The sequence below is a fragment of the Anoxybacteroides voinovskiense genome (genome assembly GCF_014196205.1).
GTDB classification, from domain to species: Bacteria; Bacillota; Bacilli; order Bacillales; family Anoxybacillaceae; genus Anoxybacteroides; species Anoxybacteroides voinovskiense.
This window is the reverse complement of the sequence record NZ_JACIDE010000017.1, coordinates 1-57671: the sequence shown is the minus strand read 5'-3', so window position 1 is coordinate 57671 and position 57671 is coordinate 1. Positions and strand designations below refer to the sequence as shown.

The window sequence follows — 57671 nt, the reverse complement described above, 5'->3', positions numbered from 1 at the left end:
GGTTTGCGGAAAAAGGCTGGATTAATATCGTTGGCGGCTGTTGTGGCACAACGCCTAATCATATTCGCGCCATTTGTGAAGCAGTTCGTGATCTTCCGCCGCGAAAAATTCCACCATCGTTTGACGTGCATGCTGTTTCCGGCATCGAGCCACTTCTTTATGATGAAACAATGCGCCCGCTCTTTGTCGGGGAACGGACAAACGTCATCGGCTCGCGTAAATTTAAGCGGCTCATTGCCGAAGGAAAATATGAAGAAGCAGCGGAAATTGCCCGTGCCCAAGTGAAAAACGGGGCGCATGTCATCGACATTTGCTTAGCTGACCCAGACCGGGACGAAAAAGAAGATATGGAACAATTCATTCAACAAGTCGTCAAAAAAGTAAAAGTGCCGCTAGTCATCGATTCAACCGATGAGCGTGTAATTGAATGCGCCCTCTCCTATTCGCAAGGAAAAGCGATTATTAACTCGATTAACTTAGAAGATGGCGAAGAACGGTTCGAAAAAATCGTGCCGCTCATTCATCAATACGGAGCTGCCGTCGTCGTCGGCACGATTGACGAACAAGGAATGGCCATTCATGCTGAACGAAAACTCGAAATCGCCCTGCGCTCGTACGACTTGCTCGTCAACAAATATGGCCTCTCGCCGCACGACATCATTTTCGACCCGCTTGTATTTCCAGTTGGCACAGGCGACGAACAATATATCGGCGCAGCAAAAGAAACGATTAAAGGGATTCGCCTCATAAAAGAACGATTGCCGCATTGTTTAACGATGCTCGGCATTAGTAACGTTTCTTTCGGCTTGCCGCCAGTTGGACGAGAAATTTTAAACTCTGTCTTTTTATACCATTGCACGCAAGCAGGGCTTGATTACGCCATTGTCAATACGGAAAAGCTCGAACGATTCGCTTCCATCCCGGAAAACGAGGTGAACATGGCGGAAGCGCTTCTATTCGATACAAACGATGAAACGTTAAATACGTTTATCCAGTTTTACCGCGACAAGACGAAAGAACCGAAAAAAGCAAGCGCGAATTTAACGCTTGAGGAACGGCTAGCCAATTATGTAGTGGAGGGAACGAAAGAAGGGCTGTTTGCCGATTTAGAACTGGCATTGCAAACGTACGAAAACCCGTTAACGATTATTAACGGACCGCTCATGACGGGAATGGATGAAGTCGGGCGGCTGTTTAATGATAACCAACTTATCGTCGCCGAAGTGTTGCAAAGCGCAGAAGTAATGAAAGCCGCAGTCGCCTTTTTAGAACCGTACATGGAAAAAACCGAAACGAGCACAAAAGGAAAAGTCATACTCGCGACCGTCAAAGGCGATGTGCATGATATCGGCAAAAATTTAGTGGATATTATTTTAAGCAACAACGGCTTTCACGTCGTCGATTTAGGTATTAAAGTAACACCGCAGCAACTGATTGAAGCTGTACGGGCGGAACAACCTGACATGATCGGATTATCTGGGCTACTCGTGAAATCTGCCCAGCAAATGGTACTCACTGCCCAAGATTTAAAACAAGCAGGCATTTCCTTACCAATTTTAGTCGGCGGTGCAGCGCTATCTCGCAAATTTACGGAAAATAAAATCGCCCCTGAATACGACGGCATTGTCCTTTATGCAAAAGATGCGATGGATGGCTTAGCGCTCGCCAATCGTCTGCAGCAAAACGACATCGAATATAAACGAAAAGAAAAAAGCACGGCTTTGCAACAACCGGTACAACCCGCCACATTCAGCCGCTCGAACGTTTCGACGGACGTTCCTGTGTTTGTACCGACGGATATCGAGCGCCACGTATTAAAAGACGTGCCGCTCGCTCATATCGAACCATACATTAACTGGCAAATGTTATTAGGTCACCATCTCGGCTTAAAAGGAAACGTCAAAAAATTGCTTGCCGAGCAAAACGAAAAAGCCGTTATGTTGAAGCAGCTAGTAGATGAACTTCTTTTCGAGGCAAAACAGAAGCAGTGGATTACACCAGCTGTTGTTTACCAATTTTTCCGCGCGCAAAGCGACGGCAATAAAATCTACATTTATGCACCGACGAGCAACACGGTGTTAGAAACGTTTGAGTTCCCGCGGCAACCAAGAGCGCCATACCTTTGCCTTGCCGACTATTTGCGATCGGTCGAAAGTGGCGAAATCGATTATGTCGGGCTATTTGCGGTCACTGCAGGAAAAGGAATTCGGGAACTTGCACAGCGCTGGAAAGAAAACGGAGAGTTTTTAAAAAGTCATGCGATTCAAGCACTGGCGCTTGAAGTGGCCGAAGGATTGGCCGAGCGTACACACCAAGTGATGCGCGATCGCTGGGGGTTCTCAGATGCCCCTGATGTTACGATGGAAGAACGTTTTGCTGCGAAATACCAAGGGCAGCGCTTCTCGTTCGGCTATCCAGCCTGCCCGAACTTAGAAGATCAAGAAAAACTGTTCCGTCTCCTTCGCCCTGAAGAAATTGGCATCCAGTTAACCGAAGGATATATGATGGAGCCAGAGGCATCGGTATCCGCCATCGTCTTCGCCCATCCGGAAGCGAGATATTTCAACGTTTTATAAAAGCCAAGGGCAGCCTTGGCTTTTCATAATTTGTGGCCATAATTATCATAATAAAAATAATTGAACATGCAAGGGGGGGAAGAATAGTGGTCACAAAACAACAGGCAACACTGCCGCCGCAACATCAACATCAGCAACCGGGACTGCAGACAGAAATGATGCCACAGCCAATCTCAGAAGATCCGCGATATCGCGGCAGTGGCAAACTAAAAGATAAAGTCGCTATCATTAGCGGTGGCGATAGTGGCATCGGCCGGGCAGTCGCCATTTATTTCGCTAAAGAAGGGGCAGACGTCGCTATTATTTATTTAAACGAACACGAAGATGCGAAAGAAACGAAGCGACAAGTCGAGGAAGAAGGAAGTCATTGCTTATTAATCGCTGGAGATATCGGCGACGAACATTTTTGTCAACAGGCAGTAAAGGAAGTGATACAAACGTTTGGGAAGGTAGACATTGTCGTGAACAACGCGGCAGAACAACATCCGCAAAACAGTTTGCTTAACATTACTTCCCAACAATTAGAAAAAACGTTTCGCACAAACGTCTTCGGCTACTTCTATTTAACAAAAGCAGCGATTCCTTATTTGAACGAAGGGAGTTCCATCATTAATACAGCGTCCATTACTGCTTATGAAGGGCACGAACAGTTGCTTGATTATTCCGCAACAAAAGGAGCGATTGTAGCATTTACGCGGTCGTTAGCTAAATCGCTTGTGGCAAAAGGCATTCGTGTGAACGGTGTTGCCCCTGGGCCGATTTGGACACCGCTTATTCCATCGACGTTTTCTAGCGACCACGTCGCTACATTCGGTGCCAATACCCCAATGAAACGCCCTGGACAACCGGAAGAAGTCGCACCGAGCTATGTTTTTTTAGCCAGCGACGACGCTTCTTATATGACGGGACAAATGCTTCATGTGAACGGCGGGAAAATCGTTAATGGCTAAAGGAAGCATATTTAACAAACATCTACATTTTATGTTATATTTTCTGACATTAACCTTGATTTTTTGTCAGCGAACCGTTTATGATAAAGATGGATATTGTTAGACCTTGACAAAAGGTCTCCCTCTCTTCCCTTTTTGCTTGCAACATTTGTTGCAAGTTTTTTTTAGTAAAAAAGACCACATGCGCGTGGTCTTTTATTTTGAAACGTAATCGCATGAAAACCGCTTCACAAGTTTATGGGGGATGATGATTCGTTTGACTGGTTCGTTCGGATTAGCGACTTTTTCCATTAAATTTTTTGCTGCTTCATAGCCTAGCTGGAAAATATGAATGTCGACCGACGTCAGCGGTGGGCGTGCCATGTCTGCTAATAACGTATTGTTAAAGCTAACGAGCGAAACATCGTCCGGAACGCGCAAATTCAGCTCGTCAAGCAATTTCAACACATCAAGCGCAAGTAAATCATCGACAACGACTAACGCCGTCGGCGGCTCGTCAAGTGAAAACAGCTTTTTCATTTCTTCTTGATTCGCTTTTTGTAAAAACTCTTCATACACAACATATTCCTGCCGATAAACAAGACCTGCTTCTTCCAACGCCTCTTTATACCCTAATAGCCGGTCGGCCGTTACTAAATACGTCTCATTCCCGCCAATAAACGCAATGCGTTCATGCCCAAGCTCGAGCAAATATTGCGTCGCTTCTTTGCCAATTCGGTAGTTGTCATTGTCCACGTGCGTAATTTGTTCTGCACGTTGATGCGGCTTTCCGATCACAACAAACGGAAAATCGTGCCGGAGTAAATATTTCATCAATTTATCATTCACGCGCGAATAAAGCAATATTACTCCATCCACGCGGCGTCCTTGCAACATTTCCACCACTTCTTCGTAAATCTCTTCCTCTTTTTCCCCCGTCGACATTTGCAAAGCAAATTTTTTCTCATGTGCTGCTTTGCTAATGCCGCGAATTACTTCTGGGAAAAACGGATGCTGCAACGCTTGATCAGCTGAGCTTGGCATCACAATTCCAATCACTTGTGCCGTCTGGCTCGCTAAACTGCGCGCAATAAAGTTCGGGTGATAGCCAAGCTCTTTCATCGCTTCTCGCACTTTCCGCTTCGTTTTTTCACTAATGCGCGGGCTGTCGGCGATGACGCGCGAAACGGTCGAAGGTGCTACGTTCGCTCGCTTCGCAACATCTTTAATCGTTACGTTCATGCCTTTCACCCCCTAGCTTTTGATCGTTTTTTTACATAGTATAAAAACAATCCAAACAACACATACACCGCAATGATTGCGCTAATAAACGGCACGTTCAGCCCTGTCTTTTTTCCTAACACATAAATTTCAGCCGTTTCCCGATTCAAAATAATATCATACCCGTTTTTATCGCTTCGGACTAAATCATCCACCAACAAACCGTGCAATTCTTTCCCCGGCTCTAACTGTTCGTTGGAAATATGCGCTTTTGCTGTTTTGCTTGTGTTGTTAATCGCAATAACAGCGGTTTGGTCGTGATACGTCCGTTTAAACACTGCCATTCCGTTTTTCTCATAAAGCAACGTAAAATCGCCGCGCCGCAACGCTGGCACGTCGTTGCGTAATGCACCAATTTTTTTAATATAGTCAATAATTTCTTGGTCGGTACGGAAGTTCATTAATCGGCGATTATCTGGGTCTTTTCCGCCATCCATGCCGATTTCCGTTCCGTAGTACATAATCGGAATGCCCGGTGCGGAAAACAAATACGTTAACCCAAGCTTAATTCGTTTGATTGGATTTTGTCGGTTTTCTAACGCCAGCCTTGTGAACCGGACGGTGTCATGGTTGTCTAAAAAGGTGCCTAGCAAATACGGGCGTTCATAAAACGTTTCATTTCTTCGCCAAACGTTATACAACGGTTCCAACGATTGGTCAGATTTGCTGAAAATTTTTGACGCTTCTTGATAAAATGGAAAGTCGAGAAAACCATCAATGCCATATTTCCTATAATCCGCAATATAACGCGGGTCATCATGCCACACCTCACCAAGCAAGAAAAAGTCTTTTTTGACCGATTTAACTGCTTTCGAAAATTCTTGCCAAAACGATTTTGGCACATGCTTCACGGTATCTAAACGATAACCGTCAATGTCCGTTTGTTGAATCCACCATTTCGCAGCCTCGAGTAAATATCGTTTCACTTCTGGGTTTTCTTGCGCTAAATCCGGAAGACCGAACAGCCACCCATTTTCTACTTCCGTTTGATTTGTCCAGTTAAAAATATCTTTTTTCTCATGAAACCACTCTTTTTTCATCGGATCGTTCAACCAAGGATGGTGTGGTCCTGTATGGTTGACGACAAAATCTAAAATGACTTTCATGTCGCGTTTATGCGCTTCTTTGACGAGTCGTTTTACATCTTGAATTGTACCAAAATGTGGGTCGACTTTGTAAAAGTCTGAAATCCAATATCCGTGATATCCACCAGGCTCGTTTTGAAAAATCGGTGTCAACCAAATGGCTGTAAAGCCCATCGCTTTTATATAGTCCAGCTTGTCAATCACCCCTTGCAAATCACCGCCATGGTACGCTTTCGGGTCATTCGTGTCTACATCGATATCGTTTTGCGGATTGCCGTTATTAAAGCGGTCGACCATGATAAAGTAAATGCTTTCATCTTGCCACGTTCGCTTATCTGCTGCTTGTGCTGGCATCGCCGCAACGAGCACAAAAAGCGCAAATACTAACGAAAAAAAGATTCGTTTCACCTTGTTCCACTCCCATTCATTTCACTTCTACTGTTTAACTATAGCTCGAAATAATGCGAAAGGAAAGAACCTAAGCGATTCTTTCCTTTTTTCTCTCATCCTTTTGTCCCACCTGCCGTTAAGCCTGATATAAAATACTTTTGGAATGAAAGGAAGAGAATGGCGATCGGTAGTGCAATAAGAACAGAACCAGCAGCAAAAGTCGTAAATTCATTCCCAAACTGTTTTGCGACTAAATCATACAGCCCGACCGCCAACGTATATTTTTCCTTGCTCCGCAATAAAACACTCGCTAAAATAAAATCACCGAACGGCGCGATGAACGTAAAGAGCGCAATGACAGCGATAATCGGTTTTGCTAGCGGCATAATAATTTGAAAGAAAATGCGCAAATGCCCTGCTCCATCAATGCGCGCCGACTCATCCAATTCTTTCGGAATCGTATCTAAATACCCTTTCATCAACCACGTATTCATCGGAATCGCCCCACCGACGTATACAAGAATCAACCCAAGATGTGTATCGATTAACTTCGTAAGCAACCCAAGCACATAAATGGCAATTAATGCAGCAAAGTTTGGAATCATTTGCAAAACTAAAAACGTTATTAACCCGTTTTGTCGTCCAACAAAGCGATAACGCGAAAACGAATACGCCGTCAAACTGACTAAAATAACGGAAAAAATCATCGTGAGTGTGGAAATTTTAAGTGAGTTTGCATACCAAATTAAATAATCACTTTTCGACGTATCAAACAACTCTTTATAATGAATCAGTGTCGCATGATCCGGAATCATCTTCGAACCAGATAAACTTTGGCCAGGATTAAATGACGAGCCAACAACCCAAAGAAGTGGATACACAATAATGATCGTCATCACCAAAATGACGGCATACGACAGCGTCAAGCGGACAATTTTTTGTTTTTTCATATCCATCTTACATCATATCCTCTTCTTTAAATGATTTTGTTTTTCTAAATTGCCATAGCGCTACCGATACAACGACAAGTGATAAAAGCAATGTAATCGCCGCTGCTTTAGAATATTGGGCAGACGTCATCGTTAAACGGTAAATCCACGAAATTAAAATGTCGGTCGCTCCAGCGTTTTGTCCAGAAACGGCCGGTCCACCGCCATTAAATAAGTAAATAATATTAAAATTATTGAAATTAAACGTGTATTGTGTAATTAAAATTGGCGCAATCGCATACAACACGAGCGGAAGTGTAATTTTCGTAAATTTCTGCCATGCCGTCGCCCCATCTACGGTTGCCGCTTCGTACAACTCATCCGGAATCGCTTGTAACACACCGGTCGTCATCGCAAAAATAAAAGGAAAGCCTAACCACGATTGAATAAGAATGAGCGCTACTTTCGTCCAAAATGGGTCGGTCATCCAATCGATTGGACTTATACCGAGCGATGCTAAAATCGTTTTATTAATGACCCCAAACGATTCATTAAACATACCGGAAAAGACGAGAATCGAAACAAATGCTGGCACTGCCCACGGCAAAATGAAAATCGTCCGAATGATTGCTTTTCCTTTTAAATCTTTTTGGTTGACAATAATCGCTAAAAAAATACCGAGCGCAATTTGCAGCGTCGTTGCCCCGAACGTCCAAACGATCGTCCATGCTAACACGTTAACAAACGTTTTTCGCCAAAGGTCAAGTTTGACTAAATCAATAAAGTTTTGTAAACCGACCCAATCCACTAATTTTGCTGGCGGTGAATGATATAGATCATAGTTTGTGAACGCTAGTAACACAACAAAAATAATCGGAAAAACGACAACAAAAACGAGGAGAATAAATCCTGGCGAGATCATTAAATATGGAAATCCGCTGTCAATCAGTGTATGGTATTGCTCACGCAACGAACTGATTTTCAGCCCTAAATCTCGCTTTTGTCCGTTTTTGTACGCATCGTACAAATTAAACGCGTAAAAGCCAAGCCCAAATATTAAAATAATGACGGCCAAAATACCCTCGACAAGTAAAAAAATCGAATGGTCACGCCCGATCACTTCTCCGAGCGTCACAATCCCCCATAAGCCGATATCCAATAAATCAGCAAATACGATATAATAGGAAATTGCTAAAATAAGAAAAAAAGCGCCTTTGACGTATTGACGATTGTATAATTGACCAAGACCAGGCACAACGGATAGACATAATGCAAGCTTCCGATGGTTCGACCGGTACATTGAGGTTTCCATTGATTTGTCTCCTTTCTTTCGGATCGCGAGGAGCTCTAGTTATGTGAACGGATAAACAAATAGATGAATACGGAAGCAGTACCTCTAAAAAGAGGTACCGCCTGCGCTCTACTTGCTTGGATGATTTGTTTCAATGTTCGTTTTAATCGTTTTTACCGCTTCATCCAACGCCTTTTTCGGTTCTGTCTTTTGGTTCGCGACAAGCTGAAGGGCAGTTGCCATCGGTCCCCATACTTCCGCCATTTCTGGAATATTTGGCATTGGGACTGCATATTGCGATTGAACTGCTACCGCTTTTGCACCTTCATCGTTGGCAATTAGCGGATCGTTAATTAACGATTTCACTGGTGGAATTTCTTTTGTTAACTCAAACCGTTTTTTCGCATTTTCTTCATTTGTAAGGAACTCAATTAGTTTCGTTGCCCATTCTGGGTTTTTCGAGAAGGCAGATACATGCCAGCCTTTAACGCCCATAAATGTTTTCACATGTTCTCCGTTCGGTAATGTCGGCATTGGTGCTACCCCAATATCGATTCCTGCATCGCGCATTCCTTGAAATGCCCACGGACCGTTCATGACAGACGCCACTTTTCCTTCGTTAAACAGCCCATCCATCGTCGAGCCACCGTTTTCGCCGATAATTCCTTTCGGGAATAGTTCTTTATACCATTTTTGAATGTACTCTGTTCCTTTTACAGCACCATCATTATTTAAGCCGATATCTTTCGGATCTAATGTACCATTGTTATCTTTGAACACATAGCCGCCCATTCCAGCGATAATTCCGTGCGCAAAGTAGAAGTTATCCCAAAGCGCTAAAAAGCCGTATTTATCGCCTTTTGTAAAATCTTTCGAAAACTGATATAGCTCATCCATCGTTGTCGGCGCTTTATCCATGAGTTTTTTATTATAAATAAATACAGGTGTTTCTACTGCTTTCGGCAACCCATAAAGTTTCCCGTTATACGTTTCTGCTTTCAGCGATGATTCTGTGAACGTATCCAATACGGATTGGTCGACGTTAATTTCACGAATTAACCCTTCTGTCACAAGCTGACCAATTTGGTCATGCGGCACAGTGATAACGTCTGGTCCTGTTCCCGCTGGTCCGTCTAAGCGAAGTTGATCGCGTTGCTTCGTTGCCATTTCGACTTCTTTGTACTCCACTTTAATCCCATACTTTTGTTCAAACGCTTTAATCGCCGGTTCCAATGCCACCCCGCGTTTGACGTCTTCCCAGACGACGAGTTTTTCTGGTTTTGGCGGCATGCCGTTTTCGGTCGTCGTTGTGTTCTTTTCACTCGTTTTCGGCTCTGTTGTTTCCTTGTCAGGACCGCAACCCGCAAGCACCCCTGCCATTAACGCAAGCGATGAGAAAATAGATACTGCTTTTTTCATTTCGACCCCTCCTAAAAAATAGATTATAAGCGCTTTCACAATATGATTGATTTGTGAAAACGATTGCGCAACTCTTATCATTAATTATACAACCATTTATCTATTTGACAACCATTTCCTTAAATTTTTTTTCTCTTTTTTTGAACATTTCGGAACAAATATTGACTTTTCCGCTATATTCCTTTATTCTAATCTAAAAATCTCGTATACATTTTTTGGATACCAACATCTTCTGTGAGTGCAATCGATTGCATATATAAAGGAGTAGATGATAATGTTAAAGGAAGCCGTATACCACCGTCCAACCGATCAGTTCGCTTATGCTTATGACGACAAAACATTGCACATTCGGTTGCGAACGAAGAAAAACGATGTTCAAGCTGTGTCCCTTTTGCATGGTGATCCGTATTGTTGGGAAGATGGGCAATGGCAGTTTACAAAAACAGAGATGACAAAAAGCGGAGCAGATGCCTTGTTTGACTATTGGTGGGTCGCCATATCACCGCCATATCGCCGTCTCCGCTACGGGTTTGAGCTTATGTCAGAAAACGAGAAATGCGTTTATACGGAAAAAGGTTTTTTTCATGAGGCACCGAGTGATGATATTGCTTACTATTTCTGCTTCCCGTTTTTAAATCCAATCGACGTATTTCACGCGCCGACATGGGTGAAAGACACCGTTTGGTATCAAATTTTCCCTGAGCGGTTCGCAAATGGGGATCCGTCCTTGAACCCGAAAGGAACAATTTCGTGGGGAAGTACCGATCCGACTCCGACAAGCTTTTTTGGCGGTGATTTTGCCGGCATTATGGAGCGACTTGATTATTTAGTCGAGCTAGGAATTAACGGCATTTATTTCACTCCGATTTTTAAAGCATCGTCCAATCATAAATACGATACAATTGATTATTTCGAGATTGATCCACAATTTGGTGACAAACCAACATTTAAGCGACTTGTCGAGCGTTGCCACCAAAAAGGCATTCGCGTTATGCTTGATGCGGTATTTAATCATAGTGGATACTTTTTCGCCCCGTTTCAAGATGTGCTGAAACATGGAGAAAAGTCAAAATATAAAGATTGGTTCCATATTCACGAGTTTCCATTACAAACCGAACCGTTACCGAACTACGATACATTTGCCTTCGTGCCAACTATGCCAAAATTAAATACGGAAAATCAAGAAGTGAAACAATATCTATTAGATGTAGCAACATATTGGATTCGCGAATTTGATATTGACGGTTGGCGTTTAGATGTCGCCAATGAAGTCGATCATCAATTTTGGCGCGAGTTTCGTCAAGCAGTGAAAGCGGTGAAACAAGACGTATATATTCTTGGGGAAATTTGGCACGATGCAATGCCTTGGTTACGCGGCGATCAGTTTGATGCGGTCATGAACTATCCATTTACAAATGGGGTATTGCGTTATTTCGCGAAAAACAAGATGACAGCAAGCGAATTTTCTCATTCCATTACAAACGTGCTTCATTCGTATCCAAACAATGTAAATGAAGTAGCGTTCCATTTACTTGGCAGCCACGACACTCCGCGCATTTTAACGGAGTGCAGAGGAAACAAAGAAAAAGTAAAATTGATGTTCCTCTTCCAGTTGTCATTTACAGGCACCCCGTGCATTTATTACGGTGATGAAATCGGATTGACAGGCGAACAAGACCCGTTGTGCCGAAAATGTATGGTATGGGAGGAAGAAAAACAAGACCGCGAGTTATTCGCCCACGTGCAAAAATTAATTTCATTGCGCCGCAAGTACCGCTCTTTTTCTCGCGGCGAACTGCGCTTTCTAGAAACGGATGACGAAACAAACCATCTTGTCTATACTAAAACATATGAACAAGAAACGGTAATATTCCTACTCAACAACAGCAACCGAAAGCTTGACATCACATTGCCACTCTCGCTAAAAGGAAAAACTCTTACCAATTTATGGACAAATGAGAAATTTACGCTAAAAGAAAACGAATGGACCGTAACGCTTGCGCCATATGGCTTTTGCATCTTTTTAGTTGAGCAATAAAAATAAGCGAGGGATGTCCTCGCTTATTTTTATCAGTCGCCTTCTCTTTACTCTTTCATATCAATGCCGTAATGCTCAAACCAATCATGCACTTGACATAAGTACGCCAACAGCTGCGGACCAGTCATTAATTGCCCAAACCATGGTGCTTGAAAAGATTTGCCCCCTGTTTCGATCATTTCGTTTAGTTTTTTTGCCTCGAAAAATTCGTATAAAATAGAGGAACGGCTGTTTAATCGATTTGTTAGCCTCGTCTTTACAAGTTCCGTATAAAGTGGATGATGCGTTTTTGGGTAAGGGCTTTTCTTCCGATACAACACTTCTTGTGGCAACAATCCTTCTAGCGCCTTTCGCAATATTCCCTTTTCTCGGTTGCCGTACATTTTCATCTCCCATGGAATATTCCAGACGTATTCGACAAGCCGATGATCGGCAAACGGCACGCGCACTTCCAAACTTGCCCCCATGCTCATCCGGTCTTTTCGATCTAACAGCGTCGTCATAAACCAAATCATGTTTAAGTAAAATAGCTCGCGGCGCTTCGCCTCCACAGCGCTTTCCCCTTCGAGCCGCGGCACTTCCGCCACCGTTTCTTGAAAGCGCATCTGGACATATTCGTCTAGCTGCAGCTTTTGTTGCCATTTTTCTTTTAATAACCCAATGCGCGCTTCTGTTGACCGCATCCACGGAAATCCGTTCCGCGCTAAATCGTCTGGGCGATGAAACCATGGATACCCGCCAAAAATTTCATCAGCACACTCTCCCGATAAACTGACGACAAAATCTTTTTTAATTTGCCGACAAAACCAAAGGAGCGACGAATCGATATCCGCCATTCCCGGCAAATCACGGACGATGACTGCTTCCGTTAAATAATCAGCTAACTCGTGCTGAGAAATCGTACAGCGATGATGAACCGTCCCAAACGTGTGGGACATTTTCTCAATCCATGGGCCGTCCGCATTTGGCTGAAAGTCGTTGGCTTGGAAATAATGGTCGTTCCCTTCATAGTCAATCGAATACGTATGAAGCGCGCCTTTCCCCTCTTTCGCAAACACGTTCGCAGCAATCGCTGTAATGGCGCTTGAATCCACTCCTCCCGATAAAAAGGTGCACACTGGTACATCGGATACAAGCTGCCTTGTCACTGCATCCGTCAACAAAAAACGGACACGTTCTACCGTTTCTTCTACCGTATCGCGATGAATGTCGCTTTGCACATTCCAATATCGCCAAACGTTAATCCCTTCACGGGAGTAGCGCATGGCGTGGGCTGGCCGCAGCTCATTAATCCCACAAAACACCCCGTGCCCTGGCGTCCTTGAAGGCCCTAGCCCAAAAATTTCTGCCAATCCTTCCCTTCCGACCATCGGCGTTACGTCCGGATGCGCTAAAATCGCTTTTATTTCGGAAGCAAATAATAACTGTCGACCGTTGTGCCGATAAAATAACGGTTTTACCCCGAGCCGGTCGCGTGCCAAAAATAATTGTTCCCGCCGTTCGTCCCAAATCGCGAATGCAAAAATGCCGTTTAAATAGTCGACGCATTGTTCTTGCCATTCGATGTAAGACGTCAGCAACACTTCTGTATCCGAGTGCCCTTGAAACGTGTAGCCCCTCTTCACTAATTCTTTCCGGAGATCTTCCGTATTGTACAACTCTCCGTTATAACAAATCGTATATGCATAGCCGTCTTTTTTCCGCGTCATCGGCTGGACGCCGCCCTTTGGATCTACCACAACGAGCCGTTTATGCCCAAACGCTGCATGTTCCACCAACCAGTAGTTTGTATCGTCTGGACCACGCTTTGCCAACGTTTCCGTCATTTTATGAAGCGTTTTTTGTTCCGTTTGTATATTCCGTTGGAAATCTACCCAACCGGTGATTCCACACATACGTATCAATCCTTTCCCTTCGTCAACGTAAAAGCCGATTTCTATATGATATGCAATACAATAGCCGGCGCCCTCCCGTTTGCGTATGAAAATGGCGCAGCCAAGCAGATTACCTTTCTCATTGTATGCACCTAGCGGAATTTCGATGAATTGTCCAGTTTAGATGAATAAAGAGCGGAAAAATCGGCGAAAACGAAAGGGAAAGGAGATGAAACGATGAATCTAGAAAAACGCCTTTCCTATCTTCCAGAACAAAAACGGGCATACATTTGCGGGGAAATTGAATGTGTCAACGATGAATGGGTTTTTTTCGATGAAGAACAAGAAGAAGCAGCGCTGTTAGAAGAAATGACAACCGGCGACATCGAAGTTTTCCGAAACGGCCAATGGCTGCACGGATATTGGCAAAAAGACGGAATCGTCCGTTTAGGAGGAAGTATGCTGTTTCTCCACAGCGGGGAAATCGTCCGCTTTCGTAAACCGTTGCCTTACGCCTATCGCCAATGGCTAGAGGAGCTTCCAGAGAAAACTCTTTTCCGTTTCGTCGAATGGCTAAATAGCCTTGGCTTTTCTTTATATGACTGCCTTTATTGCTATAACGGATTATTGTTTAAGCCCGTCGGGGTAAACTTTATCATTTTTGACAACACCGAACTGATCGCTAACGTCCAGCATTATTACGAGCGAAACGGCACTTATAAAGACCGTTTTGAACTGACACTTCATACAGGTAATCGGTTTATTTGCACACAAATTAGCTAAAACGACAACCTCATTCGAGATTGTCGTTTTACGAAAAGATGTGAAACCCTAATGGAAGCTTCAGCCCTAAATACAACACAACAAGAAACGCGACAAGAAGTTGTACCCAAGCAATTTGTGTGCTTTTTCCTTTTTTAGTGCGAGCCATGACCATTTCCATCGCTCCGATGACCCAAATTCCAACGACTGCTTTTACGATATAAAGCGGTGGAAGCGTAGCAAGCATATGCAATAAAAGTGCGCCTGTCGCGATAATGAACAAATAGAAAAGGCGCAGCACCATCGCTACCATTTTCGCTTTTGGCGAACGGTTCTTTTGCAACGAAAGCACGACAAAAAATAAAATGAACGCAATCACCCACGACGTAATATGCGCATGTGTCATCAACCATTTCCCCTTTCTACACGATATATACCATCATAACACGTTTTACTAGAAAAAATGAAACAAGATATCTTTCTTTCTCCCTAACAATCTTATCATATTTTTGCTATAATGTATAAAGTGATGTATAAAATATTGCAATAGGAGGAACGTTCATGAGCAAAACGACGGAAATCATTCAGTTAACGGAGCGGTACGGGGCAAACAACTATCATCCGCTTCCTGTCGTTCTCTCCAAAGGAGAAGGGGTATGGGTGGAAGACCCGGAAGGAAATCGCTATATGGATATGCTTAGCGCTTATTCTGCCGTCAACCAAGGGCATCGCCATCCGAAAATTGTTCAAGCATTAAAAGAGCAAGCAGACCGCATCACGTTAACATCCCGCGCATTCCACAACGATCAATTAGGCCCATGGTATGAAAAAGTAGCCAAATTAACAGGAAAAGAAATGGTTTTGCCAATGAACACAGGGGCAGAAGCGGTCGAAACAGCTGTCAAAGCAGCGCGTCGCTGGGCGTATGACGTAAAAGGAGTTCCAGCAGACCAAGCAGAAATTATCGTCTGTGAAGACAATTTCCACGGCCGAACAATGACGGCAGTGTCTATGTCTTCCAATCCAGAATATAAACGCGGATTCGGTCCAATGCTTCCTGGCATCAAAGTGATTCCGTTCGGTGATGTGGAAGCGTTAAAGAAAGCGATTACGCCAAATACGGCCGCATTTATTTTTGAGCCGATTCAAGGCGAAGCAGGCATTAACATTCCGCCGGAAGGATTTTTAAAGGCTGCGTACGATGTATGTAAAGAACATCACGTGCTATACATTGCCGATGAAATTCAATCTGGCTTAGGACGTTCTGGAAAAATGTTTGCCTGCGACTGGGAAAATGTCGTTCCAGACATGTATATTTTAGGAAAAGCGCTAGGCGGAGGGGTGTTCCCGATTTCTTGCGTTGCCGCAAACCGCGACATTCTTGGCGTATTCAATCCAGGGTCGCACGGCTCTACGTTCGGTGGAAATCCGCTTGCTTGCGCCGTTTCTATCGCCGCTATCGATGTTCTTCTCGAAGAAAACTTAGCGGAACGTTCTTTCGAGCTAGGGAACTATTTCCAAGAAAAACTTCGTGAAATCGAGCACCCAGACATTAAAGAAGTGCGCGGTCGCGGATTGTTCATCGGAGTCGAATTGCATGGACCAGCTCGCCCTTACTGCGAAAAACTACAACAAGAAGGGCTTCTATGCAAAGAAACACACGATACAGTCATTCGTTTCGCACCACCGCTCATCATCACAAAAGAACAGCTCGATTGGGCAATTGAAAAAGTGAAAAAAGTGTTTAATGAATAGTAAACAAGGGCGCCCCTAGACGGGTGCCCTCTGTCTTTATTCCCCTATACGATTGCGCAGCGTTCCAATTCCTTCAATCGTAATTTCAATAACATCCCCTGTGTCTAAAAAGCGCGGGGGCTTCATTCCTTTTCCAACTCCTGCCGGCGTTCCCGTCGCAATAATATCTCCCGGTTCTAATGTCATTCCTCGCGAAATCGTCGCAATAATCGTTTCGACTGGGAAAATAAACTGTTCGGTATTCGCTTTTTGCCGCGTTTCCCCATTGACCTTCGTTTCAATATGTAAACGGTTCGGATTTGGAAGAAGCGATTGATGGACAATCCACGGCCCCATCGGACAAGACGTATCTAAGCTTTTCCCTAACAAAAACTGCTTATGCCGCTCTTGCAAATCGCGAGCAGTAATATCATTAATAATCGTATACCCAAACACATACTCAAGCGCTTCTTGTTCCGGAATGGCTTTTCCTTTTTTACCGATGACAACAGCAAGCTCTCCTTCGTAATCGAGCTCATTTGTTACCTCCCGATGCCGTAACACCGTTGCCTCATGGCCAACGACCGTTGTCGGTGTTTTCGAAAAAAGCATAATATGTTTTGGAATATCGGCCGCACTTCCTAGTTCCAAGGCATGGTCGACATAGTTTTTCCCCACGCAAAAAATGTTTTTCGTTGGCCGCGGAATCGGCGCAAGCAAACGAACGTCTGCCAACGGATAAACATACTGCGACGACGGATGTCCTTCAACCCAAATGAGCAGTTCACGAACGATTTCGATGAACGTCTCTCCGAGCGCAATGCACTCTACTAACGTTTTCGGAAGCGTAATTACTTTTTTCCTCGCATACTCTGCTAGCCGTAAATCAATGACACGTTCCTCACTAGTGACGACACCGACAAACGTTGTTCCATTTCGTTCGGCTGTAACAAATCTCATCTTTCCATCTCCTCTCTCCATACGATATATTCGCCGCCTTTTTCGAAAACCCTACTAAAAATTTTGTAGAAATTTGTAATATTATGTCTTATTTACACGAAAACCTTTCCTTTTCTTCCATTCCATGTATAATAGTTGTAACTAGATATTTTTACCTAGAAAAAAGAATAACTAAACGTTGGTGAAAAACAATGATCATGTTGATTGAAAAGAAGCGACAACAAATGATCGAACTGGCTTTAACATACGGATTTACGGCAAAAGAAACGATTCAGTGCAGTCAAGAATTGGACGAATTAATAAATGAATACGTAAAACAGACGTTCCCGATGTTTCCCGCCCAAGAGCATTCCCCGTCGCTTGTCCCTCAGTAGGTAGAGGGACATTTTTACCGTCTTCGCCGAAATAGCGGACGACTTCCGTACGTCACTGCCCGCCATCCCCATTCGACAGGGCCGATAGAAAAATGCTGCAGCCATTTACGGCTACCCGCTACTTGTAAACAATAAATCACTACTGCCCCTACCGTACCAACGAACGGCCGAACGGTCCCATATAATCCAAGTCCATAGCTATAAAAAAGAAACGTACAAAGCACCGACTGAAGCAAATAGTTTGTGATAGATATGCGGCCGCAAGCGGCGATATCGGCAATTATTCGCCATCTTTTTTGTGAAACAAGCCACATTCCTGCCGCATAAAACAACGCCAGCGCTGGCCCACCGAACATATCTTGCACGTATTCTGTCCATTCGTTTTTTTCTAGCCAATACGGCAGCAATTTTAGCGGCAGTCCAATACAAAAAGAAAGGAGCGCTACTCGCTTTATGATGCGCACAGATAACGAAGCACGAATTTGTGCCACATAACCACCGAACAATCCGAACGAAAGGAGCGTCATTACAATAAACACAAACCCCGCCGCATCGTTCACGTACATCCAATCGTGCAGACGTTGCCAAAAAATATCTGCAATTGTTCCGTGTTGATAATGTTTCAGTGCTTCCTGCGCCATCGCTTCCTGTTGTCGAGTAGGTTCTGAACCTATTAATATGGCAATAATGACATGAGGGACGTAGCAACTCATCGCCGCAAACAGCCATGTTCGACTAGGAGCGTTGTGAAACAGAAGAAGAAGCGCACCTGTTGTGGCGTACGTGATTAAAATATCGCCATGCCAAACGAAAAACGCATGAAAAAGACCAATCGTTAGTAGTGCTGCCATTCTCCTTATCCATAGCCGCGGAAATGATCGTCCTTTCTTCATTGCTTGTTCACGAAATAAAATCATGCTAAACCCAAATAAAAAAGCAAAAAGCGGATAAAAACTTGCTTGTGCCACGACATCAATAAAGGCTAGTACAAAACGGTCGAGCGGATCTTTCCACCAGTTGCCCAACGACATATACATCGCTGGCGAATGAAAATCGAGCATATTCACTAAAAAAATACCAAAAAGCGCTATTCCTCTTATACTGTCTATTTCTTTCAATCGCAAACGCTTCCCTCCACTCAAAAAAGGCGCCGCTTCGTTTGCGACGCCATATGTTTTAGTTGACGTATCGTCCTGTTTTTCCGTGCGTTTGCCAATATTCGTTACGCAAATGAACTTTTTGAATTTTCCCTGATGCCGTTTTCGGAAGTTCTTGTACAAATGTGACGCCAGTAATCGCCTTAAAGTGAGCCAATTTCTCTCGAGAGAACGCAATCAGTTCTTGCTCGGTCACGTTGTGCCCTGGTCGAACAACGACAAACGCATGCGGTGTTTCTCCCCATTTTTCATGCGGAGCGGCAATAACTGCTGCTTCTAACACCGCTGGATGATCATAAAGCACCCCTTCTACTTCGATTGAAGAAATGTTTTCGCCGCCGCTAATAATAATATCCTTTTTCCGGTCGACGATGTCAATATTGCCGTATGCATCAACAGTTGCCATGTCGCCAGTATGAAGCCAACCATTTCGAATCGTTTCCATCGTCGCCTCTGGATTTTTCCAATAGCCTTTCATGACACCGTTGCTGCGGACGACCACTTCTCCAATCGTTTGCCCGTCATGTGGTACTTCTTCGCCATGCTCATTGACTACTTTCACTTCGCAGCCAATCATCGCATGCCCTGCTTTTGCTTTCATGCGATATTGTTCATGAAGCGGCAAGTGCTGTAAATGCGAACGAATGGTAGAGACGGTGCTTAGTGGCGAGGACTCCGTCATGCCGTATACTTGGATAAACTCCCAACCTAGTTCTTTCTCGACGCGTGTAACAAACGCAGGTGGCGGTGCAGAGCCGGCAATCACGACGCGAACCGGATGGTCAATCGTCGGCACATGCTGTTCATAATATTGCAGAAGCGAATTTAACACGGTCGGCGCCATATGCATCACATTGACACGATATTTTTGTATGCAGTCAAAAATAAGTTCTGGCGCAGCTTTACGCAAACAAATGTGCGTTGCGCCGTTGGCGGTATAATAAAACGGTGATCCCCAGCCGTTGACATGGAACATTGGCAAGACGTGCAAATAATTGTCGCGGTCGGACACGCGCAAATGGTGCATCGTCACCAATGCATGCAAATAGTTATTTCGATGGGTGAGCATCACCCCTTTTGGATTTCCGGTCGTTCCGCTCGTATAAAGAAGACTACACACATCGTTTTCGTCTATTTCTGGACGTTCAAAAGGAATTGAAGGAAACTGCGCAAGCCAATGATCGTAAGCGATTTCATCCGTGGCATCATCTTTGTAATGCACAATTATTTTCTCTACCGTTTCCAGCTTGTCCTTAATTGGTACAATTAAATGGTACAACTCTTGGTCGACAAAAAGCACTTTACTTTCGCTATGGTTTAAAATAAACAAATAGTCGTCTGGTTTTAAGCGAATATTTAGCGGTACCATAATCGCCCCAAGCTGAAAGACGCCATAAAACCCTTCCAACATTTCAAGCGTATTTGGCGCTAAATACGCCACCCGATCCCCTTTTTGTACTCCTAGCGCTTTCAACCCGTGCGACAGCTGATTTACCCGCTCATTCAACTGGCGGTATGTAAGTTCTCTTTCTTCACAGATGACTCCCGTTTTGTCGCCATATAACGCCACTGCGCGGTCTAAAAATTGCGTTAATACTAACGGTACGTTCATCTTCCCCATCCCCCTTTTTGTTTGAAAATTCAATAAAATTATAGCATATTTTTTAAGAAAAAGCGTTACAATTTTGTAACGCTTTTACTTATTAGCAATATTATTCGACCCGTTCAAATCGGCATCAAACGTATTGGTTACACTGCAAAACGTATTCGTTTGTAAAAAATTACCTGTATTACCTCCACCTGCACCGGAATTCGATTTTGCCGTACTTTTTGGGGCAATTTGCAGCACATCCCCCATGTTGACCGTTCCGTTCCCACCAACGCTCGTCACTTCCACCCCGCCGATAATTACCGATGGCATGTCCATCCTCCCCTTTCTTCCTTTATTCGTTATTGTATGAAACAAAGAAAAAAATGAATGGACATTATTCTCATTCAACACTTTCTTTTTTCTTTCATACAATACAATAAGGAATAAAAGAGAGGATGTGACACACATGCCGTCTTTTATTGGCGGACCCATTCAAATCACAAACGTCAGCGGTGATGGAACGGTAAACTTTGGCGACGTTTTACAAATTACTCCGAAAAGCACGGTGAAGTCCCATCTCGGTTCCGGTGGAGGAAACAACGGAGATTTTATGCAAACGAATACATTTGTCAGCTTCACCAACACTGCCGACCCAGACATTGCGGATGCGAACAATGTAGGAAATAACTAATCGCACCATTTCCCGCCGATGCCCATACGATATATGAAGAACGAAAGAAAGGTGTTTAAATATGCCAGCATTCGTCGGAATCGTTAAACTGAATAGTATCGGGAGTAGCGGGGTGTTTCATATCGGCGATGTATTTGCCATCTCTCCGTATAGCGTGGCAAAAACGTTTGCTGGGGCTGGTTCGTTCAATACCGGAAACGGGCTGCATGTGTATAACTATTACAGCAACACAAACACAAACGATGCAGACGTGGCAGATGAAAATATCGTCGGCAATGCGTAAAGGGGGAGGACGATGAATTTTTATATTAACCAAAGCATCTGGATTTACCAATTCAAAATCGGTTCTGTCTCCAACTCCTCCGTTTTGCAAATCGGTAGCGCCGGCAGCATTCAGGCTCATTCCACCTTAAGCAATACCGGCGGATTCACTCAACCCGCACCAGAAGCAAAATTGCCTGGTTCGTTCACTCCATTGGTTCCACTCCATTCTTCGACGCGGCAAAAAAGTGATGACAACGAGTAATCACTCATATATTGAAAAGTGAAGGGACATTGGAGAGGATGGTTGCCGCATGAGCACTTGGCACAATTATTTCACGAAATTGCACGAGTATTTAACTTGGCAAACAAATAAAATAAACAAGTTGGAGCAACAGCTTGTCCGGCTCGAAAAAGAAATGCAAGAGCTCAAACAACGACCTCAAACGACTATCGAAAAGATTGAATATAAATTTGATCAACTAAAAGTAGAAACATTGGAAGGAACATTAAATATCGGGCTCACTCCAAACGGAGGCACAACAATTGAAGATTTCGCCGTTAGTCCAGAAAAAACAGTTATCCCCAAACCAGAGCCAGTCTTGCTCCGCAACATTCAAGCAAAAATTAACGAATATTTAGCGAACGACTGTAAAACGTTGCTTGCACAGCTAGAAACAAAATATATGTATCCGCTCGATGACGTATACCGCCAATTTATTTTGCAAGATATTCACCGGCAAGTAGACGAACGCATTCAGTTTTATTTACAACAAAAAATGAATGGAGGCTATGTGCCTGATCCAAGCTCTTCCGAAGCAGTGGAAGCAGAAATTATTCAAAAAGTGAAACAAGATATTGAGCAATCGTTAGATAGTTTTATAAAACATTTGCCGAAACAAGGAGGGAAAGGATGAATTATACGGTCGTTAACCGCGAAGTGCAAATCGGCGATATTTATTTAACAGCTGTCACAAGCTCATCTATTTTTTTAATCGGCGATGCCGATGTCATTCAGCTTGCCTCTGCGTTCGATACCCCGCCAGAATCATTAATTGTCGGTCCGTTCGTCCCGCTGACGCCGAAAGGGTCATAATCTGAAAGGAAAGGTTGTCTACACATGAAACGGTTATCGGTCGTTCAGCTTCTCAATAGTAAAACGTTTCTCCTTAGCTCTGTATTACAAATTGGCGATTCACGAGAAATTAACGCACGGTCAAACGTATTAGCGGTGCAGCGGCAATACGAACTTTTCTACGGAAGTGAAGGAGAAGTGACGTTTCCGGTATTCACCAAACCGATTCCAACGCTTGATGTTCCTGTTTCCGTGCAAACATACCGCCTCCACGAGTCGCCGGTCATATCGGTACGCTCGATTTATTTAATCGCTGCTTCGACCGCATCTGTCGTCCACATCGGCTCTACTTCCACCGTTAAAGGAGAAACAAGAATTAAACACATTCGCCAATTAGCCGAGTCAACGTCCCCTCAAGCGTCGACTCGGATGACAAAGGATGGGTGAACATGCCTGCAGTAGTTGGTCCAATTAAAATTACGAGTATAGGGAGCGGCGCTGTCTTTCAAGTCGGCGACACGCTTTATATCGCGCCAAAAGTGGCGACAAAAACGCAAGGTGGTTCCGGTGGATTTAATACCGGCGATTTTATTATGACAAATAACGCCATTAACTTTACGAATACGTTTGATCCTGACGTCTTTGACAGCAACGTCGCTGGAAATAATTAAAGGTGGGAATCCCCACCTTTTTACATTATTTCTAATCGAACGCGCGTGCCTCGCCCTGACGGTTCGGCAGGTTCGACGACAAGCCGCTTCGGTAAGCGTGCACGCAATTCTTGCACATGGCTAATGACACCAATGGCCATGTCGCTTGTTTGTAACCGTTCGAGCGCGGTAATCACAATGTCCAATAGCTCATTATCTAATGTACCAAACCCTTCATCTAAAAAGAAAAATTGTAGCGGATATTCCCCACGAAGTTGAATTTGTTTTGATAATGCTAGCGCTAAAGATAGTGACGTTAAAAATGTTTCCCCACCAGACAACGTCGTCACTGGGCGCCGAACCCCTCCGTTTGCATCATCGCGAATCACAAATCCTCCTTCTGAGTCGACTTCAATGGCGTATCGTTGCCGTGTTAACGCACCGAGCCGCTCCGAAGCATCTCTCGTCACCCGAATCAGTTGCTCTTCGGCAATAAATTCAACGAAACTATTGCCGCGCAGCACTCGTTGCAACTCACTATATAGCCGAACGAGTCGCTCGACTTCTGCCCGCTCCTGTTCAAGTTCTTGGAAGCGAATATGCTTTTCCTCTAACTCTTCCATTTTCGCTTTTGCCGAAGCCGCTCGTTCAATACATTCCGTCAACTTCTCTTCTTCTTTGATGCGAAGCTGCTCTATTTGTCGCCATTGTTCTTCTGTAATTTCTTCCCCGTTCATCATTTTTGTAAGCCGCTGCCATTCATTTTGCCATTTCCGTTGATTGTCGCGGTGTTGCGTAATTTGTTCCGCAATGAACGTCTTCTCCTCTGCTGTCAACAATGCTTGATGAATATCGTCGCTTTCCGACCATTCATGTTTCTCTAGTTGCTTATGCCAATCGGCTTCTGCTTGCTCTTTTCGCTTTTTGCTTTCGGAAAGCGCGAGCTGTGCTGCTTTATTATTCGCTTCTAACGCTTGGTATTGTTTTTGTGCGTTTATCCATATTTCATACGCTTCTATTTCTTGTTGTTGTAGCTGTGCGAGTTGTTGTTCTGTTTCGTTTAATAACCGGTTAGCTTCCGCTTCCTCGATTGGAAACGGTAAATCTTGCGCATACGCTTCATATTGCTTTTGTTTTGTTTCGAATAATGTTGTATATTCCGCTTTTTCCCGCTCAAGCTGCTGCCATTGTTCTTTCCATCGCTCACGCTCTTCTTTTTTCTCTTCTAAAAAATGGATACTTTTTTCAATTCGCTCTTGTAACAGCTGTGCTTCTTTTTCATCATGTTTCAGCTGCTCCATCGTTTGCTCGATCGTATCGAACGTGAAATCTGGGTACGTTTCTTGCCATTGGTTTAGCTGTGTTTCGCATATCTGCAGGCGCTCGTTATATTTTTCACGTCGTTCGTTCATTTCTTGCGCTAACGCTGCCTGTTGATGCAACAATTCTTGCCGTTTCATTTCTACCGCTTTCCGCTCGTTTAGTAGTTTCGTTGTTTCTTCACGGCATTGTACGTAATCTTGTTGCAATGCTTTTATTTCGACAGAAAGATGCGTTACTTGTTCGATGAACGAACGATCTTGTCCCTCTTCTACTTCTCGCTTTATTTTTTCTATGTTCCCTGCAAGTGGAACTTCCTCCGGCGTGAGCAGTTCTGCCAATTGTTGTACTTTCGTTTTCAATGTGTGCAGCGGGGCAACGAGCTGTTGCGCTTGCTCGAGCGATTGTTCCCATTCTTCAGGAAATTGTTCGTTGCCTGTGGCGATAGGCTGTGCCGGATTTGGGTGATGTGTAGCGCCACACACAGGACACGGGCTACCTTCATGTAACGAGGCAGCAAGCAACGAGGCAGCGTGTAGCATTCGCTCTTGTTCCGCTGTTTTTTGCGCTTGTTTTAGTTTATAAAGAAGTTTTTCGAGTTTCGTTTCGTGTTCACACACTGTATGGTACAGCTTTTCGATTCGCTGGAAATTCGCACGTTCTTTTGCGGCAATTGCTTCCGACCGTTCTGTTTCCACTTGGATCGTTTTCGTCAGTTCGTCATGCTGTTTTTGTTTTTGTTGCCATTCGGCTTGCGCTTCTTGAAGTGCCCGTTCAAGCGCCTGCCATTCTTTTTTTGCTTCATATGCTTTGTAGATACGCTCTTTTTGCTGCATGTCCACTTGCTTTTGCTGCCACGCTTCTTTTAGTCGCTTTTGTTTTTCAAGCGCCCGTTCGTAAAGGGCATCTAACTCATGAAGCGCTTGTTTTATTTGTGCTTCTTTTTCATAAAGAAACGCAAGCTTCCTTTTGCTTTCGTCCACTTCCTTTGCAACGATTTTCATTCGCTCCAACAGCTGCAGCGCTTTTATTAACTGCTCTTTTTGCTCGAGCCGTTTTGGCTCTTCCACCGCTTTTTTCGCTCGAATCAACTGGTACGCTTCCGCTGCTTGTTCATATTGCTTTCGGACAGCACGTAATTTTTGCTCGGTTGTTTCTAATTCTTTCGCCCACTTTTCTACTTCTTGCGTTGTTTGTTCGTATTGTTGCAAATACAGAAGCAAGCGCTCTGCTGTTTCTGCTCTTTTTTGCTTCCGCTCGAACGTTGCCATCTTTTCTTCATCTTGTTGGCATTTGGCAATCTGTTGTTCAGCGTATTGTTTTTCCTGCTGCCATTGCCATAGTTGTTTCTTTCGCTCATATTGCTCGGTTATTTCGGCAAAATGCTCTTTTTGCCGCGCAAGTTCTCGCTCTACTTCCTCTAGCTGACGCTTTTGTTCTGCAAGCGCTGCTTGCGATGCATCGCCTAATCCTACTTGTTCGGCGCGAATCGTATCTAGCTTCGCTGTTGTCATCGCCAATTTCGTTTTTAGTTTTTCGTTCAATTCGTCACCGTATCGTTCAAGGTTGAACAGCCGCTGCAGCATCTGTCGCCGCTCAACGCCTTTTAACGATAAAAACTCGGCAAACTTTCCTTGTGGAAGGACGACCGCGCGGGTAAAGTCTTTCATTTCTAGCCCAAGCAACCGCCTTACCCATTCATCAACATCCCGCGTTTTATCTGCGATAACGATTCGCTCGCTTCCTTCCTCAATCAAGCGGCTGACACTCGTTTTCACGCGCCATTCATCGCTCCGCTTAAACGTTCGTTCGACCGTGTAGCGCTTTTTTCCATTGGCGTTAACTAATTCAAACGTAAACGCAACCGATAGCTCGTTTTCTGCATGGTTCATAATACCGTGCGTATTGTTAGCCGCGCGCTCGACATTCCCATATAACGCTAGCGTCATCGCATCTAAAATCGAGGACTTCCCACTTCCTGTCGGTCCAAAAATGCCAAACAATCCACCTTCACATAACGTTTCAAAATCAATTGTTTGTTTTTCTCGGAAGCTATGCAACCCTGCCACAGTTAAGCGAATCGGCTTCACTGTTCTTCCCCTCCGTCTTCCTCAGCAAGCAGTTCCATAAATAGCTGAACTAACTCTGCTGTTGGTTTAGCTCCGCCTGTTTGTTTTTCATAAAACCGTTCGAACAACGTTTCCATCGGAACATTTTCTCTCGTTTCCCGTATAAACTCTTCTTTCGTTAAAAAATGCGGACGAATATAAACAAACCCGTCATGAAGTTTGCGTAGCCGATGAATATCTTCAAGCGCCAACGAATGTTCGACGTATACTTCTAAATCAATCCAAGCGTTGCGGTCTTTTCCTTCCTCTAGCCAATGATACACTTGCGCCATTCCTTCCGTCGCTTTCCATTGGACAAGCGGGCGCCCGCTAGAAAGCGGGATTTCCGATACGTTCGCCAGTTGACCTGGCGCTACATCGACGATTGTCACCGATTTCGCATACCCTGCTTCCGAAAAGCTGTACGCAAGTGGGGAGCCGGAGTAGCGCGCCGGCTGCTGAGCATGTTTGACGTGTTGCGGCCGATGTAAGTGGCCGAGTGCCACATATTGGGCGTCTTTTGGGAACCGTTCTGGCGAAACGGTATACGCCCCGCCGACTTCAATCGGTCGCTCGGAATCAGATGTTGCCCCGCCGGCAACGTACAGGTGGCTCATGGCGATGTTGACCGTATTCGACCGAAACTTTTCGTTCATTGTCGCAAACAGTTCGCCAACTTTTTCATCGTACCGTTTCCGCAATTGTTGCTCGTCGCTTTCTGTTGATAATAGTTGCATAAGCCGTGATTCCGACGGGTATGGAAGCGCCGCGAGTACCATCGTTTCATCGCACGACGGCACATAAATCGTCTGCACCTCCGCAGTCGGCAGTCCAAGCAACGTGATCGAATAAGGGACTGCCAATACGGACGCTGCTGTCAAACGATCTGGGTGGTCGTGGTTCCCCGCAATGACCGCTATCGGCCGCTTCCCGCCGTCCGATAGCCTCGCCAAACTTTCGTAAAAAAGCTGTTCTGCCACTGCTGGCGGATTCACGGTATCAAATGCATCACCTGCTAGCAATACGACATCAATCCGCTCTTTTTCCACAATGGAAACGAGCTCATCAATAAATTGTTCTTGCTCGCGCATCCGGCTTCGACCTTCAAGTGTTTTTCCTAAATGCCAATCGGCAGTATGCAAAATCCGCACCTTTCTCCCCTCCTACATTGGAAACAGTTGCGCACAATCAAATACATAAATGTAGCACTCATCGACCCGCTTTTTCCAAATGTGTTCGATGGCGCGACGATACAGCTCCATTTGTACACGATAACGTTCATTAATTAACGCTTGCGCATCGTTCGCCCAGCGCACATGATCCGTTTTGAAGTCGATGAGCACTAAGCCGTGCTCGTCTTCAAAAACACAATCGAACACGCCTTGAACGAGCACCGTTTCTTCTCCGTCGCTCCATTGGGCGTACGTTTCATTGGCGGAAAGCGCTAAGCTAAATGGCACTTCGCGTTCCACGTGTGCCGCCTGAAGAAGCCGTCGACCGATATCGGTTTGAAAAAACGTTACAATGCTAGCAATATCCACTTCTTGTGCTTGTTCCTCGGTCAGCCATTCTCCGTGCACCATTTTAACGAGTTGTTCACGAAGTGCTGTTTCTGAAACGTCTTTCGTTAAGTCGACATGCTGCATCACAAGATGCATCACCGTTCCTTTTTCCGCGGAACTTAGTTTTTTCGTCTGCATAAAGCGAGGACGCTCCGTCATTTCCGTGCGAAATGGACGCAGTAGCGTTTGGTCGCCATGAACGCCAAACGTTTCTCGTTGCCGTTTTAACTCAGAAACCGTTTGTTTCGCCCGAAAAGAAGTGGACAGCTGATACGGATATTGCCAATGCATCCGTCGTTTCACTTCTTCTTGGAAATTGCTTTGTAGCGGAACAGGCGCTAGCTGTTGTAATAATTCGTTCATTTGCTCTGTTGTTTGTTCTGGTGCTTCTGCTTGCTGGTACATTTCCGAAGCGGAAACAATTTGTACGTTCCAACGAGACGGATGAGCGGCGATGTCGCTTTCTTGTATCCCCCCTTGATGAAGCGGGAAACTATCGGCATGGCGAATGAGCGCATAACCAATCCAATCGAGGTAATTTTTTGCAGAAGCGCGCACGTAGTCCGGCAACAGCCAGTTTTCATGCGACTGTACCGATCGCCACCGTTTTTTCTCATTTTCTAGCTTTTTTGTTGTTCCGACTAAATATAGTTTTTCTTTTGCTCTTGTTAACGCCACGTATAAGACGCGCATTTCTTCTGCCAACAATTCAAGCGACTGCTTTTTTTTCACCGCTAATTGTGCCAGTGTCGGATAACTCACGCGTAAATCTGGATGCACAAAATGTGCTGCAAAGCCAAGGTCTTTGTCTAATAAGTCATTTCGTCGCAAATCTTGCTTATTAAAACTCTTTCCTAAGCCAGCGACGAAGACAACTGGAAACTCTAAACCTTTGCTTTTATGAATCGTCATGAGTCTGACAACATCTTCTTGCTCACCGAGCGCCCGCGCTGCTCCAAAATCGTCGTTTCGCTCTTGCATGCGCTCAATAAAACGCAAAAAGCGAAAAATGCCACGGAACGACGTTTTTTCAAACTGTCGTGCTTTTTCATACAACGCCCGTAAATTTGCCTGCCGCTGTTTGCCGCCTGGCATTCCGCCGACAAAATCGTAAAATCCTGTATCGCGATAAATGGTCCAAATTAATTCAGCTAACGAATGTTGCCGCGCCATTGTCCGCCATATTTGTAGTTGGCGAGCAAAGGAGGCGACTTTTCGCTGCAATTCCGATGTCGGTTGTTTTTCGACAAAAGTAGAAAATGCTTCATAAAAAGTGCCTTTTGGTTTTTCAAGCCTTAATAGCGCCAATTCATTTTCGTCGAGCCCAACAATTGGTGAGCGAAGTACTGCTGCGAACGGAATATCTTGGTATGGATTATCGATTACTTTTAATAATGACAACATAACCGATACTTCTGTTGCCGAAAAATATCCGGATGACAGTTCTGCATACAGCGGAATTCCTTGCTTTCGAAATTCTTCAATAATTTGCGCAGCCCACGGCATCGAACGAAGCAAAATGACAATATCGCGATACATAATGCGCCGTTCTTTTTTCAAGTGACGATCGTACACATAAAACGGTTCCTCAATCAATTGCTTTATTTTTCGCGCCATCCAACGCGCCTCTAGTTCTGCATTTTCCAGTTCCTGCTCCTCGTCCTCTTCTTCCCCTTGGTCGCCGCGGTCAATGATTACCCATTCGATCGGCTGTTGTTTTTCCGGGTAATAGGATGCGCCGAACTTCAATGCTGCATCATCGTCATACGCGATTTCTCCAACCGTTTCCCCCATGATTTGTTGAAAAATAAAGTTCGTTCCATCTAAAATCTCCCGGCGACTGCGGAAATTTTGCGCTAAGTCGATACGAACGCCTGTCCCTTCTCCTGTTGGGGAAAATCGCCGGTATTTCGCTAAAAAGAGAAACGGTTCTGCCAAGCGGAAGCGGTAAATCGATTGCTTCACATCTCCTACCATAAATAGATTGCCAACTGCTTCGTCCTCGTGAATGACTAGCCGTAAAATCGTTTCTTGCACCATGTTGACGTCTTGGTATTCGTCAATGAGCACTTCGGCAAATTGGGCGCGATAGTCAAGCGCCGCGTCGGAAGGGAGAAGCGTTGTTGGCGTCGAAGAAGGGGCGCGTAAAATTTGTAAACAGTAATGCTCTAAGTCAGAAAAATCAACAATCCCTTTTTCTTCTTTCCGCTGTTGTAGCCGTTTCGCAAACTGCTGAACGAGGGCAACAAGTACTTCCACAACCGGCTTCATTTCCCGCAAATGCCGAAGCCATGTTTCTGGCTGAAACGAAAATAATTCATCTTTCATTTCCTTTAGCTTCGCTTTTGCCTTGTCGCGCAACTCTTTCACTGCTTCTGTCAACGCGTCATCATATGTTTCGTTTTTCGGTTTTCGCTTCGCTGTCGGCCACACAAACGCTTGAACTGCTTCATGAAGCGCTTGCCACGAATTGTGGCGTGCTTCTTCTACTTGCTTTAGTCTCTCTAAGTCGGCTTCGATCGTTTCACGTAAATATATCGGGCCATTTGGCGCATGCACTTGCTCGAGCGCTTGCGCTAACAAATGCCTGATAGCTTGTAATTGAAAATCGATATGCTGCCATACATAGCGAGTAAATGGCAAATCATCAATCGTTGTCCCTTCCGGAATGTCATATAACGACACAAGTTCACGAAGCCATTCATCCGGGTCAGGATGTGAGCGGGAAAATTCGTACAAGCGCAAAATCATCGTTTGTAAATTTGCATCCGTCCGGTCGCTCGTATAACGGTCAACGACGCTTAAAAACGCCTCGTTTTCTTCTTTGGCATACTGTTCTTCAAACAGCTCTTCGACCACTTCTTCTTTTAACAGCTCAATTTCTGTTTCATCCGCAATTCGAAACACTGGATCCATGTGAATGAAATAGTAATATTTGCGAATGACGTCTAAACAAAACGAATGGATGGTAGAAATGGCTGCCTTTGGCAACAAGTTCAGCTGGCGCCGTAAATGGAGCGAGTTCGGTGCTTCTGCCAATGCTCGCTCGATTCTTTCCGCAATTCGCTGACGCATTTCGGCAGCTGCTGCGTTCGTAAACGTGACAACAAGCAACCGGTCAATATCTACAGGATGCTCGTCATCGATAATTTTTTGAATAATCCGTTCGACAAGCACCGCTGTTTTCCCAGAACCTGCGGCGGCAGCAACGAGCGTATGCGCCCCTTCTGTGACAATCGCTCGCCATTGCTCGTCTGTCCATTGTACTCCTTCTGGTTTTTTCATTGATTTTCCCCTCCCGTTTCGCGCAGCGCATCCAATGTAGCATTTTTTAATAGGCGGTAGCGGTCTTGGTCAAGTGCCTCATCTAATTGGCAAACCGCTTTAAACTCGCAATATTGGCAAGCCGTTTCGTTTTTTCGCTTATATGGGGCAATATCAACAACCCCATCGACCATTTGTGTACCGACTTGCTGAAAAATGGTGCGAACGTGGCGGCGTAGTAACGCAAACTCTTCTTCTGACACAACCGCAGACGTTTTCGACACAGAGCCGTCTTTATTGATTTTTACCGGCACAATCGCAGAGCCTTTGCCAGCATCAATCGTCGTATCCATCAGTTGAAGCGTTTCGTAATCATCTAAAAGCAGCCCGTTCATTTTAAAGCTTTCGAATATTTTTTGTTCTGCTTCTTCTGCTTTTAAAATTCCGCTCGTACTTTTAATGATTGGATTATGGATGTGGAAATACAGTATCCCTGCTGGGAGCGCGTTTGTGCCGACAAGTTGCTCCGCATATTCGAGAATGACATCTAAATATGCCAACATTTGCAACGTTAGCCCATAATAAACTTCTGTAAAGTCTAGTTTTTTGTTGCTTGACTTATAGTCGATGACACGCAACAAAATGCCTCGCGAACTTTCCGCTCGGTCGATTCGGTCAATGCGCCCAACAAGTTCAAGCACGGTGCCGTCCGCTAGCGGAATGAGAAGCGGCGGAAGAGGACCAGCGTCGCCGAACTGTAACTCTACTTCCAACGGTGCAAAACCGCTTCGTTTCGCATGCTCACTCAACACGTTCGTCGTCCGCACCATAATTCGCTCTAGCTTCCGTTTCACATAATGGTAGCGGTGGGAGCTAAGCAAAATTTCTTGCTGAATGTATGGGGCAATTTGTTCGACTGCGTCATGCGCTAATTGTTCACACGTTTGTTTAGACAACGTTGCCCAATCCATTTTTTCTGTTCGAATCCGATCCGTAATCATTTTTAACGCATAATGGAATAACTGACCAACGTCTGGTGCTTCTAAGCGGAAAATATTCCGTTCTTTTAAGCGAAGCCCGTAAGAAACAAAGTGAGCAAACGGACAGCGGTTAAATTGTTCCACCCGTGACACGCTCGCTTTTATTTTTTTACCGTACAACTTTTCTCCAATCGTCTTTGCTAGCTTCTTCGGTTTGTTTTCATAAAAAAGGGCGTTGACTATTTTTTTGGCTCGTTCCTTCCACTCGTCGTTTTCTGCATAGCAGTTATACACGTCCCACCAAATTGGTTCGATGCGATATTGCCGCTTCCACGCTTGTAGTTGCGTTGTTAGTGATGGTAGCGTCGTCAGATGGTTCGTAATAAAGGACATCTGTTCTTCTAACGACAAGCTAAGCGGCTCGTTCCCCCACTGTTTTTCTACAACCGCTGGGAACATTTCTTTTATTCGTTTAATCATAAGCGACGGCAACAACGATTTTCCGTCGTCGTCTGCTAAAGGATACGTCACATATAACCGTTCACTTGGGCTTGCGAGCGCTAAATAAAGAGCAAACGGCTCATCTAATAATTGCTTCCGGCTAGATGGAGCAACATGGACGGAAAAATGTTCTAACAATTCGCGATCTTGTTCCGATAACATGCCTCCATCATTTTTTTTCGCAGGAATGACCCCTTCATTCACCCCAATGATAAACACACATTTAACGTCCGTAAGTCGGGAGCGGTCAAAATGGGCAATGAGCACTTGGTCAATCGCTGGCGGTACGAGCGAAAATTGCAAACTCTCTAACCCCGTATCGATAATGGTCGCAACTAGTTTTACCGGCAATGTTTCGTCGCCGAGAATTTCTACGTACTGGTCAAGTAGCTCAATCACCGCGCCCCACGCTTGCTCGTGATGGCGTGCTTGAAGTAATTGCCCACTTTGTTCTGCTTCCTCTCGCAGCTTTTCTAATTTTTTTGGAATTTGAAGTTGCTCCAAGTATACATAGAGCGCCTCACACATGTCACGCCCTGTTTTCGCTTTTTTTAGCCGTTTTTGCAGTGCAAGAAGCGGGGTTGCAATCATTTCGCGCCATTCGTTTAGCTTTTCTTCCATTGCTTTTTCTTCGTTCGTTTGTGGAACGGAAATGCTATCCAACCCGCGGTAGCGCCGGTACGTCCATCGCTCAAGCCATTTTGTTCCGTAAATCCCTTGTGCTAAGACATAGTTCTCTAGCTGATCCATCGCCTCGCGCATCGCATGAATATCACTATCTATCGGAAAAAAGAGGTCGGTTTTCACCGCGCGAAATATTGCTTCGTATCGCCAGTTTGTATGAATTGCTTCTAAGCTTGCGCGAATGAGTTCGATCAATGGATGATGCATCATCGATTCTTTTTCATCGATAAAATACGGAATATTATAATCAGTGAAAACTGTACGAACTAAATCGCGATAGTCTTCTGCGTTGCGCACTAAAACAGCCAGTTCACGATATCGATATCCTTTGTCGCGAACAAGATGAATGATTTCGCGCGCAATCCCTTCCACTTCTGCCCGACGGTTAGCCGCTTGGCGAATTTGGAGCGATTCGCACACATGTGGAAAGGTCACCGCTGGTCGAACGTCATAGTACTTTTCTAAATGGCGCAACGCCTCACTTCCGTGGCGAACGTTTTCGCTTCGCATTTCTATTTCTTCGATCCGTACGTTATTTAAAAGCGCGAGGTTCCGAAGGTCATGATACGTTTTTCCCGTCATGCGAAATAAATGTAAATCATGTGGAAGATGTTCGTTGTACGGGGCATCGACCGTTAGCGCCACCGTTACCCGTTTGGCGTGACATAGTAGCTGTTCGAGCACTATATATTCTTGTGGGGTAAAATGGTGAAACCCGTCGACATAAATATCCGCCTCTTGTATGTACCGCGATTGCGGAATTTTTTCTGCCAATAACCGCAAATAGTCTTCGGAATCGACGTACCGTTGCATGAGTTGTCGTTCAAATTCTTCATAAATGAGTCGTAAATCTTTCAACTTATCGGCTAGCACTTTTTCGCTAGCGCTCGCACGATAGCGCAACTGTTTTTCCGTTTGTTCAAGCTGCGCGGGGGTAACACAATATCGCTTACATTCAATCAACATTTCTTCTAGCTGTTCGATAAATCCGTGTTTATCTGCTGCTCGTGCAAACAAAACGAGTTCTTCTTTCTGTTTTTCGACAATTTTTCTTAACAACATTCGTACACCTGTTTCGTTTAAATGGTAGCGGCTCATCCCTCCTGTTTCTTGTAATACCCGCCATGCAAGCCGTGTAAAACTTAGTACTTGAGCACGGATCATCCCACCGAGTCCCGGCGTTTTTACGAGCGCATATTCTGATTGAAACGTCATTTGTTCTGGCACGAGATAAATAATTGGCGGGCCAGCCGGTTGCTGCCTGAGCTGTTGGCGAATTTCATTGAAGCATTGGGTCGTTTTTCCGCTCCCAGCTCTTCCGATGATTAAGCGAAGCGACATAGTTATCATCACCTTTTGTTTCCATTATTTTCTCTTATTTTAGCACATATGTTCGTTTTTTTAAAAGAGAATTGTCGTAAACCCCTTATTTTACTAAAAAAGAAAAAGGTATTCTGTGCTGAATACCTTTTAAAATCGAGTCGCAAATTCGTGAACCGGCCAGTAGCGTACGTTGACTTTGCCAACGATTTTGCTCATTTTCACAAACCCAAAATGCCGGCTATCCCAGCTGTTTAAACGATTATCGCCTAATACGAACACAAACCCTTTTGGCACTGTCTTTTTTCCCGTTACTTCTTCTAACGTGAAATCACCAGTCAATTTCCCATCGATGAGTTTTCGCTTATACGGCTTTAAATATGGTTCTTCCATCGGTTTTCCGTTAACGTATAATACGTCGTTTTTATACACAATCCGATCCCCTGGCAGTCCGATGACACGCTTCACATAATCTTCTCGCGCGTTAGCATGAAAAACAATAATATCGAACCGATGGATGTTTTCCCATTTATTAATAATAAGTAAATTCCCTTGTTGAAGCGTTGGCATCATCGACTCGCCTTCTACAACGTAATTAGTAAATATTAAAAAACGAAAAATCAACAGAACGGTCAATCCGATTCCCCAGACGATTGTTTTTTTTCGATAGATTGGGCGGTTACTCATATCGTTACTCACCTAATTTACGAGTCTTCCTTGCTCATTTTTTCTGTCAATGAAAATTTAGCTTCCACTTTTTTCCCTGCGTACCATAAAAGAAAGACGATAATAACGACCGCTACTGTGCGAAGCGGTTGTTTGGCTAACGCTGCTAAATCATAGCCAATGAAGCTAATGACAAAAATCATCACCATCTTCCCGAGTAACACTGCCAAAATGAATTGTTGCTTGCTAACACGTGACAAGCCTGCAACTACGTTAATAATGGCAGACGGAGTAAACGGAAAACAAAATAGCAAAAATAACGGTCCGAAGCCGTGGCGTTCTACCCAACTGACAAGCTGCCTCACTTTTTGATGGCGATTCAAAAATCGGAAAAATCGCTTTTGTCCCACTTTTCTAGCAAGCAAAAAAACAAGAATCGACCCGAGGCAAGCCCCAATCCATGAAATCATAATCCCTTTCCATAAGCCAAACGCCGCCGCGTTAGCCATGACGAGTACAAACATCGGAAGAACCGGAAAAAATGACTCCAATAACGTGACAATTACCCCCGGCAACATCCCAAAAGAGCGATAATGTTCAAGCAATTGTAGTACGTGCTGTAGTGTAAACCAGTGTTTTAATGTTTCAACGTCCATGCATACTCCCCATTCAACATTGTTGCTATCTGTTTTTATTTTACACGGTTGTAAAGGGAATATAAATAGAAAGTTACCCCCTCATAAAAAATTTAGTATGCCTCGTCTTGCGACTCTTCATCGTTTTGCTTTTTGGCCTTTTTGAATTTTTCTAAGTCTTCGGGCTTGTCCATGCGAAATAAATATTGCATTTTTCGTTCGCGCGCTTCCATTCGTTCAGACAATGTCGTTCGCAATTGGGCAGTTCGGTATAGCTGGTTGACAAATGAGTGGTAGGAAACATCGAGGCAAATCTTTTTGTTGTTTTTTAAATAAACAATCGTTTTCTCGCGGTGAGAAGGCTCGTATTTTATGACATGCATATGCGAAATCCAAACGCAATGGGCGTCGTTTGGTGAGGCGGTTGGAAATACGTAAATTTCATTTTTCGGTTCCACAGCGATTGGCGCTTTATGCGTAATGCCAAGAATTGCTTTTGTTCCTTGCTTCCTCCCTTTTAAACTCGCCCCATAATAGTGGCAGCTTCGTTCAATAATGTCGAGTGGTCTCTTTTTAACGATGTACTCACCATCTTCTTCAATGACTTTGGAATAACATTTCCCTAGACTAAGATGTGGTAAAATCGCCATTGTATAGCGGGTCATGATAAAACTATCTACCACTACTCGTTCATTCAGTTTCATCACTCATCCACTCCTTCAAAAAGTTTACGCTTTCATCATATCATTAATAGTTATATTTTTCTATATTTTCAAAAAACAAAGAGCGATTTTTTTATCGCTCATCCGCTAAAAAACGTTTGCTTTATTTCTTTTTCGGCTAAATATTCATTCGCTTGCTCGATTGCGGTATGCTCTGCTACCGAACCACCTGCATATGCTGCTTCGTCGAAAAACGCTTGCCGGAAATGAAAATCTGTGCTGAGTCGCAGCTCTGGATTTAGCACCGTATCTACCGGCAATTCTTGACCGTTTTCCATCTCTCTACACCTCCCTGTCTTTATTATGGAATATTTCAAGAAAATTACTCATAAGAAAAGCGCAAAGCGCCCGCCTATCGGCGAAGATCGCACAAGCCCCACCGAGGAGGCTCAGCCCAAGCAAAGCTTGGGCTTGCGCGGGATATTTCAAAGAAGCGAACTCAGTGTGTCGCCGCCGAAAGAAGAGGCGGAGCGACTCGAGCCGATGGCGCTTGGAGCTAGACAGCGCCCCACCTAATCGTAAAATTTTATACTTTCTTACCTTATAACAAAAGACCCGCCGTTGGCGAGTCTTTTGTTTTTCTCTCTGTCCCGTTCTATATAAAATCCCCCATTTATTACACAAATCCAGTCTATATTTATATCAAGCAACGTTCTCTTTATTAAGCCGTCGTAAATTGTTCTTCTTCTGTAGAGCCTTTTAAGGCGACGGTGGAAGATTGACCACCAGAAATAACTTGCGATACTTCATCGAAATATCCCGTGCCAACTTCGCGTTGATGTCTTGTCGCCGTATAGCCGTATTTTTCTGCGGCAAATTCAGCTTGCTGCAACTCTGAGTAAGCAGCCATGCCTCGATCTTTGTAACCGCGCGCCAATTCGAACATGCTGTAGTTGAGCGCATGGAATCCTGCCAATGTAACGAATTGGAATTTGTAGCCCATTTTTCCGAGTTCTTTTTGGAAGTTCGCGATCGTTTCATCGTCCAACTTTTTCTTCCAGTTAAACGATGGCGAGCAGTTGTATGCCAATAGTTTGCCTGGGAATTTTTCATGAATCGCTTCGGCAAAACGACGCGCTTCTTCTAAGTTCGGCTCGCTCGTTTCACACCAAATTAAATCGGCATATGGTGCATATGCTAAGCCCCGAGCGATCGCTTGGTCAAGACCCGCTCTCGTGCGGAAGAACCCTTCTGGTGTGCGTTCTCCTGTAATAAACTCTTGATCGCGCGGATCGATGTCGCTTGTGATTAAGTCGGCAGCATTAGCGTCTGTGCGAGCGATTAAGACCGTCGGAACGCCCATGACGTCCGCTGCAAGTCGCGCCGCAATTAAGTTGCGAACCGCTGTTTGCGTTGGAAGTAACACTTTTCCGCCTAAATGGCCGCATTTTTTCTCGGAAGAAAGCTGGTCTTCAAAATGAACACCGGCTGCTCCTGCCTCAATCATTGCTTTCATTAATTCAAACACGTTCAATTGCCCGCCAAACCCTGCTTCCGCATCGGCAACAATCGGCAAGAAATAATCTAAGTCACCGCTTCCTTCTAAATATTGAATTTGGTCAGCCCGTTGAAGCGCTTGGTTAATTCGTTTGACGACATGCGGTACACTGTTCGCTGGGTATAAGCTTTGGTCTGGATACATATGTCCTGCTAGGTTTGCATCTGCAGCCACTTGCCAACCGCTTAAATAAATGGCTTTTAACCCTGCTTTTGCTTGTTGCACTGCTTGGTTGCCAGTTAACGCGCCAAGCGCGTGTACATAATCTTCGGTATTTAATAAGTGCCAAAGTTTTTCTGCCCCGCGGCGAGCGAGCGTATACTCGATATCAATCGAACCACGTAATTTAATGACGTCTTCCGCTGAATACGGACGGACAACTCCTCTCCATCGCTCCTCCATTTGCCAACTTTCCTCAAGTTTTTTGATTCGTTCTTCCCTTGTCATTTCTTTTCCCCTCCGTTTGATCATTTTTCGTCGGAAGATAGCCGCATGCTCGCTGCCCCCTCATGTCTCTCGTAACCGCTACTATCTCGACAACTTGTTATAATACAAATATCGTTTATCCTGTTGTTATTGTATAACAGACTCACAAAAAAGAAAACAGTTTTTTCGAAAAAATTCAAAAAAATAAAACAGAAAGGCAGGCCCTTTCTGTTTTATTTCTTCTGCTTTATTTGCTCTAAAAATACGATGCGCTCGAAAATCGTTGGATGGGTGTAGCGAAATAGTTTGACAAGCGTAGGAGGATTTACTTCGCTTAACCCTGCTTCTGTTAATTTTTGAAAAGCGGAAATCGCTGCCGCTGGATCGTGTGTCAGCTGAATAGCATATTCGTCTGCCGCATGCTCTTCTTGCCGTGCGACGAAGTTAACGGTAGGACTCGCCACAAAGCTAAGTAGCGAAAAAACGAGCAAAAATAACGGGAAAGAGGCGAATTCATGTATTTTTTGTAAATGAAACGAGTTTCCCCATATACGGATAGCCCATTTGACAACACGATTAGCAATAAACAACCCAACAAACAGGAGTAAAATTGTTCCTGCCACTCCCCAATAAATATGCTTCATTACGTAGTGGCCCATTTCATGCGCCATAATAAATAAAATTTCTCGCTCTTGCAATCGCGTTAACGTCGTATCCCACAATACGATGCGAGCATGTGAACCAATGCCTGTGACATAGGCGTTTAACGCATTCGTTTTTTCGGACATATTCACTTCAAATACATGGTCTGCTGGGATATGTGCTTTTTCTGCCAATGCTAAAATTTTTCCTTCTAACGCTTTATCTTTTAATGGATAAAAGTCGTTGTAAAGCGGGTCAATGACCACCGGCTGAATGAACATAAAAAAAATTGTCAGCGGCACCGACACAAGCCATGCATACAGCCACCATCGCTTCTCAAAACGACGAATGAACGAATATAATACGAGAGCGATTAAAAAGAAAACGACTGTCTGGATAAGAAAATCAATCGTTTGATCGTGCAGCCAACTACTGAGCGATTGTGTGCTGACACCGTATGCCCGCGAAATACGGTAACTTATCCAAGCAACCGGCAGCGTCCACATCGTCACAAGCAATGAAAGCCAAAAGGCGTAAATAGCTGCTTGTAGCAAAAACCGTTCGGCTGCTCGTTCGACCCACCGTTGGAGTGTTTTCCCGATTCCTAGCCATAATATAAATAAGTAAATGAGCCAATCATACGGAATGGACAAAAAAAACAATAAATTTTTCCATCGGGAATATTGTTCGCTTAATAATTGCTCATTCGGCGTTAAAAATGTTGCTGGATCTGCGGCTGTTCCTTTCCATTCGCTAGGAATCGATGGATGAGCAAATAAGAAAAAATAACAAATGATTGCTATGCAATATACGATATATCCCCCTAACGCCCAGCCAATTTTCTTTTTCACATCGTCACCTCCGGACAACCTTTACTATAGTTTAAACGATTTTCGCAGAATTAGAACGTCAGACAAATGTCAAAAGTATCGTTCGTGTTTTCGTTTATTTTCATGTATGATAAAGAAAAGGGGGTGATTGGTTTGAAAAAACTATACTGGACATTAGGCAGCTTATTTGTTCTTTGTGTAGGAGCCGGCATTTTTTATTTTTCGGTATATCGCCAATGGCAAATGGAGCTCCCGCGTAATATTACAATGGAAACTGCTTGGGGGGAGGAATATCGCTTCGGTGAGATGAAACCGAAAGTACGGCTTCTAGAGTTTGTTTATACAAATTGTCCTGATATTTGTCCAAACACAACGTTCAAAATGACAAAACTTCGCCAAAAACTTGAAAAACAGCACGTTTTCGGCAACAAAGTCGAGTTCATTACCATTACGATCGATCCAAAACGCGATACACGCGAAAAACTCCAAGCCTATGCAAAAACGTTTGGCATTAAGCAAAACGACAAAGGTTGGGTGTTGTTGCGTGGCAGCGAACAAGATACGAAAAAAGTAGCGGACGCATTTTCTTTTCAATACCGTGACCCTGGAAATGGCATGCTTATCCATACAACGAATACATATTTGCTGAATAAAAACAACCGGGTCATTGCGCAATTTGGCATGGGAAAAAAAGGCTTTGATACAGAGGAAGTATATAACGCCATCATGGATGAAATACAATAAACCACCGGCACGCGGTGGTTTTTCTACATAAGTGCATATAGACTTAAAACAGCGACCGAAGCCATGACAACCACAATAACGTTCGCCCCAAGCCAAGCTGCGAGAAAAGCACTAATAAAGCCGAGCACGCCGAACCATTTGTCTTCTTGAATAAAAAAAATACCAGGAACGATAAGTGCCCCCAATGTCGCGTACGGAACGTTTTTTAATACCCCTTGCCAAAACGGTGGCAATTGGACGCGATGGAAGACAACGAGCGGAAGCATGCGCGGAATATACGTCACAAGCCCCATTGCCAAAATTAATAGTACAATACCACTATGCATCTTCTCTCTCCCTTTCGTTCACGACGTATTGCACAAGCACCGCGGACACTAATGTCGCGACAACAATCGCCCATCCTTTCGGCATATGAAAGAACAATAACACCGAATTAATTATGGCTGCCAATCCCGCCAACCAGATCGTTTTTCGTTGTTTTTTAAGCGATGGAACAAGTAGCCCAATAAACATCGCATATAGCGCAACCGACATGCTTGTTTGCAAACTTTGCGGCAAGCTTGCCCCTATGAGATGACCAATTCCGGAATTCACTACCCAGCTGCCATAAGACAAAGCAATAAGCCCGAACATATAGGCAGCGTTAACGTTCCCTTCTTTTGTCGCTGCGACCGAAAACGTTTCATCCGTAATGCCGAAGGCGTATAACGCTTTTTTCCACAGTTCATCGCTCTCCGCCTTTTCGTTTAACGATGCGGACATTAAAAAATGGCGAATATTTAAAACGAACGTCGTCAACACAATTTCAAACGTTCCTGTGCCAAGCGACAACAAGTTAAGCGCAATATATTGCGAAGCGCCGGCAAAGACGATCATGCTCATCATGACCGTTTCTAAAAACGTCAACCCTGTCGCCTTCGCCAATAATCCGAAGGTAAGGGCGATCGGCATATAGCCGATGGCGATGCTTATCCCGGCTTGCGCTCCTTGGCGAAACGCTGTTAATTTACTTGTCGCTAAAATCGTTTCCACGTCTTTCCCTCCCATTTTTTCATTGTCGCAAAATTCCTTCTATTTTTCAATAAAAAGAAGATGCCCTACAAAGGACATCTTTTTTCACGCTTCCGCTGCTGTCAGCTGATCTTTTAACGCTCGACGCAAAATTTTTCCGGTCGTGTTTTTCGGAAGCTCTTGTAAAAACTCAATCGAGCTTGGCACTTTATATTTTGCCAAACGCTCGCGGCAATAGCTCATGAGTTGCTCTTCTGTTAAATCGGGATTTCGCGATACGACAAAACATTTTACCGCTTCCCCAAAATTCGGGTCTGGTACACCGATGACTGCCGCCTCGACAACGTCTGGATGGCTGTAAAGCACTTCTTCCACTTCGCGCGGATATACGTTATAGCCACCGACAATAATCATATCTTTTTTCCGATCCACAATGTAAAAATAGCCTTCCTCGTCCATTTTCGCTAAATCGCCTGTATACAACCAGCCGTCGCGAATCGTGTGCGCCGTTTCTTCCGGCATGTTGTAATAGCCTTTCATCACGTTTGGACCGCGCACAATAAGCTCTCCTACTTCACCGACGGGAACTTCCTCCCCAAATTCATTGACGACTTTATTTTCAACGTTCATAATGCTTGTTCCGATCGAACCTGGCTTTCGTGGACGGTCGAGCGGATTAAAGCACGTCACTGGGGACGCTTCGGAAAGTCCGTACCCTTCCGAAATAATTACTTTGAATTTTTGTTCAAAGTTTTTCAGTAGCGCGACCGGCATGGACGCCCCACCAGAGATGCAAAGTCGAAGCGTCTGCAAATCTTCCGCTTTTCCTTCTTCATATTGATAAAGGAAATTGTACATCGTCGGTACACCAGCAAAAATCGTCGCTTTTTCTTCTCGTGCAAGCTGAAAAATTTTCGCTGGGCTAAATTTCGGAACGATAAGCACCGTCCCCCCGTTCATCAGTGGGGCATTTAACGCCACCGTCAAGCAAAATACATGAAACATTGGCAATGTCGCAATGACGCGGTCTTCTCCATTAATTTTCAAATAGTTCGCTGTATCTTGTGCGTTGCTGTAAACGTTTTTATGCGTCAACATCGCGCCTTTTGGCTTTCCTGTTGTGCCGGACGTATATAAAATGACGGCCACATCGTCCTCGGCCAATTCCGGTCCTTGAAAATGAACATCGCCTGCTGCCAACACTTCTGTAAACGATTTCATTTTTCCCGTCCATGAAATCCCTTGTTCTTTTCCTTGTGGCGTTTCACAAACGATGACATGTTCTACTTTCGGCAGCCGCGCTTCCATTTTCACAAATAATGGAACGAGCAAATCTAAGCCAATGACCGCTTTCACGTCCCCATTGTTCAAAATGTAGCCAATTTCATCGGGCGTATAAATCGGGTTAATCGGAATGACCGTCGCTCCCGCCCGTAATGCTCCATATAAACCGATAACAAAATACGGAGAGTTTCCCAATAATAACGCAACATGATCCCCTTTTTGAATGCCGAGGTGGCGCAATCCGCTAGCAAACTTCGATACTGCCGCATTTAGCTCGCCATATGTACGCCGCTCCCCTTCGAATACATACGCCTCCTTATGCGGCAACTGCGCTGCCACCTCTGCCAACCGTGAAGATAAATTCATCAAACTCCCTCCCCCATTTACTTCGTGAATGAATAATCATTCATTTTATAATTAAAAAAATTCTAAATATATTATATTTAAAAAAAGAACCATACGCAAGGGAACGGGCTCACGAAATAGGACAATTACTCAATTTTTCGCTGACACTTTTGTGTAAAAAAGTACTATAAAACACCCATGAGGAAGTTTTTCTCGCCACCCAAGCATGAAAATAACCGTTCATGGACCCTTTATTTTCACAGAAAAGCTAGACAAAACAGCAAGTGTGCTGCGAGCAAAGCAAAAGATATAGGGCTATTTGGAAATAAATAGCCCCACCAAGTCGCCCTCAAAAAATGAAAATGCATCTGGCAACAATAATTTCTGTTGCTAGCTACCCCTCCGCATCTTCTCTAAAAACATTGGCTAAATCAATCGAAAGTCCTTCAAACAAATGAACAGAGATACGATCGTCTTTAAAATATGTGCCTCGATGTGCAAAACCTTCGTTTTCAAGACAATACACATCAATCGTTTCGTTAGAAGGGTCTACAATCCAATATTCCTTTACTCCCGCTCTTTGATAGCGATTAAACTTAACGACTTTATCCTTTTTCGCTGTCGATTTAGAAATAATTTCAATCACTAAATCCGGGGTACCGACAATCCGTTTTTCGCGAATTTTGTTTTGATCGCATACGACAACAAGGTCTGGTTGAACCCATTCCTCTATTTTTGTTATGTCGTCTTCCTCCGCCAAGCATACATCGATAGGTGCCCCAAATACACTACATTGCTTTCCTCGAAAGTATAAATTAAATTCTGTCAGCAACTCTCGTTGTACCGCTTGATGCTTCGGCGTTGGAGCAGGTGACATATTGTAAATTTGACCGTCAATCACTTCATACCTAATGTCTTCGTCTAAAGCTAAATATTCTGCATAAGTAAGATGTGACTTTTCCTGCGGTATTGCCATATGATCCACTCCCCTATCACCATTTGATCTTGCTCTTCCTCATACCGCCGCAAGTGCAACAAAACCTCAGCTGATTTTATGCTTCCCACACTAACCCCGTTTTCGCTAGTTGCACCGTTCCAGAAAACACAGCGCTTGCTTCGCGAACCAATTGCGCATGTTCGCCAAAGTGCGGCAAATGCGTAAGCCAAAGCTCGCCGACGTTGGCATCGCGTGCAATGGTCGCTGCTTCTTCGCTCGTCATATGCCCCGCTTGCGCTGCGTTTTGCCCCGCGTAAAAATTGCACTCACCAATTAACAAGTCCGCCTGTTGGGAAAACGGGACAAATTCTGGGACGTAGCTTGAGTCAGCGGTATAGACGACCGTTTTTCCTCCTGCCGTCACCCGCATCGCATAACAAATCGCCGGATGCACTGTTTTCATAAACGTAATCGTAAACGGTCCGACCTGTAACGGTTGTTCTGGGTCATATGCGATTGCTTTTGTTACACCTTTATGGGCAAGCCTTGTAAAGCCATCGCGATCGAACGAATGGCCATAAATCGGCAGCTCTGACAAATTAGCACCGAGATTTGCTTTGATGAGCCGTGCATATTGCAATGGCCCGATATCAGCGACATGGTCGTGATGATAATGCGACACAATCACGGCATCTAGCTCTTCAATCGCTATATACCGTTGCAATTTCGCAAGCACACCGCTGCCGCAATCCACTAATAACCGAAATCCTTCGTGCTCGAATAAATAACCAGACGTTGCCTCATCGACAGCTGGGAATCCACCCCAATATCCTAATACTGTTACTTTCATTCCTACCCACCTCGACGATGTCTTTTTCTTTTATCATACATAATTCTCCAACATTTTGCACGATTGCAGAAAATTGTTTTAAAACAGTTATTGACTTATTTCAATCTGTTATAATACAATATAACTAACAAATAAACGGAGGCGATTCGAATGCTAATGAAAATTTCTGAGTTTTTCAAAAACCTTCCGCGAAAAAAATGCACGGACTGCGGAAAAGAAATCGAAGAACAACATGAATGCTACGGAAACAAATGCAACGACTGTTTAGGCGCAACTCTTTATCGCTAAAAAAGGATGCTCACTCGGTGAGCATCCTTTTTTATGGAGAAATTTTCAAACTATATCCCTTATTCTTTCACCGATCCAGACGTTAACCCAGAAACAATCCGGCGTTGGAACAATAGTACCATCACAACGAGCGGGATCGTCACAATGACGGTCGCCGCAGAAATTTCGCCCCACGGAATCGTATATTGTCCTTGGAACATCGCAATCCCGACAGGAACGGTTTTAAATTTTTCTGCTGTATTAATCGTTAGCGAGAATAAAAATTCGTTCCATGCCGCAATAAAGACGAGAATCGATGTCGTAAACACTCCAGGCACGGCCAGCGGCAAAATGACTTTAAAGTACGTTTGCATCGGAGTAGCGCCGTCCATTTTTGCCGCTTCCTCTAAATCAAACGGAATTTTGCGGAAAAATGTTACTAGTAGCCAAATCGAAAGCGGCAACGCAAACGTCGTATATGGAACAATTAACCCTAAATAGCTGTTCGTTAGCCCAAATTTTTTCACAAACATATAAATTGGTGAAATCGTCGCAATTTGTGGGAACATCGATACTGCCAGCACAAGACCGAGAATGACCGCTTTTCCTTTAAACTCCAGCCGTGCAATCGCATACGCCGCAAATGCCGCGACAAACACCGTATATACTGTCGTAATCGTCGCTACGACCGTACTGTTCCATAAATAACGCAAAAACGGATAGTTCACAAATACGGAAACGTACGATTTCAACGTCGGATGGCTCGTAAACCAATCAAACGCTTTATCGCCAAACAATTCGCTTAACGGCTTAATCGAACTAAGCAAAATCCACAGGAACGGAAACATGACAAAAAACACAAACGCTGCTAAAAACACGTAAAATAACGGGCCAGCTTTTTTTTGCATCGTCTCACCCCTCCTCTATTTTTTCGCACTCGCGCTATCCGAGAGTAAGTCCGCTCCTAATAGTTTAATATAAATAATCGAGATAATCGCCACGCACAAAAATACGATGACCGCTAACGCTGAACCGCCACCGAAGTTTGTTTGCGAGAACATGACTTTATACGCTAAAATGGAAATCGTCTCCGTCGAGTTTGCCGGACCTCCGCCCGTTAATACGTAAATTAAGTCAAACACCCGGAACGCATCCAGCGTACGGAATAACAATGCCACTAAAATACTTGATTTGAGTAATGGTAGCGTAATTTTGGTGAATTGCTGCCATTTCGTTGCCCCGTCAATGGAGGCTGCTTCATATAATGAACTTGGAATCGTCTGTAAGCCTGCAAGCAGTAGAAGCGCCATATACGGCGTCGTTTTCCAAACGTCTGCGAAAATGACGGAAAACATGGCACCCATTTCTGTCGTTAATAAATCCCCCATTCGATGGACAAGGCCAATGTCTTCGAAATATTTCGCCACAATTCCGTTTTGACCGTCATATAAAAACTTCCACATTAATGCAGATACTGCCGTTGGAATTGCCCACGGAATTAAAATGGTCGCCCGCACAAGCCCGCGGCCAAAAAACGCTTTATTAATTAAAAGTGCAATTCCAAGTCCTAATACGAGCTCAACCGCTACGGAAACGATAGTAAAGAATGTCGTATTCCATAGCGCTTTCCATAAACGAGCATCGCTTAAGCTATCTTTATAATGTTTTAAGCCGACGAAGTTTGGTTCAATAATAACCCCTTTTAATCCTTGCGCAAGTCCAACGACTTTATCCGGCTGTTTTAACTCTCCTGCTTCCCGCAGCTGTTCAAGCGTTTTGACAACATCTTTTACTGTATTAGTAAATTGATTGGCAGCTTGCTCATTCAGCTCGACAATTTTAATGTCCTCGTTTGGCGATTCAAAATTATTGAGTGCCTCATCTACTTGTTCGTACTTATTCGCCACTTCTTTGTCCGCACGAATCGCTTCATCCATTTTCTCTAATTTTTGTTCGACATCAGACAACGTTTCTTTCGTATTCTCGCTAGCTGTTGCTACTTCTCGTTTTAAGGTGCTCTTTAAAAACGGATAGTTTTGTAAATATCCTTCCAAATCCAAACTATAGTTTAAATGAATGGATGATTTGGTTGGATCGTTTAATCGATAGTCAAATAAGCTATAATAAAACGACTGAATAACCGGCCAAATTGCCACTGCTAAAATAAGTAGCAATGCCGGCGCTACAAGCGAGTAGCCTAAAATGCGTTCCGCCCGCTTTTCATTCCTCATCGATGCCTCTTTTTTCATAGGACGTCCCCCCTAACATATAAAGGATAACAGGCGTAGTATTAAAAACAGCAACGCTTCAGCAGTTGTGAAAAATTAGCCTTCAGCACGAAATGCGAGCTGAAGGCTAAGAACAGCGGCAGCATCAAGCAACAACCGTTATCAGGCATGTTGATTAACCATTAAAAACCAGTTGAAATCGCTTTATTCCTAGCTTTTCTACCGTAGTCGGCAAGCAGTTCGCTTGCCGACTAGGCATGCTGTACGCATGCCCTCCTCGAACAAGAACGCCGGCGGGCAACTGTCATTTGCCCGCAAAGCGTTCATTGTTCGAGGGAAGAGGCAGAAAAGCTTGTGTTCGGTCAAATGATTCTATGTTTTTTAGTAAAATAATGGATAATCAACACTCGTGAACCGTTATTTTTTCTCATGCAAATGATAGTGGCTGAGTGCTTAGCCGACTAAACAATGAACAAACGGGTTCATTGTTGGTTATAGTTATTTATTTAACGCTGCTTTAATTTCTTTTTCCATGTTCGCAACCGCTTGCTCAACTGTTAACTCCCCTGCAAGCGCTTTTGAAACGTTGATTTGAATAATCTCCGATACTTCTGGATAGTTCGGTACAACTGGACGTGGAACGGCTGCGTTTAGCGCGTTCACAAAGCCTTCTTCCGCAAAGAATGGGTTTGCTTTTAAAACATCTTGATCTTTAAATAGCTCTGGAAGTGTTGGTGCTAATCCACCATAAATTGCTGAAAGTTTTTGTCCTTCTGGTCCTGTCATAAATTTCACGAATTCCCAAGCTTCTTTTGGATGTTTCGAATATTTGTTAATCGCTGTCATCCAACCGCCCAATGTCGCCGCAGAACCTTTGTCGCCTGCTGGAAGTGGCGCAACTCCCACTTTGCCAACGATTTTCGATTGTTCTTTATCGTTTGCTAACGCATATTGATACGGCCAGTTGCGGATGAATGGCGATTGCCCTTCAATAAACGCCGTATGAGACTCAGGCTCTGTAAACGTTGTAATGTTGCTTGGCACAACATCCGACTTGACGATTTCAACCATTTTCTTTAATCCTTTAATTGCTTCCGGGCTGTTAATGACAACGTTTCCTTTTTCGTCAACAATTTTTCCGCCGTAAGAAGCGATAAATTCTACCGCGTTACATACTAGCCCTTCGTATTGTTTTGCTTGCATTAAATAGCCGTATTTCGTACCGCCTTTTCCTTTCAATTCTTTTGCAGCTTTTAATAATTCATCCCACGTTTTCGGCACTTTATCTTTCGGAACGATATCTGTGCGGTAGAATAGCATGCCGGCATCAATAAATTTTGGCATCGCCCATTGCTTTCCGTTGAAGTTCCCTGCCGCTAATGCCCCTTGGTTATATTTGCTTAAGTCTACACCATCTTGTTCAATAAAGCGGTCTAACGGCAACGTATAACCTGCTTGTGCAAATTCTGCCGGCCAAACAACGTCAAGGTCCATGACATCGATTTCAGATGACTGCGCATTTAACATCGTTACATATGCATCGTGCTGTTTACCTGTATCCGCTGGCATTTCACGGAATTCGACATCGATGTTTGGATGCGCTTTTTCGAACGCTTCAATAATTTTTTCTGTCGCTTTTGTAGAATCTTGACCGCGGGCATATACAATTTTCACGACTTCACTTGATTTGTTGTCTGTTTTTTGGCTGTCTTTTTTGTCTTTCGTTCCATCGCTCGCGCTTTGTCCGCCAGAGCATGCGGTTAATCCAAGCGTAAGTGCTAACATCGCAGATGATACTTTCATTGCCTTTTTCATACGTATACCCCCCTATAATAGTAAAACGTTTTCAGATATCGATTTCATAACCTAGAGTGCTAGTCGGCTTCTTACCTCTTGCTAGTTCTGCAAGAAGTAAGAAAGCCCCTAGATACTACAATTGAGCGAGCTTGTTTGCGACCGTGGACTCTCTGACAATGAGCTTCAGCGGAAATTCGTATATTTCGCGCTGCTTATATTTGCGTGAATGAATTTTATCAATCATCACTTCCAACGCTTTTTGCGCCATTTTATCAACTGGTTGATGAACAGTCGTAATTGACGGTTCGATTAGCTCGGTAATTTCTTGGTTATCGAATCCAACGACCGCCAATTGTTCTGGAATGCGACAGCCGTGCTTATTCGCCTCCGAAATAATTCCAGCCGCCACTTCATCGCTTCCCGTAAAAACAGCGGTTGGCGGTGTTGGAAGCGCCATCATTTGATGGAACACACGTCTTCCGTCTTCGCTATGAAACGCATCGCGAAACGCATACTGCTCGTCAAACTCCACCCCATACTCCGCAAGCGCTTTGCGAAACCCAATTTCTCGATGGCTAGCAACGTTGCTTCTTGTGCTGCCACGGCAATACGCAATACGGCGGTGACCTTGTTCAAGCAAGTGTTTCGTTGCTATGTATCCGCCATGTACTTGATCAAGCATGACCGACGGAACATTTGCCTGTTCATCAAACTCGTTGCATAATACGATTGGCCCGTATTGTAAAAACGGTTCAAGCACTTTCCAATCGTTTTGGATGGACGCAAGAATGACACCGTCTACTTGTTTTGTTTTTAATAAATTCATGTAGTTTAACTCTTTTTCCGGTGAGTACCTCGTCTGGCAAATAATTAGCTGGTAGCCGTGTTCAGCAGCGGAAATTTCCATTGCTTCTACCAATTGGCTAAAAAACGGGTTCATAATTCTCGGAACAAACAATGCAATAACATCCGTTTTTTGGCTCCGCAAACTCCTTGCCGAGGAATTGGGAACATATCCAAGCTGTTTCATCGCTTCCATTACTAATTTTCGTTTATCTTCTGAAACATATGGATGATTATTAATGACCCTCGACACCGTCGTCCGCGAAAGCCCTGCCAATTTTGCTACATCTTCAATGGTAGACATCTTTCATTAACCCCCTTGCTCGCTCAAATTGCCGCATCCCTCCGGTTACTGAAATCGTTTTCATACCTGAATTATAATGCACATTGTCCTAATATTCAACTAGTCATTGAAAAAATTTTTGACAAAAAAGCTCCTAAAGGCAATTATGCCTCAGGAGCTTCATTCATTTGTTTCATCATTGTATAAAACTTCCGTTTATGTTGAGCGGTGAAATAAAAAATGGTTCCAAGGGATAAGGTGATGATAAATATAGCTAAAATCATCGCATTTTTCCACATAAACGTAAAATCACCGCTTGAAATGGCTGCCTTAAACCCAAATACAGAGTATGTCATCGGCAAATAATGATTCACCGGTTGTAAAGCTTTCGGAATCAACTCTACCGGAAACGTTCCCGCGCTTGTCGTCAATTGTAAAATGAGGACAACGATGCCGACAAACCGTCCTGGGTCGCCTAACGTAGTGACAAGGAATTGAATAACGGCAATAAACGCTAAGCTTGTAATAATACTAAAAATAATAAAGTTCGGCACACTTTGTACTTGAAGTTTGAGACCTGTAAGCAGCACCGTATCCGCTAACAGCGCCTGAACAACGCCAACCGCCGCTAAAATGCCGAATTTGCTGAAAAACCATTGCACACCAGATTTTGGTGTACTTGCTGGTTCGCGAAGCGGAAAAACGATCGAAAGCAAAAGCGCGCCGACAAACAAACCTAATGATAAGAAATAAGGAGTAAACCCTGTCCCATAGTTTGGCACTTCATTGATTTTTTCCTTCTTTACTTTCACCGGTTCAGCAAACATGTTGTATACGTCTTCGTTTGCTTTTACATCGCTTGCTTTTTTCGCACCGTCTTTTAATTTATCTGCTAACTCTGCTGACCCTTCCGCGAGCTGATTCATGCCATCTTGTAGTTTTTCTGTTCCATTTGTTAACTCATTCATGCCATTGGCTAATTGTTGTGAACCGTCCGCGAGTTGATGCGAGCCAGCTTGAAGTTGATCGGCACCAGTTGCGAGAGCCTGCAAACCTAAAGTGAGCGTTTTGCTACCAGCCGCTAATTTGTTCGTTCCTTGTTGTGCTTCTTGCATTTTTTCATATAGCGTATTCATGCCCGCAACAAGCTTTGCTTGACCGTTCATCAGCACGTTTGCACCGTCTGTTAGTTGCTGTTGTCCGGCAAGCAATTGCTTCACACCGCCATTGAGAGCGGTATGCCCTTCATGTAATTGCTTCGCCCCAGCGCTTAACGATGCCGCTCCTGCTTGGAGCGCTTTGGCGCTATCGTTTAACTGCCCGATGCCACTTTGCACTTGTTGGCTCCCTAACGCTAATTGATCGACGTTTTGTTTTAATTGTTCATAAATCGCTTTTTGCGCTGGATCTGACGTTTGTGCAATGAACAAATCAAGTTGAGCAGCTAATTGCTCTAAACCTCCTGTCACTTGATTCGCGCCTGTTTGAACTTGTGTAGCCCCTTGTTGCCATTGTGTGAGAGATGTTGCTAGCTTTTCTGCTCCCCCACTTAATTGCTCAGATCCTTGTAAAAGTTGCGGCATGCGGGCATCGAGCGCTTTTATTCCTTCAAGCACACGATTTGCCCCTGAAGCGAGCTTCGTCGTTCCTTCTTCTGCTTGTTTTGCTCCAACAAGCAACTGTCCTTGCCCGTCTACCATGCGTTTCATTCCGTCATTGAGCGTTTGAACACCTGTTTGAGCTTGCGTTGAGCCATCCGCTGCTTGGTGTAGCCCTTTCGTAAAGGCAATCGATTTTTCTGCAAGTGTCGCTAAATGACTGGACAATTCGGTGGAACCGCTTTGCGCTTTTTTCATTCCATCATACAGTTTGTTCGTTCCATTTTTTGCCTCGATAAGACCATCGTGTAATTTTTCTGCCCCGTCGCTCGCTTTCGTTAACCCATCCGCTAACGTTTTTACGTTCTCAAACATGTTTTCTGCATACGTTTCCGTTAGCGTTTTCGCCACTTCTGCTTTTATTTTTTCGACAGCCGTTCCACCAATTTGGGCGGATAAAAAGTTAAACCCTTCGTTTGGCATGTAGATGAGCTGAAGTTTTTTCGGGTGATCGTCTTGTACCGTCGTTGCGTTTTGCGAAAAATCTTCCGGAATTTTAATGAGCATATAATACCGTTGCTCTTTTAACCCTTTTTCCCCTTCGCGTTCGCTGACAAATTGCCAATTAAATTGCTTTTTTTCTTTTAGCTTTTCCACAAGATCATCACCGATATGAAGCTCTTTTCCTTCAAACGTCGTTCCTTTGTCATTGTTCACGACAGCGACAGGTAATTCATCTAAATGATCGTACGGATCCCAAAACGCCCAGAGGAACATTCCACTATACAAAAGCGGAATAAATAAAACCGCAATAATCGGAATGAGCACTTTTCGGTTTTGAATAATCGCTTTCCATTCTTGTTTCATTTTCCCCCTCCTTTGTATCATTGACTATTTTGTTCATTCAGTCATTTTTCTAAAAAAGAAGAAGGATCATCTAACGGGATAATCCTTTTAAAAAATATAGCGCAAACAACTCGGCAATTTTTTCTTCAGCTAACGGCTCATGGTCTTTTTCCCATTCAAACACGAGGGCAATATACAGTTTAAACATTAAAAACGCCGTTATTTCTGGGTCACAGGCGCGAATTTCTCCCTTTTGCATCGCTTGTTCAATTTTTTCACGAATATACGCAAGCACCGCGCGATCAAGTTTTTTCATCACTTCTTGAACGGTCGGCGTCCCGATGTCGCGCACTTCTTGCAACAGTTTAAGCGTTAGTTGATGTTGTTTGCGAAATTCTAAAATGCGGTACAACGCACGATGGACGTTTTCAAAAAACGTGCGGCTAGGATCGATCGCCTGCTCTGCTGCTTCTTTAATTTCGCTAATGAGCGATGTAATAATTTCATCGAGCAGTTCTTCTTTACTATTAAAAAATGTGTAAATCGTTCCTTTGCCAACGTTAGCGAGTTTCGCTACTTGTTCCATCGTTGTTGCTTTGTAACCAAAAAGGGAAAAAGATTTTGTTGCCGCTTCAATAATTTGCTTTTTTCGATTAATCGCCATCATCCTCATCCTATTCTGACTGAATGAACAATTTGGTCATTTCGTAAATACACAATATCATATTTGCGTAAAAAAGTAAAGAGGCTAACATTAGTTAACCTCTACTGCTTCTTGCTTATGCACTTGCAAATACTCCAACGCTTTTTTTACTGCTTCTTCTCCTTGGTCAATGCAGTCAGGCAGCCCTAACCCTTCATACGAACTTCCAGCGAAAAAGACACCTGGCAATTCCTCGCCTACTTTCGCTTTTATCGTTTCTATTCGCTCTTTATGTCCGACGATGTATTGTGGCATCGCTTCTTTCCAACGGGTAACGAGGGCAAACTCTGGACGACCGTTAATGCGCATAATTTTATTTAAATCATCAAGCACCACGCGAACAATCTCGTCATCCGATTGCTCCACAATCGCTTCATCGCCAGGGCGACCGACATAACAGCGCAATAACGCTTTCCCTTTTGGCGCGGTATGTGGCCACTTTTTATGCGTCCACGTGCATGCGGTAATCGTATAGTCGCTGCGCCGCGACACGACAAATCCGGTTCCGTCAATATCTTGTTCAATGGAAGATGCAGAAAACGCAAGCGCCACCGTAGCAACCGATGTTGACGGCATCGCTTTAAACGGCGCAAAAAACGATACGTTTGGAAACATCTCCGGCACTGCTTGATGCGGTGCAGCAACGATTACACTATCAGCTGTCCATACTTCTCCATTGCTTAAATGCAACCGGTAGCGACGACCTTGCTTTTCCACTAGTTCCACGCGAATGCCTTTGCTAACACTGCCAGGCTCTAGCCGCTTCTCTAATTCGTCGACAAGCGACTGTAATCCGGTCGTCAATGTTTGGAAAATCCCTTTTTTATTTCCTGTTTCTTTTGTTTTTGGCGTTGTCCGCTTCGCCCCAAGCACAAGACTTCCATGTTTTTGTTCCAAATGGAAAAACTGCGGAAATGTCGCCATTAAGCTTAGCTGGTCAATATCACCAGCATAAATACCAGACAACAGCGGTTCAATTAAATTTTCCACGACTTCATCGCCAAGGCGGCGCCGGAAAAACTGTCCTAACGACAAATCCCCTTCAGCTTTCGTTGGCGGCAAAATAAAATCAAGCGCTGCGCGCAATTTGCCAATCGGAGAAAACAGACCGCTCAATGCAAACGGGCGAATTTTTGTCGGAATCCCCATCACCGCTCCACCTGGAATGGCGTACAATTTTTCATTCGCAAGTATATATGATTTACCGGTAGCGTTATGAACAAGCTTGTCTTGCAATCCTACTTCATGAATAAGGCGTGAGGCGCTTTGTTTCCGTGCTAAAAAAGAATCAGGCCCCCGTTCAATGACAAACCCGTCGCGAACGACCGTTTGAATTTTCCCGCCTAACCGATGGGTCGCTTCAATTAACTTGCATTCCATCGGCAATTGCTGCTCTTTTATCATTTTTTGTAAATAATAAGCGGCAGTAATCCCCGTAATTCCGCCTCCAATGATGATTATCGTTTGCTTTTCGTCACTCACTGTTCCATCGCCTTCTTTACATGGTTTAACACAACGGTTGCTAATGCATCGATAAATAGTGGATGAGCGTTTGGCATCGCTGGACGGTAATAAGTAGCCCCGATTTCGTCTGTAACGTTTTTGCATTCGATATCGTTGTCATACAGCACTTCTAAATGATCAGCGACAAATCCGACCGGTGCATAAACAAAGGTCGTATATCCTTTTTCTTCGTACAGTTGCTTCGTTAGTTCTTGCACGTCCGGCCCAAGCCAAGGTTCCGGCGTATTTCCCGCACTTTGCCATCCAACTGCGTAATGGTTGATTCCGGCTTGTTCTGCAATCATTTTCGCTGTTTCTTCCAGCTGCTTTGGATACGGGTCACCGGCAGCAATAATTTTTTCTGGCAAACTGTGGGCAGATACGATGAGTACCGCTTTTTCCCGTTCGCTGGCGCTCATCGTGTCGTAAATTTCTTTTATGTTTTCTACCCAATATTGAATAAATTTTGGCTCTTTATACCAGCTTTCTACACAATAAATGACCGGTCCACCAAGCTTTTCTGCTTCCGCCTTTGCACGTTTGTTATACGCCTGAATGCTAAACGTCGAAAAATGTGGAGCAAGCACGATGCTGACCGCTTCCTTCATTCCGTCAGCGTGCATTTGTTCAACAGCTTCTTCGACAAATGGCTCAATATGCTTGAGCCCTAAATACATACGAAATTCGATGTCGTCTTGAATTTCATTTAACCGTTTTTCTAACGCCTCTGCTTGCTCTCTTGTAATTTTTGCAAGCGGGGAAATGCCGCCAATCGCTTCATAACGCGCTTTTAAGTCTTGCAACATGTCAGTCGACGGTTTACGGCCACGGCGAATATGTGTATAATACCGTTCTATATCCTCTTCTTTATATGGGGTACCATACGCCATGACCAGTAGCCCCATTTGCTTTTTTTGCATTTTTTCCGTCACCTCATTTACATTTTTGCGCTGTGTATTCATGAATAAACGCCGTCAAACGCTTTAACGTTTCTGGTTGAATATCTGGGAAAATGCCGTGCCCTAAGTTAAACACATACCCCGGCTTTTCCATTCCTTCGTCTAAAATTCGCTTTACGCGTTCCTCAATCACGTCCCATGGTGCAAGCAATACCGCTGGGTCTAAGTTTCCTTGCACCGCCTTTGTTACACCGTTTGCTCGCGCTTCTTTAATCGACAGACGCCAATCAAGCCCGACAACATCAAGCGGCAAATCGTTCCATTCTTTTGCCAAGTGGCTGGCGCCGACGCCGAACATAATTAACGGGACGTTTTCTTCCCGCAACGCGGAAAAAATACGTGCCATCGTCGGCTTAATAAAATAGCGATAGTCTTCGACATTCACTGCACCGACCCATGAGTCAAAAATTTGAATTGCCTTCGCCCCTGCTTGAATTTGCGCCTTTACATAGCGAATCGTCATATTTGCAAGCTTGTCCATAAGCGCAAACCACGCTTTCGGCTCTGCATACATAAACGCTTTTGTTTTGTTATAGTTTTTCGACGGGCCGCCTTCAATCATATAGCTTGCTAACGTAAACGGCGCACCGGCAAAACCGATAAGCGGCACGTTTAACTGTTCGGTCGTCAATAACCGAATCGTTTCTAATACGTACGGAACGTCTGCTTCCGGATCGATCTCCCCTAGTTTTTCAACGTCTTGAAGGGAACGAATTGGATTGGAAATAACCGGTCCGATTCCTGCTTTAATATCAACATCGACGCCGATTGCTGGAAGCGGTGACATAATATCTTTATAAAGAATCGCCGCATCGACATCGTATTGCTCGACAGGTAAGCGCGTTACATATGCGCATAGCTCCGGTTGATGAGTAATTTCAAACAGCGAATATTTTTCCTTTAACGCGCGATATTCCGGCTGCGACCGTCCTGCCTGCCGCATATACCAGACCGGCACATACTCCGTCTTTTCCCCGCGGCAAGCGCGTAAAAATGTATCATTAAACGAACGTTTCATTTTCTTCCTCCGCCTTTCTGCCAATGACATTAAGAACACTTGGCCACAAGCCAAGTGGGGTACAATAACAACTATACAAGTTTCTTATTTTAATGTATAGCGAACGTGGTAAACTGTCAAAAAATTGACGATTTATGATTGAGTCAAGAGTTTGTGGGAGATTTTTTTTGATATTTCGATTCTCTGGATATATTTGGTTTAAATAACCCAGTGTTTGTAAGCGTTTTCTA

General features: G+C 44.1%; 51 protein-coding genes (1 of these 51 running past the window's edge). 15 read left to right on the top strand and 36 right to left on the bottom strand.

Features of this window, described 5'->3' with window-relative positions:
- Both metH and GGR02_RS11535 read left to right on the top strand, forming a co-directional pair.
- On the top strand, positions 1-2576 hold the 3' portion of the coding sequence (metH, locus tag GGR02_RS11540; RefSeq protein ID WP_183185043.1) for a methionine synthase. 823 nt of this gene lie to the left of the window's left edge; the window shows 2576 of its 3399 coding nt (coding positions 824-3399); the start codon falls outside the window, past its left edge; the stop codon is at positions 2574-2576.
- Between the two features lie 86 nt (positions 2577-2662).
- The gene (locus GGR02_RS11535) at positions 2663-3526 is read left to right on the top strand and encodes an SDR family oxidoreductase (RefSeq protein ID WP_183185041.1); all 864 of its coding nucleotides are present in this window, start codon (positions 2663-2665) and stop codon (positions 3524-3526) included.
- Between the two features lie 195 nt (positions 3527-3721).
- On the opposite strand, the gene GGR02_RS11530 is transcribed toward GGR02_RS11535, so the two are convergent.
- From GGR02_RS11530 to GGR02_RS11510, 5 genes are all read right to left on the bottom strand, one after another.
- Positions 3722-4747 (bottom strand): LacI family DNA-binding transcriptional regulator, encoded by a 1026-nt coding sequence (locus GGR02_RS11530; RefSeq protein ID WP_183185040.1) that lies wholly within the window; start codon positions 4745-4747, stop codon positions 3722-3724.
- Between the two features lie 5 nt (positions 4748-4752).
- Complete coding sequence (locus tag GGR02_RS11525) at positions 4753-6225, bottom strand: alpha-amylase family glycosyl hydrolase (RefSeq protein ID WP_183185067.1); 1473 nt, start codon at positions 6223-6225, stop codon at positions 4753-4755.
- A 149-nt stretch (positions 6226-6374) separates the two neighbouring features.
- Positions 6375-7217 (bottom strand): sugar ABC transporter permease, encoded by an 843-nt coding sequence (locus tag GGR02_RS11520; RefSeq protein WP_066323225.1) that lies wholly within the window; start codon positions 7215-7217, stop codon positions 6375-6377.
- A gap of 1 nt (position 7218) precedes the next feature.
- The gene (locus tag GGR02_RS11515) at positions 7219-8502 is read right to left on the bottom strand and encodes a sugar ABC transporter permease (protein WP_183185038.1); all 1284 of its coding nucleotides are present in this window, start codon (positions 8500-8502) and stop codon (positions 7219-7221) included.
- A gap of 108 nt (positions 8503-8610) precedes the next feature.
- Positions 8611-9900: an extracellular solute-binding protein gene (locus GGR02_RS11510; protein WP_183185036.1), complete on the bottom strand. Its 1290-nt coding sequence runs from the start codon at positions 9898-9900 to the stop codon at positions 8611-8613.
- A 274-nt stretch (positions 9901-10174) separates the two neighbouring features.
- Between GGR02_RS11510 and GGR02_RS11505 the strand changes: the two genes are divergently transcribed.
- Entirely contained in the window at positions 10175-11938 is a 1764-nt protein-coding gene (locus GGR02_RS11505) for an alpha-glycosidase (RefSeq protein ID WP_183185034.1), read from the top strand.
- A gap of 47 nt (positions 11939-11985) precedes the next feature.
- Here GGR02_RS11505 and asnB read toward each other — a convergent pair whose 3' ends face one another.
- Entirely contained in the window at positions 11986-13833 is a 1848-nt protein-coding gene (gene asnB / locus GGR02_RS11500; protein WP_183185032.1) for an asparagine synthase (glutamine-hydrolyzing), read from the bottom strand.
- A 216-nt stretch (positions 13834-14049) separates the two neighbouring features.
- Here asnB and GGR02_RS11495 point away from each other — a divergent pair, with 216 nt between their 5' ends.
- Positions 14050-14595, top strand: coding sequence for a DUF2777 family protein (locus tag GGR02_RS11495; protein WP_183185030.1), 546 nt, complete (start codon positions 14050-14052; stop codon positions 14593-14595).
- Between the two features lie 28 nt (positions 14596-14623).
- On the opposite strand, the gene GGR02_RS11490 is transcribed toward GGR02_RS11495, so the two are convergent.
- On the bottom strand, positions 14624-14980 hold the full coding sequence (locus GGR02_RS11490) for a YisL family protein (RefSeq protein WP_183185028.1): 357 nt from the start codon (positions 14978-14980) through the stop codon (positions 14624-14626).
- 155 nt (positions 14981-15135) lie between these two features.
- Between GGR02_RS11490 and GGR02_RS11485 the strand changes: the two genes are divergently transcribed.
- Positions 15136-16329, top strand: a complete 1194-nt coding sequence (locus GGR02_RS11485) for an ornithine--oxo-acid transaminase (protein ID WP_183185027.1) — start codon at positions 15136-15138, stop codon at positions 16327-16329.
- Positions 16330-16365: 36 nt separating this feature from the next.
- On the opposite strand, the gene GGR02_RS11480 is transcribed toward GGR02_RS11485, so the two are convergent.
- Complete coding sequence (locus GGR02_RS11480; protein ID WP_183185026.1) at positions 16366-17268, bottom strand: fumarylacetoacetate hydrolase family protein; 903 nt, start codon at positions 17266-17268, stop codon at positions 16366-16368.
- 191 nt (positions 17269-17459) lie between these two features.
- On the opposite strand from GGR02_RS11480, the gene GGR02_RS11475 reads away from it, so the two are divergent.
- Positions 17460-17642, top strand: coding sequence for an aspartyl-phosphate phosphatase Spo0E family protein (locus tag GGR02_RS11475; RefSeq protein WP_229706192.1), 183 nt, complete (start codon positions 17460-17462; stop codon positions 17640-17642).
- A 14-nt stretch (positions 17643-17656) separates the two neighbouring features.
- Here the strand turns inward: GGR02_RS11475 and GGR02_RS11470 are convergent, their stop codons facing one another.
- From GGR02_RS11470 to GGR02_RS11460, 3 genes are all read right to left on the bottom strand, one after another.
- The gene (locus tag GGR02_RS11470) at positions 17657-18766 is read right to left on the bottom strand and encodes a DUF418 domain-containing protein (RefSeq protein ID WP_229706194.1); all 1110 of its coding nucleotides are present in this window, start codon (positions 18764-18766) and stop codon (positions 17657-17659) included.
- Between the two features lie 52 nt (positions 18767-18818).
- A complete protein-coding gene (locus GGR02_RS11465) occupies positions 18819-20411 on the bottom strand; it encodes a long-chain-fatty-acid--CoA ligase (RefSeq protein WP_183185025.1) in 1593 nt (530 codons plus the stop codon).
- 84 nt (positions 20412-20495) lie between these two features.
- Positions 20496-20720: a spore germination protein gene (locus GGR02_RS11460; RefSeq protein WP_183185024.1), complete on the bottom strand. Its 225-nt coding sequence runs from the start codon at positions 20718-20720 to the stop codon at positions 20496-20498.
- Positions 20721-20856: 136 nt separating this feature from the next.
- Here GGR02_RS11460 and GGR02_RS11455 point away from each other — a divergent pair, with 136 nt between their 5' ends.
- From GGR02_RS11455 to GGR02_RS11425, 7 genes are all read left to right on the top strand, one after another.
- The gene (locus tag GGR02_RS11455; RefSeq protein ID WP_183185023.1) at positions 20857-21081 is read left to right on the top strand and encodes a spore germination protein; all 225 of its coding nucleotides are present in this window, start codon (positions 20857-20859) and stop codon (positions 21079-21081) included.
- Positions 21082-21142: 61 nt separating this feature from the next.
- Positions 21143-21364 carry a spore germination protein gene (locus tag GGR02_RS11450; RefSeq protein WP_066323209.1) on the top strand — a complete coding sequence of 74 codons (222 nt, stop codon included), beginning with the start codon at positions 21143-21145 and terminating at the stop codon, positions 21362-21364.
- 12 nt (positions 21365-21376) lie between these two features.
- Positions 21377-21607 carry a spore germination protein GerPB gene (locus tag GGR02_RS11445; RefSeq protein WP_183185022.1) on the top strand — a complete coding sequence of 77 codons (231 nt, stop codon included), beginning with the start codon at positions 21377-21379 and terminating at the stop codon, positions 21605-21607.
- A 49-nt stretch (positions 21608-21656) separates the two neighbouring features.
- The gene (gene gerPC / locus GGR02_RS11440; protein WP_183185019.1) at positions 21657-22259 is read left to right on the top strand and encodes a spore germination protein GerPC; all 603 of its coding nucleotides are present in this window, start codon (positions 21657-21659) and stop codon (positions 22257-22259) included.
- Positions 22256-22438, top strand: a complete 183-nt coding sequence (locus tag GGR02_RS11435; RefSeq protein ID WP_066323206.1) for a spore gernimation protein GerPD — start codon at positions 22256-22258, stop codon at positions 22436-22438. Before gerPC ends, GGR02_RS11435 begins: the two co-directional genes overlap by 4 nt.
- Before the next feature lie 24 nt (positions 22439-22462).
- Positions 22463-22864, top strand: a complete 402-nt coding sequence (locus tag GGR02_RS11430; protein WP_183185017.1) for a spore germination protein GerPE — start codon at positions 22463-22465, stop codon at positions 22862-22864.
- Positions 22865-22866: 2 nt separating this feature from the next.
- Positions 22867-23088, top strand: a complete 222-nt coding sequence (locus GGR02_RS11425; RefSeq protein ID WP_066323204.1) for a spore germination protein — start codon at positions 22867-22869, stop codon at positions 23086-23088.
- 20 nt (positions 23089-23108) lie between these two features.
- Here GGR02_RS11425 and GGR02_RS17790 read toward each other — a convergent pair whose 3' ends face one another.
- The 10 genes from GGR02_RS17790 to GGR02_RS11375 form a co-directional block, all read right to left on the bottom strand.
- Positions 23109-26477 (bottom strand): AAA family ATPase, encoded by a 3369-nt coding sequence (locus tag GGR02_RS17790; protein ID WP_183185015.1) that lies wholly within the window; start codon positions 26475-26477, stop codon positions 23109-23111.
- Positions 26474-27646 carry an exonuclease SbcCD subunit D gene (locus tag GGR02_RS11415; RefSeq protein WP_183185013.1) on the bottom strand — a complete coding sequence of 391 codons (1173 nt, stop codon included), beginning with the start codon at positions 27644-27646 and terminating at the stop codon, positions 26474-26476. The genes GGR02_RS17790 and GGR02_RS11415 overlap by 4 nt, the downstream gene beginning before the upstream one ends.
- 12 nt (positions 27647-27658) lie before the next feature.
- Complete coding sequence (gene addA / locus GGR02_RS11410; protein WP_183185011.1) at positions 27659-31342, bottom strand: helicase-exonuclease AddAB subunit AddA; 3684 nt, start codon at positions 31340-31342, stop codon at positions 27659-27661.
- The gene (addB, locus tag GGR02_RS11405) at positions 31339-34827 is read right to left on the bottom strand and encodes a helicase-exonuclease AddAB subunit AddB (RefSeq protein ID WP_183185009.1); all 3489 of its coding nucleotides are present in this window, start codon (positions 34825-34827) and stop codon (positions 31339-31341) included. Before addB ends, addA begins: the two co-directional genes overlap by 4 nt.
- 129 nt (positions 34828-34956) lie before the next feature.
- The gene (gene lepB, locus GGR02_RS11400; protein ID WP_183185007.1) at positions 34957-35493 is read right to left on the bottom strand and encodes a signal peptidase I; all 537 of its coding nucleotides are present in this window, start codon (positions 35491-35493) and stop codon (positions 34957-34959) included.
- Between the two features lie 17 nt (positions 35494-35510).
- Positions 35511-36128, bottom strand: a complete 618-nt coding sequence (locus tag GGR02_RS11395; protein WP_183185005.1) for a TVP38/TMEM64 family protein — start codon at positions 36126-36128, stop codon at positions 35511-35513.
- Positions 36129-36220: 92 nt separating this feature from the next.
- Positions 36221-36811 (bottom strand): competence protein ComK, encoded by a 591-nt coding sequence (locus tag GGR02_RS11390; protein ID WP_183185003.1) that lies wholly within the window; start codon positions 36809-36811, stop codon positions 36221-36223.
- A gap of 98 nt (positions 36812-36909) precedes the next feature.
- Complete coding sequence (locus tag GGR02_RS11385) at positions 36910-37107, bottom strand: hypothetical protein (protein WP_183185001.1); 198 nt, start codon at positions 37105-37107, stop codon at positions 36910-36912.
- A gap of 383 nt (positions 37108-37490) precedes the next feature.
- Positions 37491-38774 (bottom strand): isocitrate lyase, encoded by a 1284-nt coding sequence (aceA, locus tag GGR02_RS11380; RefSeq protein ID WP_183184999.1) that lies wholly within the window; start codon positions 38772-38774, stop codon positions 37491-37493.
- A 212-nt stretch (positions 38775-38986) separates the two neighbouring features.
- Positions 38987-40246 (bottom strand): M48 family metallopeptidase, encoded by a 1260-nt coding sequence (locus tag GGR02_RS11375; RefSeq protein WP_183184997.1) that lies wholly within the window; start codon positions 40244-40246, stop codon positions 38987-38989.
- Between the two features lie 132 nt (positions 40247-40378).
- Here GGR02_RS11375 and GGR02_RS11370 point away from each other — a divergent pair, with 132 nt between their 5' ends.
- Complete coding sequence (locus tag GGR02_RS11370) at positions 40379-40969, top strand: SCO family protein (RefSeq protein WP_183184995.1); 591 nt, start codon at positions 40379-40381, stop codon at positions 40967-40969.
- Positions 40970-40992: 23 nt separating this feature from the next.
- Here GGR02_RS11370 and GGR02_RS11365 read toward each other — a convergent pair whose 3' ends face one another.
- From GGR02_RS11365 to GGR02_RS11345, 5 genes are all read right to left on the bottom strand, one after another.
- Positions 40993-41295 (bottom strand): AzlD domain-containing protein, encoded by a 303-nt coding sequence (locus tag GGR02_RS11365; RefSeq protein ID WP_183184993.1) that lies wholly within the window; start codon positions 41293-41295, stop codon positions 40993-40995.
- Positions 41288-42001 (bottom strand): AzlC family ABC transporter permease, encoded by a 714-nt coding sequence (locus GGR02_RS11360; RefSeq protein ID WP_183184991.1) that lies wholly within the window; start codon positions 41999-42001, stop codon positions 41288-41290. Before GGR02_RS11360 ends, GGR02_RS11365 begins: the two co-directional genes overlap by 8 nt.
- Positions 42002-42085: 84 nt before the next feature.
- Positions 42086-43630, bottom strand: a complete 1545-nt coding sequence (locus GGR02_RS11355; RefSeq protein WP_183184989.1) for a fatty acid--CoA ligase family protein — start codon at positions 43628-43630, stop codon at positions 42086-42088.
- 373 nt (positions 43631-44003) lie between these two features.
- Complete coding sequence (locus GGR02_RS11350; protein ID WP_183184987.1) at positions 44004-44585, bottom strand: Uma2 family endonuclease; 582 nt, start codon at positions 44583-44585, stop codon at positions 44004-44006.
- Between the two features lie 76 nt (positions 44586-44661).
- Positions 44662-45396 (bottom strand): MBL fold metallo-hydrolase, encoded by a 735-nt coding sequence (locus tag GGR02_RS11345; protein WP_183184985.1) that lies wholly within the window; start codon positions 45394-45396, stop codon positions 44662-44664.
- A 150-nt stretch (positions 45397-45546) separates the two neighbouring features.
- Here GGR02_RS11345 and yhfH point away from each other — a divergent pair, with 150 nt between their 5' ends.
- A complete protein-coding gene (gene yhfH / locus GGR02_RS11340) occupies positions 45547-45684 on the top strand; it encodes a protein YhfH (protein WP_221210828.1) in 138 nt (45 codons plus the stop codon).
- 59 nt (positions 45685-45743) lie between these two features.
- Here yhfH and GGR02_RS11335 read toward each other — a convergent pair whose 3' ends face one another.
- The 10 genes from GGR02_RS11335 to GGR02_RS17305 form a co-directional block, all read right to left on the bottom strand.
- A complete protein-coding gene (locus tag GGR02_RS11335) occupies positions 45744-46571 on the bottom strand; it encodes a carbohydrate ABC transporter permease (RefSeq protein ID WP_183184983.1) in 828 nt (275 codons plus the stop codon).
- Between the two features lie 15 nt (positions 46572-46586).
- Positions 46587-47894, bottom strand: coding sequence for an ABC transporter permease subunit (locus tag GGR02_RS11330; protein ID WP_183185059.1), 1308 nt, complete (start codon positions 47892-47894; stop codon positions 46587-46589).
- A 495-nt stretch (positions 47895-48389) separates the two neighbouring features.
- Positions 48390-49706, bottom strand: a complete 1317-nt coding sequence (locus GGR02_RS11325; protein WP_183184981.1) for an ABC transporter substrate-binding protein — start codon at positions 49704-49706, stop codon at positions 48390-48392.
- A gap of 115 nt (positions 49707-49821) precedes the next feature.
- Positions 49822-50835 carry a LacI family DNA-binding transcriptional regulator gene (locus GGR02_RS11320; protein ID WP_183184980.1) on the bottom strand — a complete coding sequence of 338 codons (1014 nt, stop codon included), beginning with the start codon at positions 50833-50835 and terminating at the stop codon, positions 49822-49824.
- A gap of 143 nt (positions 50836-50978) precedes the next feature.
- On the bottom strand, positions 50979-53279 hold the full coding sequence (locus GGR02_RS11315; protein ID WP_183184978.1) for a YhgE/Pip domain-containing protein: 2301 nt from the start codon (positions 53277-53279) through the stop codon (positions 50979-50981).
- Positions 53280-53349: 70 nt separating this feature from the next.
- Entirely contained in the window at positions 53350-53922 is a 573-nt protein-coding gene (locus GGR02_RS11310; RefSeq protein WP_183184976.1) for a TetR/AcrR family transcriptional regulator, read from the bottom strand.
- A gap of 90 nt (positions 53923-54012) precedes the next feature.
- Positions 54013-55443 (bottom strand): protoporphyrinogen oxidase, encoded by a 1431-nt coding sequence (hemY, locus tag GGR02_RS11305; RefSeq protein WP_183184974.1) that lies wholly within the window; start codon positions 55441-55443, stop codon positions 54013-54015.
- Complete coding sequence (gene hemH, locus GGR02_RS11300; protein WP_183184972.1) at positions 55440-56384, bottom strand: ferrochelatase; 945 nt, start codon at positions 56382-56384, stop codon at positions 55440-55442. The genes hemY and hemH overlap by 4 nt, the downstream gene beginning before the upstream one ends.
- A gap of 13 nt (positions 56385-56397) precedes the next feature.
- Positions 56398-57441 carry a uroporphyrinogen decarboxylase gene (gene hemE, locus GGR02_RS11295; RefSeq protein ID WP_183184970.1) on the bottom strand — a complete coding sequence of 348 codons (1044 nt, stop codon included), beginning with the start codon at positions 57439-57441 and terminating at the stop codon, positions 56398-56400.
- Positions 57425-57671, bottom strand: a 247-nt coding sequence (locus GGR02_RS17305) for a hypothetical protein (RefSeq protein WP_221210827.1), incomplete at its 5' end; no start/stop codon positions are given. The genes hemE and GGR02_RS17305, both read right to left, overlap by 17 nt.

Bases quoted from the DNA above. Each gene is read 5' to 3' on its own strand.
- GGR02_RS11435 (WP_066323206.1), top strand. From the start codon at position 22,256: ATGAATTATACGGTCGTTAACCGCGAAGTGCAAATCGGCGATATTTAT.
- GGR02_RS11495 (WP_183185030.1), top strand. From the start codon at position 14,050: ATGAATCTAGAAAAACGCCTTTCCTATCTTCCAGAACAAAAACGGGCA.
- GGR02_RS11355 (WP_183184989.1), bottom strand. From the start codon at position 43,630: ATGAATTTATCTTCACGGTTGGCAGAGGTGGCAGCGCAGTTGCCGCAT.
- asnB (WP_183185032.1), bottom strand. From the start codon at position 13,833: ATGTGTGGAATCACCGGTTGGGTAGATTTCCAACGGAATATACAAACG.
- GGR02_RS11425 (WP_066323204.1), top strand. From the start codon at position 22,867: ATGCCTGCAGTAGTTGGTCCAATTAAAATTACGAGTATAGGGAGCGGC.
- GGR02_RS11345 (WP_183184985.1), bottom strand. From the start codon at position 45,396: ATGAAAGTAACAGTATTAGGATATTGGGGTGGATTCCCAGCTGTCGAT.
- gerPC (WP_183185019.1), top strand. From the start codon at position 21,657: ATGAGCACTTGGCACAATTATTTCACGAAATTGCACGAGTATTTAACT.
- GGR02_RS11505 (WP_183185034.1), top strand. From the start codon at position 10,175: ATGTTAAAGGAAGCCGTATACCACCGTCCAACCGATCAGTTCGCTTAT.
- GGR02_RS11390 (WP_183185003.1), bottom strand. From the start codon at position 36,811: ATGAAACTGAATGAACGAGTAGTGGTAGATAGTTTTATCATGACCCGC.
- GGR02_RS11485 (WP_183185027.1), top strand. From the start codon at position 15,136: ATGAGCAAAACGACGGAAATCATTCAGTTAACGGAGCGGTACGGGGCA.
- hemE (WP_183184970.1), bottom strand. From the start codon at position 57,441: ATGAAACGTTCGTTTAATGATACATTTTTACGCGCTTGCCGCGGGGAA.
- GGR02_RS11445 (WP_183185022.1), top strand. From the start codon at position 21,377: ATGAATTTTTATATTAACCAAAGCATCTGGATTTACCAATTCAAAATC.
- hemH (WP_183184972.1), bottom strand. From the start codon at position 56,384: ATGCAAAAAAAGCAAATGGGGCTACTGGTCATGGCGTATGGTACCCCA.
- GGR02_RS11525 (WP_183185067.1), bottom strand. From the start codon at position 6,225: ATGCCAGCACAAGCAGCAGATAAGCGAACGTGGCAAGATGAAAGCATT.
- GGR02_RS11335 (WP_183184983.1), bottom strand. From the start codon at position 46,571: ATGCAAAAAAAAGCTGGCCCGTTATTTTACGTGTTTTTAGCAGCGTTT.
- GGR02_RS11515 (WP_183185038.1), bottom strand. From the start codon at position 8,502: ATGGAAACCTCAATGTACCGGTCGAACCATCGGAAGCTTGCATTATGT.
- addA (WP_183185011.1), bottom strand. From the start codon at position 31,342: ATGAAAAAACCAGAAGGAGTACAATGGACAGACGAGCAATGGCGAGCG.
- GGR02_RS11330 (WP_183185059.1), bottom strand. From the start codon at position 47,894: ATGAGGAATGAAAAGCGGGCGGAACGCATTTTAGGCTACTCGCTTGTA.
- GGR02_RS11490 (WP_183185028.1), bottom strand. From the start codon at position 14,980: ATGACACATGCGCATATTACGTCGTGGGTGATTGCGTTCATTTTATTT.
- yhfH (WP_221210828.1), top strand. From the start codon at position 45,547: ATGCTAATGAAAATTTCTGAGTTTTTCAAAAACCTTCCGCGAAAAAAA.
- aceA (WP_183184999.1), bottom strand. From the start codon at position 38,774: ATGACAAGGGAAGAACGAATCAAAAAACTTGAGGAAAGTTGGCAAATG.
- GGR02_RS11450 (WP_066323209.1), top strand. From the start codon at position 21,143: ATGCCAGCATTCGTCGGAATCGTTAAACTGAATAGTATCGGGAGTAGC.
- GGR02_RS11315 (WP_183184978.1), bottom strand. From the start codon at position 53,279: ATGAAACAAGAATGGAAAGCGATTATTCAAAACCGAAAAGTGCTCATT.
- GGR02_RS11430 (WP_183185017.1), top strand. From the start codon at position 22,463: ATGAAACGGTTATCGGTCGTTCAGCTTCTCAATAGTAAAACGTTTCTC.
- GGR02_RS11350 (WP_183184987.1), bottom strand. From the start codon at position 44,585: ATGGCAATACCGCAGGAAAAGTCACATCTTACTTATGCAGAATATTTA.
- GGR02_RS11310 (WP_183184976.1), bottom strand. From the start codon at position 53,922: ATGGCGATTAATCGAAAAAAGCAAATTATTGAAGCGGCAACAAAATCT.
- GGR02_RS11475 (WP_229706192.1), top strand. From the start codon at position 17,460: ATGATCATGTTGATTGAAAAGAAGCGACAACAAATGATCGAACTGGCT.
- GGR02_RS11325 (WP_183184981.1), bottom strand. From the start codon at position 49,706: ATGAAAAAGGCAATGAAAGTATCATCTGCGATGTTAGCACTTACGCTT.
- addB (WP_183185009.1), bottom strand. From the start codon at position 34,827: ATGTCGCTTCGCTTAATCATCGGAAGAGCTGGGAGCGGAAAAACGACC.
- GGR02_RS11465 (WP_183185025.1), bottom strand. From the start codon at position 20,411: ATGAACGTACCGTTAGTATTAACGCAATTTTTAGACCGCGCAGTGGCG.
- GGR02_RS11395 (WP_183185005.1), bottom strand. From the start codon at position 36,128: ATGGACGTTGAAACATTAAAACACTGGTTTACACTACAGCACGTACTA.
- GGR02_RS11460 (WP_183185024.1), bottom strand. From the start codon at position 20,720: ATGCCATCGGTAATTATCGGCGGGGTGGAAGTGACGAGCGTTGGTGGG.
- lepB (WP_183185007.1), bottom strand. From the start codon at position 35,493: ATGAGTAACCGCCCAATCTATCGAAAAAAAACAATCGTCTGGGGAATC.
- GGR02_RS11530 (WP_183185040.1), bottom strand. From the start codon at position 4,747: ATGAACGTAACGATTAAAGATGTTGCGAAGCGAGCGAACGTAGCACCT.
- GGR02_RS11455 (WP_183185023.1), top strand. From the start codon at position 20,857: ATGCCGTCTTTTATTGGCGGACCCATTCAAATCACAAACGTCAGCGGT.
- GGR02_RS11520 (WP_066323225.1), bottom strand. From the start codon at position 7,217: ATGGATATGAAAAAACAAAAAATTGTCCGCTTGACGCTGTCGTATGCC.
- GGR02_RS11510 (WP_183185036.1), bottom strand. From the start codon at position 9,900: ATGAAAAAAGCAGTATCTATTTTCTCATCGCTTGCGTTAATGGCAGGG.
- GGR02_RS11320 (WP_183184980.1), bottom strand. From the start codon at position 50,835: ATGTCTACCATTGAAGATGTAGCAAAATTGGCAGGGCTTTCGCGGACG.
- GGR02_RS11480 (WP_183185026.1), bottom strand. From the start codon at position 17,268: ATGAGATTTGTTACAGCCGAACGAAATGGAACAACGTTTGTCGGTGTC.
- GGR02_RS11385 (WP_183185001.1), bottom strand. From the start codon at position 37,107: ATGGAAAACGGTCAAGAATTGCCGGTAGATACGGTGCTAAATCCAGAG.
- GGR02_RS11365 (WP_183184993.1), bottom strand. From the start codon at position 41,295: ATGCATAGTGGTATTGTACTATTAATTTTGGCAATGGGGCTTGTGACG.